The sequence below is a fragment of the Candidatus Omnitrophota bacterium genome (assembly GCA_030688425.1).
In the GTDB taxonomy this organism is placed as follows: Bacteria; Omnitrophota; Gorgyraeia; order Zapsychrales; family JANLHA01; genus JAUYIB01.
Genome location: JAUYIB010000021.1, coordinates 170538 through 227056 on the forward strand (window position 1 = coordinate 170538; position 56519 = coordinate 227056).

Annotated in this window: 59 protein-coding genes and 1 riboswitch (2 of these 60 cut by a window edge); of the genes, 5 read left to right on the top strand and 54 right to left on the bottom strand. The window is 54.7% G+C overall.

Annotation, left to right across the window (positions count from 1 at the left end; all coding sequences use genetic code 11):
- The 5 genes from acs to amrS form a co-directional block, all read right to left on the bottom strand.
- Positions 1 to 1001 carry the 5' portion of an acetate--CoA ligase gene (gene acs / locus Q8Q08_09455; protein MDP2654243.1) on the bottom strand. Its footprint begins 982 nt before the window's first position, so the window shows 1001 of its 1983 coding nt (coding positions 1-1001); its start codon is at positions 999 to 1001; its stop codon lies off the left edge, out of view.
- Positions 1002 to 1029: 28 nt separating this feature from the next.
- Positions 1030 to 1581, bottom strand: coding sequence for a hydrolase (locus Q8Q08_09460; GenBank protein MDP2654244.1), 552 nt, complete (start codon positions 1579 to 1581; stop codon positions 1030 to 1032).
- A 79-nt stretch (positions 1582 to 1660) separates the two neighbouring features.
- Entirely contained in the window at positions 1661 to 2194 is a 534-nt protein-coding gene (locus tag Q8Q08_09465; GenBank protein ID MDP2654245.1) for a superoxide dismutase family protein, read from the bottom strand.
- 225 nt (positions 2195 to 2419) lie between these two features.
- Positions 2420 to 2827 carry a CBS domain-containing protein gene (locus tag Q8Q08_09470; GenBank protein ID MDP2654246.1) on the bottom strand — a complete coding sequence of 136 codons (408 nt, stop codon included), beginning with the start codon at positions 2825 to 2827 and terminating at the stop codon, positions 2420 to 2422.
- Between the two features lie 17 nt (positions 2828 to 2844).
- Positions 2845 to 3963, bottom strand: coding sequence for an AmmeMemoRadiSam system radical SAM enzyme (amrS, locus tag Q8Q08_09475; GenBank protein ID MDP2654247.1), 1119 nt, complete (start codon positions 3961 to 3963; stop codon positions 2845 to 2847).
- Between the two features lie 201 nt (positions 3964 to 4164).
- Between amrS and Q8Q08_09480 the strand changes: the two genes are divergently transcribed.
- Positions 4165 to 5982 (top strand): nitrite/sulfite reductase, encoded by a 1818-nt coding sequence (locus tag Q8Q08_09480; protein MDP2654248.1) that lies wholly within the window; start codon positions 4165 to 4167, stop codon positions 5980 to 5982.
- Between the two features lie 76 nt (positions 5983 to 6058).
- On the opposite strand, the gene Q8Q08_09485 is transcribed toward Q8Q08_09480, so the two are convergent.
- The 10 genes from Q8Q08_09485 to Q8Q08_09530 all read right to left on the bottom strand — a co-directional run bounded on the left by Q8Q08_09485 (position 6059) and on the right by Q8Q08_09530 (position 13519).
- Entirely contained in the window at positions 6059 to 6688 is a 630-nt protein-coding gene (locus Q8Q08_09485; GenBank protein MDP2654249.1) for a YqaA family protein, read from the bottom strand.
- Between the two features lie 12 nt (positions 6689 to 6700).
- Complete coding sequence (locus tag Q8Q08_09490; GenBank protein ID MDP2654250.1) at positions 6701 to 8038, bottom strand: sodium:alanine symporter family protein; 1338 nt, start codon at positions 8036 to 8038, stop codon at positions 6701 to 6703.
- On the bottom strand, positions 8031 to 9377 hold the full coding sequence (locus tag Q8Q08_09495) for a hemolysin family protein (protein ID MDP2654251.1): 1347 nt from the start codon (positions 9375 to 9377) through the stop codon (positions 8031 to 8033). The genes Q8Q08_09490 and Q8Q08_09495 overlap by 8 nt, the downstream gene beginning before the upstream one ends.
- Before the next feature lie 21 nt (positions 9378 to 9398).
- On the bottom strand, positions 9399 to 10775 hold the full coding sequence (locus Q8Q08_09500; GenBank protein MDP2654252.1) for an NADP oxidoreductase: 1377 nt from the start codon (positions 10773 to 10775) through the stop codon (positions 9399 to 9401).
- Between the two features lie 70 nt (positions 10776 to 10845).
- Complete coding sequence (locus Q8Q08_09505; GenBank protein MDP2654253.1) at positions 10846 to 11229, bottom strand: Rid family detoxifying hydrolase; 384 nt, start codon at positions 11227 to 11229, stop codon at positions 10846 to 10848.
- Between the two features lie 30 nt (positions 11230 to 11259).
- Positions 11260 to 12414 carry a hypothetical protein gene (locus Q8Q08_09510; protein MDP2654254.1) on the bottom strand — a complete coding sequence of 385 codons (1155 nt, stop codon included), beginning with the start codon at positions 12412 to 12414 and terminating at the stop codon, positions 11260 to 11262.
- The gene (locus tag Q8Q08_09515) at positions 12401 to 12631 is read right to left on the bottom strand and encodes a DUF1653 domain-containing protein (protein MDP2654255.1); all 231 of its coding nucleotides are present in this window, start codon (positions 12629 to 12631) and stop codon (positions 12401 to 12403) included. Before Q8Q08_09515 ends, Q8Q08_09510 begins: the two co-directional genes overlap by 14 nt.
- Entirely contained in the window at positions 12628 to 13095 is a 468-nt protein-coding gene (locus Q8Q08_09520; GenBank protein ID MDP2654256.1) for a hypothetical protein, read from the bottom strand. The genes Q8Q08_09515 and Q8Q08_09520 overlap by 4 nt, the downstream gene beginning before the upstream one ends.
- The gene (locus Q8Q08_09525; GenBank protein ID MDP2654257.1) at positions 13058 to 13204 is read right to left on the bottom strand and encodes a hypothetical protein; all 147 of its coding nucleotides are present in this window, start codon (positions 13202 to 13204) and stop codon (positions 13058 to 13060) included. Before Q8Q08_09525 ends, Q8Q08_09520 begins: the two co-directional genes overlap by 38 nt.
- Positions 13205 to 13231: 27 nt before the next feature.
- Entirely contained in the window at positions 13232 to 13519 is a 288-nt protein-coding gene (locus Q8Q08_09530; protein ID MDP2654258.1) for a GYD domain-containing protein, read from the bottom strand.
- A gap of 238 nt (positions 13520 to 13757) precedes the next feature.
- Here Q8Q08_09530 and Q8Q08_09535 point away from each other — a divergent pair, with 238 nt between their 5' ends.
- Genes Q8Q08_09535 through Q8Q08_09545 form a run of 3 tightly spaced genes read left to right on the top strand, consistent with a single transcriptional unit; the run spans position 13758 to position 16607 of the window.
- Entirely contained in the window at positions 13758 to 14885 is a 1128-nt protein-coding gene (locus tag Q8Q08_09535) for a Re/Si-specific NAD(P)(+) transhydrogenase subunit alpha (protein MDP2654259.1), read from the top strand.
- 4 nt (positions 14886 to 14889) lie between these two features.
- Positions 14890 to 15231, top strand: a complete 342-nt coding sequence (locus Q8Q08_09540) for an NAD(P) transhydrogenase subunit alpha (GenBank protein ID MDP2654260.1) — start codon at positions 14890 to 14892, stop codon at positions 15229 to 15231.
- A 2-nt stretch (positions 15232 to 15233) separates the two neighbouring features.
- Entirely contained in the window at positions 15234 to 16607 is a 1374-nt protein-coding gene (locus Q8Q08_09545) for an NAD(P)(+) transhydrogenase (Re/Si-specific) subunit beta (protein MDP2654261.1), read from the top strand.
- Positions 16608 to 16673: 66 nt separating this feature from the next.
- On the opposite strand, the gene Q8Q08_09550 is transcribed toward Q8Q08_09545, so the two are convergent.
- The 29 genes from Q8Q08_09550 to glpE form a co-directional block, all read right to left on the bottom strand.
- Positions 16674 to 17063, bottom strand: a complete 390-nt coding sequence (locus Q8Q08_09550; GenBank protein MDP2654262.1) for a PilZ domain-containing protein — start codon at positions 17061 to 17063, stop codon at positions 16674 to 16676.
- Positions 17064 to 18179, bottom strand: coding sequence for an alanine dehydrogenase (gene ald / locus Q8Q08_09555; protein ID MDP2654263.1), 1116 nt, complete (start codon positions 18177 to 18179; stop codon positions 17064 to 17066).
- Positions 18180 to 18219: 40 nt separating this feature from the next.
- A complete protein-coding gene (gene fumC, locus Q8Q08_09560; protein MDP2654264.1) occupies positions 18220 to 19611 on the bottom strand; it encodes a class II fumarate hydratase in 1392 nt (463 codons plus the stop codon).
- A 26-nt stretch (positions 19612 to 19637) separates the two neighbouring features.
- Entirely contained in the window at positions 19638 to 20387 is a 750-nt protein-coding gene (locus Q8Q08_09565) for a slipin family protein (GenBank protein ID MDP2654265.1), read from the bottom strand.
- A 1-nt stretch (position 20388) separates the two neighbouring features.
- Complete coding sequence (locus tag Q8Q08_09570) at positions 20389 to 21876, bottom strand: nodulation protein NfeD (GenBank protein ID MDP2654266.1); 1488 nt, start codon at positions 21874 to 21876, stop codon at positions 20389 to 20391.
- Between the two features lie 11 nt (positions 21877 to 21887).
- A complete protein-coding gene (locus Q8Q08_09575; GenBank protein ID MDP2654267.1) occupies positions 21888 to 23339 on the bottom strand; it encodes a leucyl aminopeptidase in 1452 nt (483 codons plus the stop codon).
- An 82-nt stretch (positions 23340 to 23421) separates the two neighbouring features.
- Complete coding sequence (locus Q8Q08_09580; GenBank protein MDP2654268.1) at positions 23422 to 24714, bottom strand: citrate synthase; 1293 nt, start codon at positions 24712 to 24714, stop codon at positions 23422 to 23424.
- A 117-nt stretch (positions 24715 to 24831) separates the two neighbouring features.
- Positions 24832 to 25230 carry a response regulator gene (locus Q8Q08_09585; GenBank protein ID MDP2654269.1) on the bottom strand — a complete coding sequence of 133 codons (399 nt, stop codon included), beginning with the start codon at positions 25228 to 25230 and terminating at the stop codon, positions 24832 to 24834.
- Between the two features lie 25 nt (positions 25231 to 25255).
- On the bottom strand, positions 25256 to 25609 hold the full coding sequence (locus Q8Q08_09590; protein MDP2654270.1) for an Hpt domain-containing protein: 354 nt from the start codon (positions 25607 to 25609) through the stop codon (positions 25256 to 25258).
- A gap of 12 nt (positions 25610 to 25621) precedes the next feature.
- Positions 25622 to 25981 (bottom strand): Hpt domain-containing protein, encoded by a 360-nt coding sequence (locus Q8Q08_09595; protein MDP2654271.1) that lies wholly within the window; start codon positions 25979 to 25981, stop codon positions 25622 to 25624.
- A gap of 54 nt (positions 25982 to 26035) precedes the next feature.
- Positions 26036 to 26623 carry a chemotaxis protein CheX gene (locus tag Q8Q08_09600; GenBank protein MDP2654272.1) on the bottom strand — a complete coding sequence of 196 codons (588 nt, stop codon included), beginning with the start codon at positions 26621 to 26623 and terminating at the stop codon, positions 26036 to 26038.
- An 11-nt stretch (positions 26624 to 26634) separates the two neighbouring features.
- A complete protein-coding gene (locus Q8Q08_09605) occupies positions 26635 to 27042 on the bottom strand; it encodes a response regulator (GenBank protein ID MDP2654273.1) in 408 nt (135 codons plus the stop codon).
- 13 nt (positions 27043 to 27055) lie between these two features.
- Entirely contained in the window at positions 27056 to 29341 is a 2286-nt protein-coding gene (locus Q8Q08_09610) for a response regulator (GenBank protein MDP2654274.1), read from the bottom strand.
- Between the two features lie 125 nt (positions 29342 to 29466).
- Complete coding sequence (locus Q8Q08_09615) at positions 29467 to 30534, bottom strand: response regulator (protein MDP2654275.1); 1068 nt, start codon at positions 30532 to 30534, stop codon at positions 29467 to 29469.
- Between the two features lie 172 nt (positions 30535 to 30706).
- On the bottom strand, positions 30707 to 31744 hold the full coding sequence (locus tag Q8Q08_09620) for a M28 family peptidase (GenBank protein MDP2654276.1): 1038 nt from the start codon (positions 31742 to 31744) through the stop codon (positions 30707 to 30709).
- A 14-nt stretch (positions 31745 to 31758) separates the two neighbouring features.
- Positions 31759 to 32517, bottom strand: a complete 759-nt coding sequence (gene surE / locus Q8Q08_09625; protein MDP2654277.1) for a 5'/3'-nucleotidase SurE — start codon at positions 32515 to 32517, stop codon at positions 31759 to 31761.
- 125 nt (positions 32518 to 32642) lie between these two features.
- Complete coding sequence (locus Q8Q08_09630) at positions 32643 to 32891, bottom strand: hypothetical protein (GenBank protein MDP2654278.1); 249 nt, start codon at positions 32889 to 32891, stop codon at positions 32643 to 32645.
- Positions 32892 to 33035: 144 nt separating this feature from the next.
- Positions 33036 to 34841 (bottom strand): GTP-binding protein, encoded by a 1806-nt coding sequence (locus Q8Q08_09635; protein MDP2654279.1) that lies wholly within the window; start codon positions 34839 to 34841, stop codon positions 33036 to 33038.
- A gap of 1 nt (position 34842) precedes the next feature.
- Complete coding sequence (gene cysD, locus Q8Q08_09640; protein ID MDP2654280.1) at positions 34843 to 35724, bottom strand: sulfate adenylyltransferase subunit CysD; 882 nt, start codon at positions 35722 to 35724, stop codon at positions 34843 to 34845.
- A gap of 81 nt (positions 35725 to 35805) precedes the next feature.
- Positions 35806 to 36537: a phosphoadenylyl-sulfate reductase gene (locus Q8Q08_09645; protein ID MDP2654281.1), complete on the bottom strand. Its 732-nt coding sequence runs from the start codon at positions 36535 to 36537 to the stop codon at positions 35806 to 35808.
- Between the two features lie 14 nt (positions 36538 to 36551).
- Positions 36552 to 37493, bottom strand: coding sequence for a cysteine synthase A (cysK, locus tag Q8Q08_09650; protein MDP2654282.1), 942 nt, complete (start codon positions 37491 to 37493; stop codon positions 36552 to 36554).
- Between the two features lie 7 nt (positions 37494 to 37500).
- Positions 37501 to 38412, bottom strand: a complete 912-nt coding sequence (locus Q8Q08_09655) for an inorganic phosphate transporter (GenBank protein MDP2654283.1) — start codon at positions 38410 to 38412, stop codon at positions 37501 to 37503.
- 46 nt (positions 38413 to 38458) lie between these two features.
- Positions 38459 to 38887, bottom strand: coding sequence for an Rrf2 family transcriptional regulator (locus Q8Q08_09660; GenBank protein ID MDP2654284.1), 429 nt, complete (start codon positions 38885 to 38887; stop codon positions 38459 to 38461).
- Positions 38888 to 38963: 76 nt separating this feature from the next.
- The gene (mutY, locus tag Q8Q08_09665; protein MDP2654285.1) at positions 38964 to 40028 is read right to left on the bottom strand and encodes an A/G-specific adenine glycosylase; all 1065 of its coding nucleotides are present in this window, start codon (positions 40026 to 40028) and stop codon (positions 38964 to 38966) included.
- Positions 40025 to 40384 carry a CbiX/SirB N-terminal domain-containing protein gene (locus Q8Q08_09670; protein ID MDP2654286.1) on the bottom strand — a complete coding sequence of 120 codons (360 nt, stop codon included), beginning with the start codon at positions 40382 to 40384 and terminating at the stop codon, positions 40025 to 40027. Before Q8Q08_09670 ends, mutY begins: the two co-directional genes overlap by 4 nt.
- Positions 40381 to 41238 carry an NAD(+)/NADH kinase gene (locus Q8Q08_09675; GenBank protein ID MDP2654287.1) on the bottom strand — a complete coding sequence of 286 codons (858 nt, stop codon included), beginning with the start codon at positions 41236 to 41238 and terminating at the stop codon, positions 40381 to 40383. The genes Q8Q08_09670 and Q8Q08_09675 overlap by 4 nt, the downstream gene beginning before the upstream one ends.
- 11 nt (positions 41239 to 41249) lie before the next feature.
- Positions 41250 to 41945 (bottom strand): HAD family phosphatase, encoded by a 696-nt coding sequence (locus Q8Q08_09680; protein ID MDP2654288.1) that lies wholly within the window; start codon positions 41943 to 41945, stop codon positions 41250 to 41252.
- On the bottom strand, positions 41942 to 43189 hold the full coding sequence (locus Q8Q08_09685; GenBank protein MDP2654289.1) for a PQQ-dependent sugar dehydrogenase: 1248 nt from the start codon (positions 43187 to 43189) through the stop codon (positions 41942 to 41944). The genes Q8Q08_09680 and Q8Q08_09685 overlap by 4 nt, the downstream gene beginning before the upstream one ends.
- A 48-nt stretch (positions 43190 to 43237) precedes the next feature.
- A complete protein-coding gene (gene glpE, locus Q8Q08_09690; GenBank protein MDP2654290.1) occupies positions 43238 to 43573 on the bottom strand; it encodes a thiosulfate sulfurtransferase GlpE in 336 nt (111 codons plus the stop codon).
- Positions 43574 to 43763: 190 nt separating this feature from the next.
- Positions 43764 to 43851: riboswitch (cyclic di-GMP riboswitch) on the top strand.
- Positions 43852 to 43879: 28 nt separating this feature from the next.
- Here glpE and Q8Q08_09695 point away from each other — a divergent pair.
- Complete coding sequence (locus Q8Q08_09695; GenBank protein MDP2654291.1) at positions 43880 to 44122, top strand: hypothetical protein; 243 nt, start codon at positions 43880 to 43882, stop codon at positions 44120 to 44122.
- Positions 44123 to 44124: 2 nt separating this feature from the next.
- Here the strand turns inward: Q8Q08_09695 and Q8Q08_09700 are convergent, their stop codons facing one another.
- The 10 genes from Q8Q08_09700 to Q8Q08_09745 form a co-directional block, all read right to left on the bottom strand.
- Positions 44125 to 46968, bottom strand: a complete 2844-nt coding sequence (locus Q8Q08_09700; GenBank protein ID MDP2654292.1) for an SdrD B-like domain-containing protein — start codon at positions 46966 to 46968, stop codon at positions 44125 to 44127.
- Between the two features lie 12 nt (positions 46969 to 46980).
- Positions 46981 to 47787, bottom strand: a complete 807-nt coding sequence (locus tag Q8Q08_09705; protein MDP2654293.1) for a hypothetical protein — start codon at positions 47785 to 47787, stop codon at positions 46981 to 46983.
- Positions 47788 to 47882: 95 nt separating this feature from the next.
- The gene (locus tag Q8Q08_09710) at positions 47883 to 48530 is read right to left on the bottom strand and encodes a hypothetical protein (GenBank protein MDP2654294.1); all 648 of its coding nucleotides are present in this window, start codon (positions 48528 to 48530) and stop codon (positions 47883 to 47885) included.
- 40 nt (positions 48531 to 48570) lie between these two features.
- Positions 48571 to 49782, bottom strand: coding sequence for a hypothetical protein (locus Q8Q08_09715; protein ID MDP2654295.1), 1212 nt, complete (start codon positions 49780 to 49782; stop codon positions 48571 to 48573).
- Between the two features lie 249 nt (positions 49783 to 50031).
- On the bottom strand, positions 50032 to 51507 hold the full coding sequence (locus Q8Q08_09720; GenBank protein ID MDP2654296.1) for a serine protease: 1476 nt from the start codon (positions 51505 to 51507) through the stop codon (positions 50032 to 50034).
- A gap of 23 nt (positions 51508 to 51530) precedes the next feature.
- Positions 51531 to 52991 carry a hypothetical protein gene (locus Q8Q08_09725; protein ID MDP2654297.1) on the bottom strand — a complete coding sequence of 487 codons (1461 nt, stop codon included), beginning with the start codon at positions 52989 to 52991 and terminating at the stop codon, positions 51531 to 51533.
- A 202-nt stretch (positions 52992 to 53193) separates the two neighbouring features.
- Complete coding sequence (locus Q8Q08_09730) at positions 53194 to 54165, bottom strand: hypothetical protein (protein MDP2654298.1); 972 nt, start codon at positions 54163 to 54165, stop codon at positions 53194 to 53196.
- 106 nt (positions 54166 to 54271) lie between these two features.
- Positions 54272 to 54649: a response regulator gene (locus tag Q8Q08_09735; protein MDP2654299.1), complete on the bottom strand. Its 378-nt coding sequence runs from the start codon at positions 54647 to 54649 to the stop codon at positions 54272 to 54274.
- A gap of 84 nt (positions 54650 to 54733) precedes the next feature.
- Positions 54734 to 55909 (bottom strand): response regulator, encoded by a 1176-nt coding sequence (locus tag Q8Q08_09740; protein ID MDP2654300.1) that lies wholly within the window; start codon positions 55907 to 55909, stop codon positions 54734 to 54736.
- A 125-nt stretch (positions 55910 to 56034) separates the two neighbouring features.
- Positions 56035 to 56519 carry the end of a tetratricopeptide repeat protein gene (locus Q8Q08_09745; protein ID MDP2654301.1) on the bottom strand. The gene runs 649 nt beyond the window's last position, so only the last 485 of its 1134 coding nucleotides appear in the window; its start codon lies off the right edge, out of view; its stop codon occupies positions 56035 to 56037.

Consider the following 56519-nt stretch of genomic DNA (forward strand, 5'->3'; position numbering starts at 1 on the left):
GGGCCGTAGGTGACATAGCTGTGCCCCGTGACCCAGCCGACGTCCGCCGTGCACCAGAACACGTCTTCGGGTTTGAGGTCGAAAACGCATTTGGTGGTGTAAGTGACCCCGGTCATGTACCCTCCGGTGGAATGGACAATGCCTTTGGGCCGTCCGGTCGTGCCGGAGGTGTAAAGGATATAGAGCAGGTCCTCCGAATCCATGGGTTCTGGCTTGCAAAAGGCCTGGGCGGTTTTGACAACATTGTGATACCAGACGTCCCGGCCTTCCTGCATGGTCACGGCCGTGTTGGTGCGGTTGACCACGATGACTTTTTCAATGCTCGGACAGCTTTTGATGGCTTCATCCACGGCGCTTTTGAGCGCGATCACGTTGCCCCTCCGGTAGCCGCCGTCGGCGGTGATAAGGAGTTTGGCCGACGCGTCGTTGATCCGGTCGCGCAGGGCCTCGGCGCTGAAGCCGCCGAAGACAACCGTGTGGACCGCGCCGATGCGCGCGCAGGCCAGCATGCTGATCACGGCCTCCGGGATCATGGGCAGGTAGATGGCGACCCGGTCGCCTTTTTTCAGCCCAAGCGCTTTGAGGGCGTTGGCCAGTTTGTTCACTTCCCGGTAAAGGTCGTAATAGGTCAGGGTGCGCTGGTCGCCCGGCTCCCCTTCCCAGATGAGCGCGGCTTTATTGCGGGTGGAGCCCTGGATGTGGCGGTCCACGCAGTTGTAGCAGGCGTTGAGCTTGCCGTTGATGAACCATTGGGCGAACGGCGCTTTGGTCCAGTTCAGGACCTTGGTCCACTTTTTGAACCAGACCAGGGTTTTGGCCTGTTCGGCCCAGAAGGCCTGAGGATTTTGGGCGGCCTTTTGGTAAATAGCTGCGGATTTGATGTTGGAATTGCGGCGGAATTCCGGACCGGCCTTGAAATGGCGGTTTTCTTTTAAAAGATCATCCAGCGTGGCGGCTGTCACATCCAGAGGCCGGGTTGACGGCTTTTTGTTTTTTTTCATAACAGCGGCATTCGGCATGAACACCCTCCTATTTTTTGCAGGATTTGACCAGCGCGATGATGTCTTTGAAGTCCTCGTGATCCGCCCCCCGGATGAGTTCGCAGATGATCATCTCGGTGGTTGTGACAACGGCCCCCAGCGATTTGACGAGGTCCAGGGCGACGGCCTTGTTGTCCGGGGAGCGCGAGGAAACCGCGTCCGCGACAATCTGGACCTCGAATTTCCGGGACAGGAGATCCGCGACCGTTTGATAAACACAGACATGCGTTTCGATCCCGGCCACGATGACCTGGCTGCGGTCCAAGGCCGCCCATTTCTGCGCGAACTCTTTGCTGCCAAAACAGCTGAAGCTGGATTTCCGGACGGGATCCTGGCCCTTCAAAAGACCATCTATGGCTGGAATGGTCCTGCCGATCTTTTCCGGGACTTGCTCGGTGTGGATGATGGGGACTTTCAGGATCTGCGCTGCGCGGACCAGGGCCTGGATATTGCCGGTCAGTCGTCCGCTTTCGGCCATGACAGCCGCTAACTTCCCTTGAACGTCAATAACGAGAAGAGCGCATTTAGTGATTTCGTACATAGGCCGTTAAAAAGACAACGGCACAGGGCCTTGCCGGCCTGTGCCGTTCTCTATTCTCAGATTGAGTGGCTGTTCAATGTTATCCCGCTTGTTCCGCTTTAATGATCCCGCAGCCGATGCGTCCGCCGGCGTTGCCGGTCGGCTGGCCGAAATCGTCGGTTTTCTCATGAAGGATGACCGCGAGGCCGTTGACGTTATTGTGTTCGCCCGAGAGGCTGACTTCGGGAAGGACCAGTTCCAGAGTCCCGCTGCCGTCGGCTTTGATCTCGATGTTGCCCATGTCGCCGGCGTGGGCCGCGCCGTGCCCATCCTCGGGCAAAAACCCGTGCTGAACGCCATGTGGATTATAATGTCCTCCTGCGGCGTTGCCCAGATCTTCGCAACTGCCCTTTTCGTGGATGTGGAATCCGTGCGGGCCGGGGTTCGGCACGCCGATGACCTCCACAGATACTTTAAGGCCTTGCTCGGTTTCCTCGAAGGCGGCTCTCCCGGTTATGGGAGATCCCTCTTCGGCCCCTTTGATGACAGCAACAGCTTTTTGAGACGCCACGGCGTAACAGGCGGCAGCGCCTATGCTGACTAATCCTACTGCCATAATCAGGATTTTTTTCATAAGGTTCTCCTCTCGTGATTAAAAACTCTCTGGAATCTATCACCGGGAGACCGCTTTGTCAAGCTGCAGGTGGGTTATGTTAGGTAGTTGTACTTAACCCGGTGCCGTTCTCTAAGGTTGGGGGTGGCTCATTAATCCTTGCTGCTTCGCGTTACGAAGCAAGGCGGCAAGGACTAATTCGCACAGCAACTTACGTTCACTAACGTTCCGTAAGTTGCGTGCTCATTAGCTGAATCTATACGACTCCATCGTGCTTTTGGCTTCGAGGATCACGGCGATGATGTCCCGGCGGCTGACGATGCCAACCAGGATCCCGTCACGGACGATGGGAACGCGGCGGATGGGATTGCGTTCAAAGAATTGGGAAACCGTGAGGACCGGATCGTTTTCGTTAAAAACAGTGACATTCCGGCTCATGTAAAGGCTCACGGTGTCTTCATAGGTGATTTTCTCTTTGGTCAAAATCCGCAGGACGTCTTTTTCGGTCAAAATCCCCACGACCCGGTTGTCGTCCGTGACCACCGGCATCCCGCTGATCTGGTTACCCGTCAACAGTTTGATGGCCTCGAGGATGGGTGTTTGGGGCTTCACGGTGATGACATCGGTTTTCATGATGGATTTGATAAGCAGCATGCGAGTTCTCCTTGTTTTCAGTTTAAGCCGGAGAGGCCTTCAAAGTCATTGATCCGGACCGGCTGCCGTCTGGGCCCCCATGTCCCCGGGCGGTCGTCGAAATGCCCGGGGCAAACAGCGCCGCAGAATGGACAGGTGTTCCTTTTTACCAAATGATATTCCCCAAGCTGATACCAGTCGCGTTCAATCAGCAGCTTTTTGCATTGATGACAATAGGTGCTTCCTCCGCTGGCATCATGGACGTTGCCGGTGTAAACATAACGGATGCCCTTGCTGATCGCGATCGCGCGGGCCCGGGTCAGGGTCGCGGCGGTTGTGGCGGGTTTGTCCATCATGCGGTAATCCGGGTGGAAGGCCGTGAAATGCAGAGGAACGTCCAGGCCCAGATTCCCGGTGATCCATTCGGTCATCGCATGCAATTCCTTGTCGGAATCGTTCTCTCCCGGGATCAGCAGATTGGTGATCTCAAACCAGACCGTTGTTTCCTTTTTGAGATAGAGCAGCGTTTCCAAAACCGGCTGCAGCGCGCTTAAGGTCAATTTTTTGTAAAATTCCTCCGTGAAGGCCTTGAGATCAACGTTGGCCGCGTCCATGTGCCTGTAGAATTCCGGACGGGCTTCGTCCGTGATATATCCGGCGGTTTTGGCAACCGGATGGACCCCGATTTCCCGGCAGGCGTCGGCTACGTCCATGGCGTACTCGGCGAAAATGACAGGGTCGTTGTACGTGAACGCCACGCTTTTGCACCCGGTCTTTTGGGCGGCCAGGGCGATGGCTTTGGGCGAGGCATGATCGGTGAGCCGGTCGAATTCGCGGGATTTGCTGATGTCCCAGTTCTGGCAGAATTTGCAGCCCAGGTTGCACCCGGCGGTGCCGAAGGACAGGATCGCGGACCCGGGGTAAAAATGGTTGAGCGGTTTTTTCTCAATGGGATCAATGCAGAAGCCGCTGCTGCGGCCGTATGTGGTGAGGACCATCTGCCCGTCTATGTTCTGGCGGACAAAACAAAACCCCCGTTGTCCTTCGGATAAGGTGCAGTTGCGGGGGCAAAGGTTGCAAAGGATTCGTTTGTTGTCAAGGACTTGCCAAAAACGGCCGATATGGTGACGTGTCGCTTCGGAAAACGGCAATCGAATCCCCCCTTCCTTTGTAAGTCTAATACGGGTTCCCGGTCTTGACAAGAAGGTTTTCGCATCTTTGCGCTTTGCCGGACGGATTGGTGCGCGACGCGGTCATGATTTGAAATTGCGCTTGCAATCGCCGGAGAATTTCATTGACTTTGCAAGACCCTGCGGTAAACTAACTACAAATCCTTCAATAATGATCAAGATAATTCTATGAAAAAGCCATTCACCCCCAATTTGAAAACGCCGTTGGATCTGCTCTGCAAAGAAGAGCTGAACAAGCAGGCCCAGGGTCTGCACGGCGCCGTGTCTCAGGAATTTCGGGATATCAGCAAGGCCGACATCTCTTGGGAAACCGAACAGATCGCCAAATCGCACGGGGTTTATCTCGAATTTAACCGCGCCAAAACCGGGGAAGAAAAACACTGGATGTACCTGATCCGCATCAGCAACCCCGGCGGCGGACCGATCACGCGCGAACAATGGCGGCTTTTTGACGAACTCTCCGACAAACACACCAAAGACACCCAGGGAATCCCCTCTCTCCGTCTCACGAACCGTCAGAACATCCAGTTCCACTGGGTCAGCAAGCAGGGTGTTCTGGAGATCGTAAAAAAGCTGGCCGAGGCCGGCAAGCGCAGCATCAATGGCTGCGGGGACAACACCCGCAATGTTATGGGCTGCCCCCTCTCCCGCTCTTCAGACATCTTCGACGCTAACGCCTGGGCTCAGAAGGCCGGGGCCTATTTTCAGCTCCCTCTCGATCCCTATATCGAGGTGTGGGCCCTTGATCCGAAATACATCCGTAAACCCGAAGAGTCTTTTTCCTACGGGCCGCGGTTGTTGAACCGCAAATTCAAACTTGCCTTCTCAACGGTCCATAAGGATCCGCATACCGGCAAGATCGTTCCGGACAATTGCGTCGAAGCCCTGACCAATGACATGGCGGTCGTGCCGATCGTTGACAACGGCAAGGTTTCGCGCTTCCAGATTTACATCGGTGGAGGACAGGGTGAGCGCAATGGCAAGCCCTCCATGGCCTCCCTTGCCCAACCGCTCGCGATCGTGTCCGAAAAACAGCTGTTTCAGGTCCTGGACGCGGTGGTCCATGTGCATGAAGAATGGGGCGACCGGCAGAACCGGTTCTGGGCCCGGATCAAATATGTTGTCAAAAAGATGGGAACGGATTGGTACCGCCAGCAGGTCGAAGCCCGTCTTGGCGTTAAATTGGATTCACCGGACCTGAAACTGGATTACGGCGCCCGGCATCTCCATTTCGGCTGGACGCTCCAGCCTAAGAACGGGTTGTACGCTTACGGCGCGTTTATCGAAAACGGCCGCGTGACCGACGCCAGCCCCAACGGAAAATTGAAGACCATGATCCGTGAGATTATGGAGAAATATCCTGTCGAATTGTCCGTGACGCCCAATCAGGACGCGTTATTTACAAATGTCCCCCAAGACGCCCGCGCCGATTTTGAAGCGGATTTGAAGAAGCACGGGTTCGGCCTGCGCAACGGAAAAACGTATTCCCATCTCCGCCTCCACTCCGGCGCCTGCGTGGGGCGCGACACCTGCCGCCTGACATATACGGATTCCGAAAAGTTCGAACCGTTTCTGGTTGATGAACTGGAAAAAATGGGGTGGGCCGATATGGCGGAATCCATCGGAATCACCGGATGCGAGCGCCAGTGCTTCCGTCCCGCGACCAAGACCATCGGCCTGGTCGGTTCCGGCATGGACCGGTATCAGTTAAAGCTCATGGGCAGCGAATCCGCCCGTCATCAGGGCGTTCCCCTCCTTTCTGCGGGCGGCCAGGGCATTTATCTGCGTTCAATCCCGCGGGAAAAAGTCGCCGCTGTCATCGACGCCCTCTTCCGTTTTTATAAGGCGAACGCCAAACCGGGCGAGGACATGGGCGCGTATCATCACCGGATCGGGATGGACGCGATCATCCAGCACCTCAAGGAAAATCCCGCCACCGCCCCGTTGATGCTAAAACCGTTTCCCGCCGATTGCGTCATCGAATAATTTTTGATTTTTGCAAACAAAAAGGGCGCGCCGTTTATCCGGCACGCCCTTTTTCTGCTCTGACGTTTTTGAGTCGCTACATCACTTTCTTGATCAAAACAAACCCTCCAGCCAGCAGAATTCCAAAGGCCAGTGTCAGCCACTCAAAATGTTTTTCGATGAAACGCTTGGCCTTTTCCCCAAGAAAATAAAGAATTGTCGCGACAATGAAGAACCGGGCTGACCTCCCGATCGCCGAGGCCAGGATAAATCCCCCCAGGTTGATGTGGCAGACACCGCCGGCGATCGTGAATATCTTGTAAGGGATCGGCGTGAATGCGGCGATAAAAACAACCCAGAACGAGTATAATTCATATTTTTTCTGGACCAGGTCGAACAATTCCTGGCTGAAGACGTTGGGGATAAAGAACGACCGGGCCGCTTCCCAGAGAAAATATCCGATCACGTAACCGAGCAGACCTCCGATGACCGATCCCAGGGAGCAAATGAAGGCGTAAAAGAATGCCTGCGCCGGCCGGCCCAGGGCCATGGCCATCAGCAGAACATCCGGCGGTATCGGGAAAATGCTGGATTCCACAAAGGCCACGATGAACAGGGCCGGGACAGCGTAAGGCGTGGACGCCCAATGTATGACCCAATTGTAAAGCCGCCGCGCCCAAAGCGACGGCTGCCGATACCAGGGCTTTCCGACCGTTGTTTGTGACATGAGTTGTCCTTTCTAACCTTCGGTGGAATTCTGGTCCCAAAGCGCCTTGCGGGTTTCCGAGACCAGCACGCCGTTTAAAACAATGAGAGAGATCAGATTCGGGACGGCCATCAGGCCGTTGGCGATGTCGGCGAACGACCAGACGACTTTCAGCGTTGAGACTGACCCCACCATGACCGCGCCGACCCACAGCCAGCGGTAAACCGGGATGACTTTGCTCCCCCAGAGATATTCCGCAGCCCGCTCACCATAGTATGACCATCCGAGGATTGTCGAAAAAACGAAAGTTAAGAGGCCGAAGACAAGGATCGCCGGGCCGATGACCGGAAAATCGGAGAAGGCCTGGTTGCTCAAGGCCACACCGTTCAACCCGTTCTTCCATTCTCCGGAATTCACAAGGACAATCCCTGTCATGGCGCACACGACCACCGTGTCCCAAAATGTGCCGGTCGCTGACACCAGGGCCTGGCGGATCGGATCTTTGGTTTGCGCGGCCGCGGCCACAATGGGCGCGCTTCCCATACCGGACTCGTTTGAAAAAAGCCCGCGCGCGATCCCGTAACGCATGGCCTCGCGCATCCCCGCTCCGGCAAAGCCACCGATGGCCGCCTGCCCGGTGAACGCGGACTGGAAAATCAATCGTATGGTTTCAGGGACCGATTCCCACTTCATGATCAGCAGGACTAAGCATCCGAAGAAATAGCCGATGGCCATGACCGGGACCAGCTTTTCGCTGGCCCTGGCAATGCTTTTAATGCCACCGAGGATGACAACGGCCGTCAGAACGGTGATGATACTGCCGGTGATCCAGGGAGAAATGCCAAAACGCGCGGTGATGAGGGATGAAATGGCGTTGGCCTGCGTCATGTTGCCGATCCCGAAGGCGGCAAAGGCCGTCAGCCCGGCAAAAATCACGCCCAGCCAGCGGCAGTTCATTCCCCGCTCCAAAACATACATCGGTCCGCCGGCCATCAGCCCGCTGGGCATGGTGATTCGGTATTTGACGGACAGCAAGGCCTCCGAATATTTGGTGGCGATCCCGAAAACACCGGTCAGCCACATCCACAAAACCGCTCCGGGTCCGCCGGCGGCGATGGCGGTCGCGACGCCGACGATATTGCCCGTGCCGATGGTCGCGGCCAGGGCCGTTGTCATGGCGCCGAACTGGCTGATATCGCCCTCCCCTTCCTTTTGCTTTTGCAGGGAGAGACGGATAGCTTTGCCGATGTAGCGCTGGATGAACCGCAAACGGAACGTCAAAAACAGATGGGTTCCAAAAAGGAGGATGAGCATCGGCGGTCCCCAGACTAAATCGCTGATGTTCCCAAGCCATTTTTCGAGATCAGCCATTCTCCCCCTCCTCCTGGGCGGGTGGACGGACCGGGTTGATGACGGCTTCGCTCAATTTTTTTCTGCGGAATTTTCTGACCGTAAACTGGAACCCGTTGATTTCCACTGTTTCTCCGCCGGCGACGCGTTTTTTGGTCTGACGCTCGAACCAGTCGGCAAACCGCATCAGGGCCTCCCCGTCCTGGGCGGATGTCCATTTCATGCCGATGGTGATGGCCAGGGTGGTCATGGGGACCCCTCCGCCGACGATCCATCCGCCGCTCAAGGGATGGATATACGCCGGCAGGCGATCATACTCGTCCTCGATTTCGCCCACAAGTTCCTCGATGATATCTTCCAGGGTGATCATTCCGAGGATCCTCCCGGAGTGCGATCCGACCATCGTGATGTGGAGTTTTTCCTGCATCATTTTTTCCAACACGCTGGAAATGGGAGTGTCCGCCAGGACAGTTTTGATCGGCCGGATGATCCCCCGGATACTGGGGTCATTGGGATTGATTTTCAGGGCCGCGATAATGTCCTTGAAATTGATATATCCCTGGATCGTCTGCGGGTCCTTTTCCTGGCCGCTGACCGGGAAACGCGTGTGCATGTCCATATGGGCCCTGACCAGCGCCTCGGAGAGCGTGCAGGCGAGAGGGATGACGGACACATCGGCGATCGGCAGCATGATTTCCCGGACCGGGCGGACCGAAAGCTGGGCCGCGGACAATACGATCTTTTCCTCGCGCGCGCCGATCAGGCGTGAGGTCCTGGCCAGGGATACCGCGGCGGTCAATTCATGGAGGCCCAACTGATCATCGGCGCGGATCTGAGGGGAGGCTTTTTTTGCGGCCAGGGTCATGACGCTTTTGACAATGCGTTCCAGCACGGTGATGGCCGGATACATGACGTGATATAAAATTCTCATGCCTGGCGACAGCTTAAGACAGACCCAGACATTGTGGTTCAGGGCGTAGGTTTTTGGGATCAGTTCGGCGAAGGTGATGGTCAGGGCGCTCAGGGGAAGGATGATGAAGATCAAGGATAGGATGTCGGCCAGTGTTTCCGGAATCCCGAGACGGGATTCCAGCACCGGTGCGAGGATTTCGGTCGCCCCGGAGCCGCCCACGGCCGCGGCGATCGCGCCGACCAGGGTGATGCCGACCTGGATGACGGCAAGACTGGCCTCCATCCGGTCTTTCATGTAAATCGCGTCCTCGGCCCCCTTGCGCTTTTGGGTCACGAGGATGGTCAGGCGGGCGCGGGAGATCGACGCCAGGGCCATCTCATACGCGGCAAAAACGGCGTTGAAGGCCAGCATCAATGCGATAACGATAAGTTCAAAAATTATGGACATAACCGTTGGGGGTGTTTGACATTAATGGATGACGTGGAGCATGTCCTCCACAGTGACAAATTTTTCCCGGGGTTTGCCGGCGGTTTTACCAAACTCAATTTCCGCGGCGTCGATTTTTTTCCAATCAGGGAAACTGACGACCCTGATTTCGCGTTCCTTTAACAGCTTTTTGACGGCTCCGGAGTCCGGGGTTTCGCAAGGCTTCAGTTGAGGAAGATCCGCAAGGATTTTCTGAACGGTCATGACGCTGTCCGGTTTGTTGGTCCCGATAACGCCGGTCGGTCCGCGTTTGATCCACCCGGCGCAATATAGCCCGGGAATGGCATGGCCCCCTTCCATGACCCGTCCCTCGATGTTGCTGAAGGTCCCTTTCTTCGTATCGAAAGGAATGCCGGGGATGGGAACGCCCCGATATCCGATGCTGTAAAGGACCAGCCCACAGGCCATCTCCTCGAAAACGCCGGTCCCCTCGGCCTGCTGTTTCCCCGGAGGGCCGACAAGCCGGTTTTTTTCCAGCACCAGTTTGTTCAGGCGGCCGGATCCGAGCAATTTTTGGGGGCTTTTGTGGAAATGAATAATGAATCGCTTCTGTTTTTGAGAAGGCGGCCGGGCGCTGAAAGATTTGAGGACTTCGAAATTTTTCTTGGCCTGCAGATTGGTGGGGTCTTCGAGTTCTATTTCGCTTTCCGGCCTGATTTTCAGGTAGGCCGGGTCCAAGACCGGATCGCAATCCGCCAGATCGCCGAACTCGCGGATCTCCACGGGCGTGAACGCGGCCTGGATCGGGCCACGGCGGCCGATGACATGAACCTCTTTGATTTTGCTTTCGGCCAGGGCCTCCAGGGCATGTTTCGCGATGTCCGTGCCCTTGAGCTCCTCCACCGTTTTGCAAAGGATCCGGCTGACGTCCATGGCGACGTTCCCCTGCCCGATCACGGCCGCTGTTTCGTGGGAGAGGTCGAATGTCTTCTGCCGGTAGTCCGGATGGCCGTTGTACCAGGCCACAAATTCCGTGGCCGAGTGGCAGCCATCCAGGGTTTCTCCAGGGATGCCAAGCTGGCGGTCGGATTGGGCGCCGCAGGTGAAAATCACGGCATCATAAAAACGCCGGATTTCTTCAATCAGGATATCCTTCCCGACATGGACGTTGCCAAGGAACGAAACAGCGGGATTGTCCGCGGTCTTTTCGTAAATTTTGACCACGTTTTTAATCTTGGGATGGTCTGGAGCGACTCCGTAACGGACCAATCCATAGGGGGCGGGAAGACGGTCGAAGATGTCGACGGAGACTTTTAAATCCAGCGAGGTCAGGAGCGTTTCCGTCGCGTAAAAGCCGCTGGGGCCGCTGCCGATGACAGCGACGCGCAAGGGCCTGTCCGCGGTACCGAGTTGAGACATGAATGATCCCTTTCGTCAGACTATCATTTTTTCATTTTTGCTAAAAAAATCCAGAGTTTTTTCTGCGGTTTTACAGGAGCGCCACGGCTTCGATTTCCACCAGCGCGTCCTTGGGCAACCGTGCCACTTCGACCGTGGAGCGGGCCGGGGCCGTTTCGGTCTTGAAGAATTCGGCATAGACCGCGTTCATCGCCGGGAAATCGGTCATATTCTTGAGAAATACCGTTGTCTTGATGACTTTTTCCAGTGATGAACCTGCGCCTTCCAGCACCGCCTTCAGGTGCGTCAGCACCAGCCGTGTCTGTTCAGGAACTCCGGCCTGGATGAGCGCGCCTGTTTTTAGGTCCAGGGGGATCTGACCTGCGGTATAAACAAGCTGGCCGGCGATGACGGCCTGGTTGTAGGGACCGACGGGTTGCGGGGCGCCGGCTGGTTTGACAATTTTTTTGCTCATGGTTCCCTTCCTTTGCTGTTGAAGGGGGCCTTACTGCCCCCAATATTCCTGGGTTTTGGGCGTGACCCGGGCGACTTCGGCGCGGACACAGGTCCCGTCCGTGAACTGAATGGAAAGTTGCGAGCCGGCGAAGGTCGCGGTTTCTTTCTGGGCGTACAGCCGGAACCGGTGGGTCCCCGCCGGATAACTACCAAGGGATTGGTCATATGTCACATTGAGCTGTTGCTTTTCATAAAAAATTACCAGTGGATAAAGTTGTTTGCCAAGGGCTTCTTGCCCGGAACTGGTTGACCAGCCCTCCCCAGAGATGTGATGGAGCATGGTCATGGATTTGATGGCCTTTTCTTGTTCCAGGGTCAATTCGGCGTCCCAGCCGAAATCCTCGGGATTGGTATTGGCGTTGCCCGGGCCCGGGCCAAAATTGTTCCAGAGTCCGGCATAGTCCCCGCCGACTTCCTGGAAAGTGAGCTCCAAAGCGGCGTCACTGGCCCGGGTGCACGAGCCCAGAAAAGAAGATTGTGATTGTACTCGCGCGGGTGGAGTGTAAGGCGTGTAGGTCGGCTGTGACGACGGCGAAACCCGCGGCCGCCGGTATTGAATCTCCTGGCGGTCTTCACCGGCGCGCAGGACAAAAAGCGAGAAAAATAAAATCAAAAAAGGCGATAACAGCAGCAAGATGAACCGGAAATTTACGGAGGATTGCGGAAAAAGACGGCTGACAGGAATGTTCATGCGCGGCAGGGGCAATACCCCCGGCCTGTTGCGGACAAATGTGTCGTGCCCCAAAAAAAGGGCGGCCGAGACAAGAACCGTCTGGAGCAGGAATGTCATGAATACGCCCCATTCCTGCCAGATCGCAGTGACAAAAAGTCCATACCCGGCCGGACACACATCCTCTAAGCTTTCATAAACAGGGGCGAACAAAACGGCAGCAGCAGCCCATCGGTAAAGTCTCTGCATTTCAGGGGGATCAACGCGGCGTGTCAGATACCATATCCCGCATCCAGCGGCCGCGGTAAAAAGGTAATAGACCGCCAGGGTCCCGGTCAGCGAGCCGTCGTCCCGGTTCCCAATCGTATAGCACAACGCCGCGTAACCGAGGACCACATAGATCACCGCGCAGAGAGCGGCCACGGCTGAAAGCCACGGATTCTTCAATACGGGCGGGAGATTATTTTGTTCCATGGTATTGAAATCGTTTCACAGCGCGGCCATTGACGGTCACGCGGCTGTTGAACATGGTCTTGGGCCGGATCCAAAGGGACGCGGCGCCATACCGTGTCCTGTAGAGGGCTTTGTAGACAACGTGCTCTTCCAGGGTCTCACTGTGCCGGGCCGTCCCCAGAACTTCATAAAGCTTCCCTTTATAATGCCGGTAGATGCCCTTACGGAGATATTTCATGCGTTTGCGGGAAGCGGGGATTTCAGCGGCCAATACCGGCAGGCCACCTTGGCGTTTTCGGTGATTTTGATTTCCGTTTCCGGCGTTATCGTCACGACCCCGTGCCATATATTTTTGTTCAGGATGATCGGCTGGTCCAGCAAAAAACACCGGACCGGACCCTCTTTGTGTTTCGTCACGAATAACAAACTCCGGCCCCGGACAGGTTCGAAGCTTTCGTATGTGCCCGGATGAGCTTCCAGCCGGCGGATCCGTTTGTCCCGGACGACCAGATAGGCGATCCGCCATCCGGTCTGCGCATGTTCCGTGAGGATGATGCGCCATAAATTCCGCCGGGTTCCCTTTTGTCCCTTGCCCGGGTAGCCGATCACTTTTCCATAGGGCCGGAAACTGGCAGGGGTGATGCGGCGGGGATGGTCCATGGCGTCAGTGCCCGCAGCAGGAGCCTTTGCCGTCATGATCATGGCCGGCCTGGCCCGGCGCCTGGCCGCCTCCGCAACAGCCGCCTTTTTTGGCTTTCAGAAGGAATAAAACGACAACGACAATCACTATGACCGGAATGATCCAGTTCATCAGGGACTCCTCTGGGAAAGTGCGTTTTTATTTATATTTATTGATCAACTGGTCGAATTCATCAACCGGTATGGCGGTGCAGGTCTTGAATGAAATGCCGGTCAGTTTGGAGAGCGCGATGGACGCCAGCGTGGCCTGTCCCGGCCCTGGGAGGCTGACGATAAAAACAAGGTCATTGTCACCCAGCAGGGCGTAAACGGATTTGACGCGTCCCCCCAGTTTTTGAACGGAATTGATGGCTTTCCGGGTCCGTTCAGGGCTGATTTTTTTCAGCGCATCGGGCGAGTATTTGCCAAAAAGGAAAAATGTGGTCATGACAGGCCTCCTCGGTGGTGGGTTCCCTGGGAAATGGCAAAATCTGTGTAGTTATTCTATCGGAGATCATATTTAAAAACAAGCCTGGAATATTTTTTTTGCTTTAAGAAAGGACCGTTTTGTCTTGCAGATAAGTCGGAATTTGCCTTGACTTAGGAAGCCGATTTGCTATTCTAAAATTACTTTAGCTTTAAAAGGATGAAGGCCGCTAATCAGAAACCGTCGATTGGAGAGTCCCATGCAGATCGGAATTCCCAGAGAAGCACATCCCGGGGAAAAACGCGTCCCTTTGGTCCCTTCGTCCGTGGACCGGCTGGTCAAAAAAGGGTTTCAAGTGGTGTTCGAGTCCGGCCTGGGGGAGTCCGTCGGCCTGACCGACAATGAGTATCAAAAGGCCGGGGCGGTCGTGGACACGGACCGCCGCAGGATTCTTTCCTCATCCGATCTTCTCCTGCGTCTCCGCAAGCCTCCGATGGAAGAAGTCAACTTTCTCAAAAAAGGCTCGATCCATATCAGCTTCCTTGACCCGTTTAATGAGCCGGCTCTTGTGACGGAGTTGGCAAGCGCCGGCATCAGCGCGATCAGCATGGAAATGATTCCCCGGACCACCAAGGCGCAAAAGATGGATGCTTTAAGTTCCCAGGCCAACCTGGCCGGGTATGTGTCTGTTGTCCTGGCCGCGGACCGTTTGGACAAAATATTCCCGATGCTCATGACCCCGGCCGGGACCATTACTCCGGCCCGCGTCTTCATCATCGGCGCCGGTGTGGCAGGGCTCCAGGCCATTGCCACGGCCCGCCGCCTCGGAGCGCGCGTGGAGGCCTTTGACACCCGCCCGGTGGTGGAAGAGCAGGTCAAATCCCTTGGGGCCAAGTTCGTCAAAATTGACCTGGGCGAAACCGGCCAGACCAAAGACGGTTATGCCAAGGCCCTCACGCCCGAACAGATCAAGAAACAACAGGATGGCATGGCCAAGGTCTGCTCGCAGTCCGATGTGGTCATTACCACCGCGCAGCTGTTCGGCCGCAAGGCCCCGGTCCTTTTGACAAAAGACATGGTGGCCCAGATGAAACCGGGCAGCATTATCGTGGATATGGCGGTGGAAACCGGCGGGAACGTTGAAGGCTCCAAGGTGAACGAAGAGGTTCTGGTCAACGGGGTCCGGATCATCGGGCTTGGGAACCTCCCAGGCCGGGTGGCGTCCCATGCCAGCCAGATGTATTCCGCCAATCTGCAGAATTTGATCGAAGAATACACCGACAAAGACAGCAAGTCGTTCAAGTTAAACCTTGACGACGAGATCATCAAGGGATGCCTGGTCACTCATCAGGGCCAAATCGTCAACCCGATGCTCAAAAAAGGATAACCTCATGGAAACACAGATGCACCTGGACATCACCGCTCTCCTGGAACTGATTTTTCTCTTCGTGATATCGATTTTTCTGGGCGTTGAACTGATCTCGAAAGTCCCTTCGATCCTTCACACCCCGCTCATGTCCGGATCCAACGCCATTTCCGGAATTACCGTTGTGGGCGCTTTGATCGCCACCGGATTGACCCCGGGAAGCAATTTTTGCACGGCCCTGGGGGTCATGGCCATTGCGTTTGCCACCGTTAACGTTGTCGGCGGGTATGTCGTCACCAACCGAATGCTGGGGATGTTCAAGAAAAAGACCGTTCAGCCGGCCGGACAGACAGGAGCGCAAAAGTGACCCTGAATATCGTTATCAATATCAGCTATATCGTGGCTTCGGTTCTTTTTGTCCTCGGCCTTAAACGGTTGAGTTCCCCGGAAACCGCCAGGAACGCCAATCTTTTGTCCGCGCTTGGGATGCTGATCGCCATTGTCGCGACGCTGCTGACGAAGGGGCTGGAATTTCAATGGATCATACTGGGGCTGGCCATCGGATCGGCCATCGGGATTTTCATCGCTCTCAAGGTCGCGATGACGGCCATGCCGCAGATGGTCGCCCTCCTCAATGGGTCCGGCGGCCTGGCCAGCTTGCTGGTGGGCTGGTCGACGTATCACTATACTCCGCAGGCCTCGCTTTTAACATCAATCACAACGTATCTCGCTGTGCTGATCGGCGGGGTGACTTTTACCGGAAGCGTCATGGCCTGGGCCAAACTGGAGGAGCGCATCACCGGGAAACCCATCCTCTTTGCCGGCCAGCACATCGTCAATTCGATTCTTTTGGGGGTCCTGTTGATCGGCGGGGTGGTTTTTTGCATGAATCCGGCCGGGAATTACCCCCTGTTTATCACCATCGTTGCCCTTTCCCTGATTTTGGGGGTCATGGTCGTTATTCCTATCGGTGGGGCTGACATGCCGGTGGTCATTTCCCTTTTGAACAGCTATTCCGGGATGGCCGCCTGCGCGACAGGTTTTGTTATTATGAACAGTTTGCTGATCGTTGCCGGGTCTCTGGTGGGGGCGAGCGGGATCATCCTGACCAAGATCATGTGCAAAGCCATGAACCGTTCCCTGGCCAATGTGCTTTTCAGCGGGTTCGGCGCCGTGACCAAAAAGGCGAAAGGGTCAGACATTAAGGGCGAGGTGAAGCCGATTTCCGCCCAGGACGCTTATCTGATCCTGGAATCGGCCCGTTCGGTTGTTTTTGTCCCTGGCTATGGGCTTGCCGTTGCCCAGGCCCAGCATGTTGTGAGGGAATTAGGTGAGCTTTTGGAGAAAAACGGCGCAGAAGTCCGGTTTGCGATCCACCCGGTTGCGGGGCGCATGCCCGGGCACATGAACATCCTTTTGGCCGAAGCCAACGTCCCTTATGAACAGCTTGTGGAGATGGACAGCATCAATCCGGTCCTGGAGACGGTTGACGTGTGTGTTGTGATCGGCGCCAACGACGTTGTCAATCCGGCCGCCCGGCATGACAAGTCCAGCCCCATTTACGGGATGCCGATCATCAATGTGGACAAGGCCAAGACCGTTTTTGTGCTTAAGCGTTCTATGGCCACCGGATTTGCCGGCATCGAAAATGAGCTCTTTTACTATGAAAATACCCGGATGCTGTTCGGCGATGCCAAAGCCAGCATCCAGACCCTTGTCTCGGAATTCAAAACAAGCCACTGATTCATGGCCAATAAAAAACCCCCGGGCTCGAGAACCCGGGGGTTTTTCTTTTTATAATCCGTAAATTTATTTGTCAGAGGACTTTTTGAGCCTGTGAATCCGTACGCCCGGGGCCGCGCCGGCCTTCCTGTGGGTCACCCGCTTGTTTTCAATGAATCTGACGGCTATCAGGTAAAAAGCGGCAGATTCCTTTTTCTCGACCCGTACCACTTTCCCATAGCCCTTGAAAATATCTAAGACCCCGGACATGACCACATGAAGCTCCAGGGTATCGTCCATATGGTACGGGACTTCGCTTAAGAACGACAGGCCCGAAACGCTCATATCGTTGGTCATGGACAGGTGCCAGGATTTATCACTGTCCCTGAGGCTGGATTTGACCATGCGGAACTGGATACTGAGGATCCTTCGTGCGCGTATTGACTCGCGTCTTTCATCGATCAGCGGCTTGACCATCTATGCGGCTCCTTTGAGGAAATCCGAGCAGGGCAGATTGAACGTTTCAGCGACTTCTTTGATCACCAAATCCCCCTGAACCATGTTCAGGGCGCGTTTCATTGCGTAGGAATTGTCCAAACACTTCGGAAAGCCCCTGTCGGCTAACATAAGAATATATGGTAATGTCGCGTTCGTCAAGGCATATGTGCTGGTTCTTGCCACGGCCCCCGGCATGTTGGTGACGCAGTAATGGACCACATTGTCGACGATGTAAGTGGGGTTGTCGTGCGTGGTCGGGCGGCTGGTTTCCAGAGATCCTCCCTGGTCGATGGCCACATCTATAATTACTGCACCGGGTTTCATTTGTGCGATAAGTTTTCTGTCGATGATTTGCGGGGCCTTGGCGCCCCGGATCAGGACACTGCTGATGACAAGATCGGCCTTGAGCACCGAATCCCGGACGGTATGCGTGTTGCTCATCAAGGTCCGCACGTTGGCCGGCATAATATCGGACAGATAGCGGAGCCGATTGAGGTTAATGTCCAAAATGGTCACCCGGGCGCCGAGGCCGGCCGCCATTTTACAGGCGTTGGCCCCCACAACCCCGGCCCCCAAAATCACGACCTCAGCCGGGCTTACCCCCGGAACCCCTCCCAGGAGAATCCCGCGTCCTTTCATGGGCTCTTCCAGGTATTTGGCTCCCTCATGCACGGCCATCCGTCCCGCAACCTCGCTCATCGGGGTCAGGCAGGGCAGTTCGCCGTTCGGTTCCTGCAGGGTCTCATAGGCAAAGGCGATGATCTTGCGCTTGAGCATCTCTTCTGTCAGCTCCCGGCTGGCGGAAAAGTGAAAATACGTAAAAATAATTTGTCCCGGCTTGAGATACGCATACTCCTGCGGGAGGGGCTCTTTGATCTTGACCACCATATCCGCTCTGGCAAAGACTCCGGCCGCTGACGGAGCGATGGACGCCCCTGCTGCCGTGAAGAGGTCATCGGACAAACCGCTGCCAATCCCTGCGTCGGTTTCGATAAGCACCGTATGCCCACGCTTGGTCAATGATTCAACGCCGGCCGGAACAATGGCCACACGGTATTCATTGTTTTTTGTTTCTTTGGGGACTCCGATGATCATAGGGCCTCGGTTGGTGTGGACCTTGGTTGAGGATTTGGTGTCAGCGCTGGGGGGCGGTCATTTTGTCCGGTTGGACAACCTGGTCGAACTTCTCCCCTGTCATAAAGCCGAGTTCGACAACCGCCTGGCGGAGGGTTTTGTTTTCCTGGAACGCCTTTTTGGCCACTTGCGCGGCCTTGTCATAACCGATGTGGGGGTTCAAGGCAGTTACGAGCATCAGGGAGTTTTCCAGGTTTGTCTTGATGTTCAGGCGATTCGCTTCAATTCCGGCCACGCAGTTTTCGCGGAAGCTGTTCATGGCATCGGACAAAAGGCGGATGGATTGTAGGACATTATAGATGATGACCGGCTTATAGACATTGAGTTCAAAATTTCCCTGGGACCCGGCAATGGCCACGGTGGTGTCATTGCCCATGACTTGGGCGCAGACCATGGTCATGGCCTCGCATTGGGTCGGGTTGACTTTTCCCGGCATGATAGAACTTCCCGGCTCGTTTTCCGGCAGATGGATCTCCCCCAAACCGCTGCGCGGGCCTGACCCCAGCCAGCGGATGTCGTTGGCGATTTTCATCAGGGACACCGCGATGGTCCGCAGCATGCCGCTCAGTTCTACCAGGGAGTCATGGGTGGCAAGGGCTTCGAATTTATTGCGGGCCGATGTGTACGGGTTGCCGGTGACCTTTTTGATCTCCGAGGCAACTCGCTCGGCAAATTCCGGATGGGTGTTCAGGCCGGTTCCCACCGCTGTCCCCCCGATGGCCAGCTCGCAGACCCGGGGCAAGACGGCCTGGATGCGCTCGATTCCGCTGGTGAGTTGCTGGACATAGCCGGAAAACTCCTGCCCAAGGGTGAGCGGGGTGGCATCCATCAAATGCGTTCTTCCGATTTTGATGATATCCTTGAATTCTTTGCTTTTGGCCGACAAGGAGTCCCGGAGTTGGCTTAAGGACGGGATCAACCTGGAATGCAACTGTTCCACGGCCGCGATGTGCATGGCCGCGGGGAAAGTGTCGTTGGAAGACTGCCCCATATTGACGTCGTCGTTGGGATGAATGGGATCTTTGCTCCCCCTCTTCCCGCCGGCCATCTCAATGGCGCGGTTGGCGATGACCTCATTGACGTTCATGTTGGTCTGGGTGCCGCTTCCAGTCTGCCAAACAACCAGGGGAAACTCCGCGGTCAGCTTGCCGGCAATCACGTCCTCGGCAGCCTTAACGATCAGCTCCGCTTTTTTCGCGGGCAGGAGGTTGAGGTCTTTGTTCACGGTGGCCGCGGCCTTTTTCAGGACGCCGAAGGCGCGGATCAGCTCCGCAGGCATGGTTTCGTTCCCGATCTTGAAGTTGGCCAGCGACCGGGCGGTTTGGGCCCCATAATAACGTTCGGCCGGGATCCTCACCTCGCCCATGGTGTCCTTTTCAATCCGATCATCCATTGTGTCTATCTCCGTTGTTCACGGAATTACGCCTTTTTTTCTTCCATCCAGGCCCTGAGAAGATCGACGGGAAGCGGGAAAATGGTGGTTGTGTTGTTTTCTTTGCCGATCTCGACAAGCGTCTGGAGATAGCGCAGTTGGATCGCCATGGGCGATTTTTGCATTTTTTCGGCGGCCTCGCAGATTTTTGCCGCAGCCTGGAATTCCCCTTCCGCCGCGATGACCTTGCCCCGGCGTTCCCGTTCCGCTTCGGCCTGTCTGGCCATGGCGCGGCGCAATTCATCCGTCAGGTCCACGTGCTTGATTTCGACGTTGGCGACCTTGATCCCCCAGGGATCGGTCTGCCGGTCCAGGATGCTTTGCAGCTGGGAATTGATTTTTTCGCGCTGGCTCAGCAGATCGTCAAGCTCCATTTCCCCGATGACGCTCCGCAGGGTGGTCTGCGCCATCTGGGACGTTGCATATTCATAATTCTGGACTTCAATGACCGCCTTTGTCGGGTCCATGACGCGGTAATAAACAACCGCGTTGACCTTGGCAGAAACGTTGTCTTTGGTGATGATGTCCTGTGGCGGAACGTCCAGGGTGATCGTCCTCTGGCTGATGACAACGGCCTGGTCGATCGGCCAGGCGATAAAGGTGTAGCCGGGTCCCTTGGGCGCTTCCAGAACGCGGCCCAGCCGGAACACGACCGCGCGTTCATATTCGCGCAGGAAGCGGACGCTGTTGAAAAACCAGATCAGGAACAGGATGATCGCGATGCTCATGAAGGGCATATCAGTTTCCTTTCTTAAGTTTTTTGACCTTAACGGTTAGTCCTTCAACGGCGGTAACTGTGACCTTCTCGCCCGCCGGGATCGATTCGTCCGAAACCGCGTTCCAGAGCTCTCCATGCACAAAGACGCGGCCTTCCTGCTCAGTGCCGATGAGTGTCCTGGCTTCTCCCTTCTCTCCGATAAGGCCTTCCCGCCCGCCTTTGATCTTCCTCGAATGGGCGCGGATCGTGGCCTGGACAAGAAAAGTCGTGATCAGGGCTGTTGTCAATGTCAGAGAGAAAATCAGCCCCTTGGAAACTTTCATCATCGGAAGGCTGGAATCAAAAAGAAGCATGGATCCCAGGATCATGCACCCCACCCCCGCCAGCGTCAGAAGGCCAAACCCGGGGACAAACGCCTCGGCGACGAGCAGGACAAGCCCAAGAATGATCAGGGCCACGGCCGCGTAATTGGTCGGGAGCGCTTGCATACTGTAAAACGCAAGCACCAGGAAAATGAATCCCAGGATGCCCGGCGCGCCGAAACCGGGATGGGTCACTTCGTACAGCAGGCCGTAGAATCCCAGGATCATGAAAATATACGCGATATTGGGATTGGCCAGGACATTGAAGAATTTCTGGCGGAATGTCATGGGAATCCGTTTGACCGGCGCATCCTTGGTCCTGAGGACAAGGTCCTTGTCGGCGACTTTGACGCTGCGGCCGTCCAGCTGGTTGAGCAGATCCGTTTCATCCCTGGCGATGATCTCAACGACTTTCAGTTCCAGGGCTTCGGAGGCTGTGATCGACGAGCTTTTGGTGACGCTTTTGATGGCCCACTCGACATTGCGGTCACGCTCCTCGGCCAGGGATTTGACGAACGCCACGGTGTCCTGGAGGATCTTGCTGCTCATCGGGTCCGGGTCTGCCTCAATTTCAGGTTCCTCCTTCTGCTGCTCTTTGGCGCTGTCTTCCTTTTTGGCCTGCTTCCCTTCCGCTTTGTCCCCAGCAGTTTTTTCGCGTTCTTCATTCTTCTCATTCATCGTTTTCAGCAGTTCTTTCAGGCCGTCCCAGTAATTGTCATCCTTCTGCTCTTTTTTTTGTTCGCCGATCTGGACGGGATGGGCGGCGCCGATGTTGGTGGACGGCGACATGGCCGCGATATGGCTGGCATACGTGATAAAGACCCCGGCGGACCCTGCCCGGGAACCGTCCGGAGCGATGTAGACCACGACCGGTATTCTGGCGGACAGGATCTTCTTAACGATCGTCCGTGTCGAGTTCAGGAGCCCTCCCGGCGTGTCCAGTTTGATAACCAGGCACTGCGCCCCCTCTTCCTCGGCCTGGTCAATCGAGCGCGAGATATACTCCGCCGTGACCGGATTGATGGTGTCGTCGTTCAGCTCAATGACATGCACCACCGGGGAAGACGGAAGCGCGGCGAGGTGACTCCCGGCGCACAACAACACAAGGGAAATCGCACAGATGGGCAAGGACAAAAATTTTCTCATAGGACCACCTCTCAGCTGGTTCGCAGATATTCCGTGAGCACCCGAACCCCGGCCCCGGTGGCTCCGTGACTGAAATGGAGCGGGCCTTTGCCTCCGGCAAACGCCGTGCCGGCGATATCCAGGTGCGCCCAGGGAAGGTTTTCGGTGAATTGGCGGAGGAATTCCGCCGCGGTGATGGCGCCGGCGGCGCCTTGGGCCAACCCGGTGTTTTTCAAATCCGCAATGGGAGATTTGACGTAGTCCTTCAACTCCGGATAGGACGGCAAGCGCCAAACCCGGTCATCGGTCTCGTTCGAGGCCCGGATGATCTGGCGGGCAAAGTCGTCGTCGCTGCAGACAAGGCCGCTGTAATCATATCCCAGCGCGATCACGCAGGCGCCGGTCAGCGTGGCGATATCGATGATCCGGGCCGGCTTGTAGTTTTTGATCACATAGGACATGGCGTCCGCGAGGACCAGGCGGCCTTCGGCGTCCGTATTGCCGATTTCCACGGATTTTCCCGCGTAACCGGTGAAGACATCTCCCGGCTTGTAGGCGTCGGGCCCGATGGCGTTCTCCGCCAAGGCTACGGCAAAAAGGACATTTTTTTTAAGCCCAAGCGCAAGGGTCGCTTTCAGGGTGCCGATCACGGCGGCCGCGCCGCTCATGTCGCATCGCATGGTTTCCATGTGCCCGGTCGGTTTCAGATTCAGGCCGCCGGTATCATACGTCATTCCCTTGCCTACCAGCGCGGTATACGGCTGCTTGTCCCCTGCGCCTTTATACCGGACGATGATCAGCTTAGGCTCTTTGGGGCTGCCTTGATTCACGGCGAGATGAAGTTTCAGGCCTTTGGCCTTCATGTCCCGTCTGTTCAAAACTTGGATGGAAACCTTTTTCCTGCCGCGGACGATCTGCCGGATGGTCTTTTCGAGATAAACCGAATCTGTGACATCGGCATTTTCGTTGATCAGGTCTCTGGTCAGATTGGTGCTTTCGCAAATCGCGATGGTCTCGCGATAAATCCTTTTTTCAGGGACAGCCAAATAAATTTTTTTGGCGGCGCTGTCCGGATTGGCTTTGTCCGGGGCCAGGTATTTCTTCCAGGCGTATGTCCCGAGGAGAAATCCTTCCAGGATGGTCCGGACCACGTCATCGCCAAGGTCGTGGGGAAGAATTTCTATATCCGCAGTCTTTTTTAAAAATGGGGAGGTGATCGCGTTTCTCACGGCCTTGCGGAACGGCGCAAGACGGAATTCTTCCTTCTTCCCCGTGCCGGCCAAAAGAACGATCCGGCGGGACAAGAGCAACGGGAATAGTTCGCCGTTATCGCCCTGAAACCCGCTGTCCTTGGCCGCGTTTTGGATCTGGTCGCGGGTGGATTTTGAAGCGATGCGGCTGAGGCTTTCCGACAACGGGCCGCGGGAGACAAAAATCAAGGTGGCCCCTTTGTCAAGTTTGGGGGTGGGACGGAATTGAATCACGAAAAACTCCCTTCAGCGGTAGTTGGATCAAAAAAAACGTGGGAACGGGTTCCCTTTTTACTCCCGGCCGGGATAGGCATTTTCAGGCCCGTTTGTCCATGGGGACAAAATCGCGTCTGGCCTGGCCGGTATAAATCTGTCTCGGGCGGCCGATGCGGGATTCGGAGCCTTCCTTCATTTCTTTCCAATTGGCGATCCATCCCGGCATGCGGCCGATCGCGAACATGACCGGGAACATCGTGGTCGGGATCCCGACCGCCTTCAGGATGATGCCGCTGTAAAAATCGACGTTCGGGTAGAGTTTGCGCTGGACGAAGTACTCGTCCTTTAACGCGACTTCCTCAAGTTTTTTGGCGATGTCCAGCAGCGGGTCCTGAATGTCGAGCTTGGACAACAGTTCATCCGCTTCCTTCTTGATAATTTTGGCGCGCGGGTCATAATTTTTGTAAACCCGGTGACCGAACCCCATCAGCCGGTAACTGCCGTTGGGATCTTTGGCCTTGGCCACGTACTTCGCGACATTCCCCCCATCATTATGGATTTGCTCCAGCATTTCAACGACCTGCTGGTTTGCGCCGCCGTGCAGCGGCCCCCAGAGGGCGCACACGCCGGCCGAAACCGAGGCGAAAAGATTGGCCCAGGAACTGCCGACCAGGCGCACGGTCGATGTGCTGCAATTCTGTTCGTGGTCCGCGTGCAGGATGAGCAGGGTCCGCAGGGCGCTCACAACCGTGTCATCGATTTTGTATTCTTTCCGCGGCTTGGAAAACATCATGTTGAGGAAGTTGGGGATATATTTCAAATCGTCGCGAGGAGCGATGTAGGGCTCACCGACGGATTTTTTGTAGGCATACGCCGCGATCGTGCGGACTTTGGACAACAACAGGACCGCGATCTCATCGATGTCCTCCATGGTGGGTTCCGGCCGGCTCAACTCGGGGTGATATCCCGACAGCGAGCAAACCATGGCCGAGAGGATCCCCATGGGATGCGTGGTTTCAGGGTATCCGTCGAAAAATTTGATCATGTCCTTGTGAAGTGGCGCGTGGCGGGTGAACGACTGCGACATGTGCTCGAGCTGTGCCGCGTTGGGCAGTTCGCCGTATATCACAAGGTGCGAAGTTTCCACGAATGTGCAGCGTTCGGCGATCTCCTCGACCGGATAACCGCGGTAGCGAAGGATGCCCTTCTCTCCATCCAGAAATGTGATCGCGCTGGTGCAGCATCCGGTGTTCCCGTAACCGGGATCATAGGTGATGTATCCGCTTTGCGCCCTCAGCTTGGAAATATCGACGGCTTTCTCGCCTTCCGTCCCGATGACGATCGGCAGGTCGTAGGTCTTTCCTTCGATGGTCAATTTGGCTGGTTCGGTCATACACATCTCCGGTAGGGGGGTTAAGGGCCGTCCTTAAAACGCTTCCAGATTATATTATAACGGCGGGGGATTTGCAATCCTCCCTCGCATCCGGGCGCGGATTTTAAAGCGGACCGTCTAATCGTCCATTTGTTCGAGTTTGGAAGCGATCTTGGTGAGCAGAACAGAAGTATCGATCGGTTTCAGGATGTAATCGTCGCATCCCCGGTTGAAGGCCTCCAGAAAACGTTTTTCATAAGCGGTCACGATGATGATCTTGATCCCGTCCCCCAACGCAATGCCGGAACTGCGCTCGCTCTCCCGGATCTTCTCGAGGATTTCCAGGCCGTTGACTTCCGGCAATTCAATATCCAAAAGGATCAGGCTGTAGGGCTCCCCCTTTTGCAGGGACAGGTTGTACGCCTCGATGGCCTCCTTACCGCTGGCCGCGAAATCACAGACGGCCACTTCCCGGAGGATCTCCGCAAGAAGCTGGCGGTTCTCAAAATTGTCGTCAACAATCAATATTCTGTGCATAGCCGGTCTCCATTTTCGCCGTCCCTCAAGAGGGCGTTAACTTCTGTTTGACCCATTCCTGGAGAAGAAGCGCCTGCTGGTTTAAGACATCAAACATCCCGGTCAGTTTTGCGGTGTCCTCGCCTGCGTGGACGGCCTCGTGCATGACCGCCTCGGCCGCCGAAATTTGCGCCAGCCGCAGATTCCCGGCCGTCCCCTTGATCTCGTGCAGGATCACGCGCATCGTTTGCGCGTCGTTCGCCGCGACGGCCTCCTTCAACGACTGCATGCGGACCATCAGGGTTTGCGAAAAGCTGGAAAGGATCCGGCAGTACACTTCCGGACGGATGCGCAATTCCTGGCTCACTTTTTCCACATCATGTTCAAAGGCTTCACCCATGGCGGTTTCCTGTTATGCGGGGTTGACCTGCCCCTTCAGTTCGTTGAAAAGGGTCTGCAGGTCGGTCAGGCAGCCCTGCAGAGCGGTTTTGTCCTTGCTCGTTTTGGCGATCTCGTTCATCTGCCGGGCTACGGATGACAAGGCCGTGATGCGCATATTGTCGTAATCGCCCTTGAGCCGGTGGCCGATCGCCCGGATCTTTTCATAATCATCGGCGGCAATGGCCGTGGCCAAATCCGACAGATCGCGCGTCGTCTGCTCGACCGCCTTGCCGAGGATCCGGAGATAAATTTCCTCGCTGATCTGAAGGGCCGCGCTGCTCTGGCGGATATCCAGGTTCAAGCGGGACTGGGACGGCTGGGTATCGGACATAAGCATATCTTTCAATAAGTGATCTGCGCCGGCCGCGCATGGTCCTTTTCAAAATTATTTTCGCGGAACGACCCCGATGCTCAACTCAACAACAAGACGTTTCTGGCCCTCGATTTCGAACACGATCTCGTATTTGTCGTATTCGTTGTAGCAAAAATCCACGCCGCTGACGGCGCTGTTCCGGTACGTCACAAAGTGCGACATCTCCAGTTCAATATACCCCGCGTTGGATATCTCCGACTTGAAACGGCCGGCGATGATGTTGCACAGCGTCCCGCAGGAGTCCTGCATGGCCTCATCGCTTTCGTCGTCAACGGGCGGATACTGGAGGATGCGCACCAGTTTCGAGATGTAATTCTGCTGGACATACAGGACGACGGTGCCGAGGGCCTTTTTCTTTTCCATGTCCTTGGTGTTGGCGTAATAATTGATCGCGGACACGTAGGTCGGCTCGTTGTCGAACTTTTCCATCCCGTCGGCGCGCAATTTGCCGTTGTATTCGATGATCGGCATCTTCGCCTTGACCGGGGGCTTGGAAAATTTCAGCTCCGGGGCCCTTTCTCCGAAGAGACCGACGATGCTTGTCTGAAATATTTCCGCAAATTTTTCCAGGTCAGGATTTTGTTTGCGTCCAAAGATCATGGCGGCCCTTTCTATGGTTTTAGCTTAACGAACGGCCGGATAACGGCCAGCAACGATTCCGGGGTATAGGGTTTCACAATGTACCCGATGAGGTTGGGATTGACTTCTTTGGCCTTTTTTTTGTTTTCATCTGTCCCGGAAGCGGACACCATAATAATGGCGGTTTTGGAAACGACCGGAACTTTGACCACGGCCTCCATGAATTCCATCCCGGACATCTCTGGCATCTGCCAGTCCAGAAGGATAAGGGCGATTTCCTTGAATCGGGTCCCCAGGACCTCGATGGCCTCTTCCCCGTTGCGCGCGCTCAAGAATTCGTTGGTGACGCCGGCGCCCTTGAGCACTTCAATCAACAATTCCCGTTCCAGGTCGGAGTCATCCACCACAAGAATTTTATTTTTCGATTTATCGTCCGCCATAGGTCCCGCCGCCTTACATCTTCACGCTGCAAATGATCTTTTCCTTCAACTGACCAAGATCGAACGGTTTGGGCAGATAATCGTTCATCCCGACGTTCAGGCATTTTTCTTTTTCTTCCTCTGCCTCGGCCGCGGTCAAGGCGATGATCGGCATCTTGTTTTTGAGCTCGCTGCGGATGATCCGCGTGGCCTCAACCCCTCCCATGATCGGCATCTGCAGGTCCATAAAACAGATGTCGTAAGACGCCGTCTTGATTTTTTCGATGGCCTCCTGGCCATTGGAGGCGTAATCGCAGACGCATCCTAATGTCTCAAAATGGACTTTCAGGAGTTCCTGGTTGGGTAAACTGTCCTCGACCACCAGGACGCGGATCCCCTCGCAGGAAATTTTTTGAATGGCGTCTTTGCTCAAAACGCGTTGCTCTTTGGCTTCCGCGCCCAGGACCCTTAAAAGAACGGTCGTCAGTTCCTTCCGAATGAACGGCCGGGGTAAAAAATCATCGAATCCGGCTTGCCGGAAATCTTCCGACCCGTCAACGCGGACGTCCGATGAGACGGCGATGAGCTTGATGCTTCGGTAACGGTCCTGCTGCTTGATCTTGTAAGCCAGCATGAACCCGTCCTTTTCGGCCGGGAACACGTCAATGAACATGATGTGAGGCAATGTTTTTTTCTCGTCTTTGTACTGGAGGAGCAATTCCGTGGCCTGCTTGGCGTTTTGGGCCGTTGGCAGCGTGGTCAACCCCAGGCCCTGGCAGAGAGATGTCAGGATCGCCGCCGAACGCTCATGCCCGTCAACGATCAGGGTTTCCTTTTTCTGCAGGGCGGCAACGGCCGGGGCGTGTTCGTCCTTTTTGTGCAAGGTCGGCCCCAAGTGGAACGGGATGGTGAAAATGAACTCGCTCCCTTTTCCCAGGTCGGACTCAACCTGAATTTTCCCGCCCATCTTTTCAACAAAATTTTTACACAACGTCAACCCGAGCCCGGTCCCTCCGTAGAGCCGTGTCGTTGAAGCGTCCGCCTGGGTAAAGGATTCGAAGATCGCCTGCTTGCGGTCGGACGGGATCCCTATCCCGGTGTCCTTGACCGCGAATGTGATCGCCGCCTGTGCGTCGGCGCGCTTGGCGGCCGCCGGCCGCACGCTCAGCCCGATTTCCCCTTTCTCGGTGAATTTGATCGCATTTTCAAGAAGATTGATGAAGACTTGTTTTAACCGGGTCGGGTCCCCCATCAGCTGACGGGGGAGATTTTCGTCAACGGAAAAATACAGGTTGATGGGCTTCCCGGACAACCGTGTCCGGATGATCGTAAAGACGTCCTCCACAATATGGTCGAGATTGAATTCAATATTTTCAAGTTGAAGTTTGCCCGCCTCGACCTTGGAGTAGTCCAGGATGTCGTTGACGATTTCCAGGAGCATCCGTCCGCTCAGGATAATGGTGTTCAAGTGCTCCTTCTGTTTGCTGTTCAGCGCACTTTCCCGTAGAAGCTCAGTAAATCCGAGGATGGCGTTGATCAAGGTCCGGATCTCGTGCGACATGTTGGCGAGATACTCGCTCTTGGCCCTGGCCTCGGACTGGGCCTGCTGGGTCAGCTTGATCGCCAACTCCCGCTCCTTGATCAATTCCCGCTGGCGCTCGTGAAGCTTGCTCTGGACTTCCCTGAGCTCCTTGGATGTAATCTGGAATTCGCGGATCAACTCTTTAAGCAGTTTTTTATCAACGACTACGTCCTGGGCCGCTGCCTTGAGTTTTTCTTCAAGGGTCAGGCACACGGACAGATCCGGCTCAAAACTGATCGTCGGCAGGACCTTCGTGACAGCGGACGGGTTGCTGGGAGGAACCGTTTTTTTGCTGGTGATTTCCTGGATCGCGGTAACCAGGTCCGAGGTGTCGTGGTAGGGGCTCTTCAGCACGCCGTTATTGGTGAGCTGTTCATCCAGCAATTCGAGCAATTTTTGCAGGCTTTCGATCGCCTGGACGACCAGCCGTCCGGGGAGACCTTCAAATGTCAGGCTGTTCTTGCGCATCATGTCCATCATCAGTTCGGCTGCCATGGTGAGGGCGTGGATGTCCTGGAGCCGCAAGAAGTCTGAAAGCCCCTTGATGGTGTGAAATGTCTTGAAAATATTCTCGATCGCTTCCCGGTCCGAGGGGACGCTTTCAAGAATCAGGAGGGAATTGCGGGCGGAAATGAGATGCCGCTGGGCTTCGCGGGAAAAATCCGAAACCATTTCCGTGCCTTCGGAAAAATCCAGCACAGGAATCCTGGCGTTAGGGTTGGGTTTTTTGGGTTCCATCGGCTTTAAGGATGTTCCTAACTCATTGGCGAATATACTATAACATCACTTCCTCGCATTTTAAAGCCAGAAACAATATATTTAGGCCTGCTTTTTTATTTCTTTTCCTGGGGTTTGAAGCCAAATCACGACGCTTCATCTTTGTATTTGCCCCGGATTTTTTCGATTTCAGGAAGGATTTCCAGAAAGCGGTCCACCATCACAGGGTTAAAATGCTTGTCTTTCTGGGTGACCAGCTCTGCAACGGCTTCTTCCGATGACCAGGCCCTTTTGTAGGGTCGTGCCGCGGTCAAAGCGTCGTAAACGTCGCACACGCTGCAAAGCTGTCCGAGCAGGGGGATATCCTCCCCTTTAAGCTTTTGCGGATACCCGGTCCCGTCCCATTTTTCATGATGCGTTAGCGCGATGGTCTGGGCCATTTTCATCAGGGGCGAATCGCTGCCGGACAGGAGCCTGGCGCCCATAGTGGTATGCGTTTTCATCACCTCATACTCTTCCGGCGTCAATTTTCCCGGCTTCAGCAGGATGCTGTCAGGGATGCCGATTTTCCCGATATCGTGGAGAGGGCTGGCGTTCAGCAACAGCTCGCATTGGGTGTCGTCCAGGCCGATCGCCTCCCCCAACTTGGCGCAGAACTGGCTCATCCGGATGATATGCACGCCCGTGTCGTTGTCGCGGAATTCCGCGGCCTGGGCCAGCCGGCGGATAATGTCCAGTTGGGTTACCCTCAGCTCTTTGGTCCTCTCCTGGACTTTGGATTCCAGAATTTTATTCTGGTCTTGGACCTGCATGTGCAAAATCCGCATTTCGATCATGTTCCGGATCCGGATCACGATCTCAACCACCTCAAAGGGCTGGACAACAATGTCCGTCGCGCCGGATTGGAGTGCTTTTAAACGGCCCTCCGCGCTGGTTTCCGGCGAAACCGCCAAAATGGGAAGATAATTATTCCTGCGGAATTCGTTCAGATGCTCAATGATTTGAAATCCGTCCAATTGGGGCATGTCCAGGTCGAGAATGATCAGGTCCGGTTGAAGTTCATGGATCACCGGCAGGGCCTTGAGGGGGTCGTTTTCTGTGCGGACGCTCCGATATCCGGCATCTTCCAAGACTTTTTGAAGATAGCGGGCATGAAGCTTCTGATCATCGATGATCAGAATACGGGCATTGAGGATTTGTTCTTGCGAGATCATGGAATTTCTCGATTGTCTCAATAAGTATAATAAAAATAATAGAATTAAGCCAGCCGAAACGGCGTTATTTTAATGAGCTTATCATTTGAGGAGTCCCCGCAGGGACGACGCAAATGCGCTGAGCGAATTAACCGTGGCCGCCCTGCCCCGTGGCACGGTTGGGGCAGCCCTTCTAATCGCTCTCTGTAGAAATACTGTTGGGCGTATTTATCTTAGCAGAGTTAAAGTCTAATATGGCCTTGTGGAGTCCGTGAATCACTCGGGCCATACGTTCGTAGTCCAGCGTTTCCGGCAAATCGGAAAGTTTATGGTAATGTGGATTTCGCATGAACGCCGTGTCCGTGACCATGACCGCCGGTATCCCCTCCCGCCAGAACGACCAGTGGTCAGAGTAGGTCACTCCTGGGAGAAATTCGGGAGCAATGATTGAAGCGACCGTGATCTGGCGATGGGCCTGGAAGGATTTTTTAACGCGTCCCAGAAGATCCCGGGACGCATAATTCCCGATCACCGTGATAAAATCGGCGCGGTTGGGATAAAAGGGCCCCAGAAGCGGATAATATTCCTGAGAAAACGGCCTGTCAGAGAAATATCCGATCATCTCCAGCGTGATGACCCCGGACAGCCCTTTGACCCGCTCTTTGTGATCCTTCAAAAACACCCGGCTGCCCATGTGTTCTGTCCTGAAAAAAGGCGGTTCTTCATTAACAAATGCCGCGAATTGAACGTTGGCAGGCAGGTCCTGGTCCTTGACCAGACGCGCCAGTTCCAGCATCCCGGCCACCCCGCTGGCATTGTCGTCCGCGCCGGGGTTGAAACAGGTGTCATAATGCGCGGAGACCAGGATGCGGGGAAGTTCCGGACTTCTGAGTGGATCTGTTGCAAGAATATTTTTAAACGTCATCCCGAGTGTCTGGTAAGGGAATATCTCGACCTGGTACCCCAAGGCGCGCAGCGCCTTCGCGATATCCTCCGCGGTTCGGTCCAGACTTGCTATTGACCGGTAATTACGGTTGCCAATGGCCACAGAAAAATGGCGGACGCTTTTTTGCAAACGGGCCATGGAATCTATCTGGCTGTGCGTCAAAGGCGGGGGATTTTTAAGGGAGGGCTGCCACCCGCGGGTTGTGGCCAGGACAAGGAGTCCCACCACCAGAATGGCGGAGGCGCGGGACAATAATTTTTTGCCGAGATCCTGAGGAAACCGCATGGGCCTCCTGCGGGTTATTTGCGAAGATGCCACCCCGCGCATTCCTTCAGCGCGGCAGCATCGGTCATGTCGCAATGGATGGGAGAAACCGTCACATAATTCCGGTTGAGAGCGTAGGTGTCATAGGCCATGTCGTTTTTATGCTTCGGCGCTTTCCCGGTCATCCAGTAATAGGCGCGCAGATTGGGGTCCACCCTCTTGGAAAAATCACCATGGATCGGAACCAGCCCTTGGCGGGTGATCCGGACCCCCCGGATTTTCGACAGGGGGATCGAAGGCACATTCACGTTCAGGAATGTCCCGGTACGCAAGGGATGTTGTCCGATGCGTTTGGCAATTTTAGCGCCGATTCGAGCGGCGTAGCGGAAATCCGGTTCCTTAAACGTTGCGAGGGATACGGCCATCGATGGGATTCCCAGGAGCGCTCCCTCCCTGGCGCCGGCAACCGTTCCGGAATAGAACACACTGTAGCCGTCATTGGCCCCGAGGTTGATCCCGGACACAAGAATGTCCGGTTTGCGCTTCAGCACGACCCGGACACCGAATTTGACGCAGTCCGCCGGGGTCCCGCTGATGCCGTATCCGAAAAACCGGCCCTTCCGGTTCACTTTTCGAAACAGGATAGGATTCGAAAGTGTGATGCCGTGGCCCACTGAGCTGCGCTCAGAATCCGGCGCCACCACGGTCACCCGCCCGATTTTTTTGAGCTCCCGGCAAAGCGCGTAGATCCCGTCTGCGTAAATGCCGTCGTCATTTGTTACTAAGATATGCATAGAGTTCCTGCTCGATTTATTATAAGACAAATTCGCGTGGAAACAACCGAAGAAGGATGTATGCTTTCCGGATCCGTTTGGGGCCATGGGCTTCTTTGCCGTCGGCCCAAAGGAGACCATCCGGATTAGCCGTTATTGCTTTTGGTGCTTTGGGAAGCTTTGGGGGAGCCGGCAGCTTGGGAAGACAAATTATGCAACGCGCAAAAATTGCCCGCTTCCAGAAATGCTGCCAAATCAGCCAATGAAAAGGCGTGAATTTCCTTGCACCGGGGGCATTTGATTTCCAGGGTTTTGTTCAATTTCTTAAAAAGCAGGCGACTGCATTGGCAGCGCAGTTCAAGTTCGTTTCGGAGAGGGGCCATGACGGTCTTCAACTGTTGAGTGGATGGTTTTTAATCATAGAAATACGTCGCCAAATAACTTATTTGATGGGCATGGTAACATTGCCCCATGAGACCTGTCAAGGCCTATTTTCCTGACAGAATCGCTTCAGAAGGATTTGAAGAAAACGGACCGCTTCAGATGAAATATTCCGGATCGAGGACAACCGAACGGATGAGCAAATCAACGATTTTTTGGACGGCGGGACCGGTCTCTTCGTTCGGCATCAGGGTGAGGTCAGCCTTGCTCTGCAGAGCATCCCCCTCCCCAACGGCCACAACCAGGGTTTTATTCGGTTGATTGAGCGATCTCAGCAATTCAATTTCATACTCATCAATATCCGTAATGCTGGTGATCAGAATCAGCCCCGCATCCGTCATCAAGTGGGCCAGCTCGCCCAGTTGCTGCAGGTGTTCGAATTTAGCGATCGTCGCGTCCTGACGGTCAGCGGTTGTCAGGGACAGGCGGTTGGAAAGGCCAAGGAAGTACGTGAACTTGCCCAGGTTGAAAAGGGATTCCTCCAGGGCCTTGGCGATCTTTTGCTTTCCGGTGTCGATCTGGCCGGTCAGAATGATGAAGGCGGATTTGTGGTCGTATTTTTGGGACCGTTTGTCCGGCGTGATGGCGCTTCGCTCCCATTCAAATTCGCGTTTGCGGATGTGCTGTTTGAGGGCGGTCTGTTCGTCGAACACCGGGGAAACGATGATTCCTCCACCGGAGATTTCATAGTTGTCGACAATGACAAAACGTCCGATTTCCGGCATTTCGCTGACAACGTCAAACGCCACGGGTTTCAGGGTTTCCAGGACGCATTCCGCCACTTCATGACGGTTGACGTGGTCCTTCAGCGATGAGGACAGCTCGGATGCATTCATGACCCCCAGGATTTCGGCCACCACCACAGGGACTTGCTGGGTCGTGATTTTCAATTTATAGGTTCTTCCCCTCACCAGCGGCTGTTTTCCCAGCCAAAAAATACTGGCCTTGAATTTGGTGCTGACCTGCGGCAATTTTTCCGAGGCCTTGCACAGGATCTCGCCTGGCCGGATATAAATCTGCGTTTCCAGGCAAACGCCCGTGCTCATCCCGGCAAACGCCTCGGTCTTGGGAGGGGTGTTGAAACTTTCCACGCTGGATACGCGGCTTTTCTTTTGTGAGGGCAGGAAAATAACCTCGTCCCCGACCTTGATGGTCCCGCTTTCGACCCGGCCGGCCGCGATACGGCGGTCATCTCCCTGCGCGGTGAATTTGTAAATGTCCTGGACAGGCATGCGTAACGGCTGTTCATCCTTGGCCGCGGCTTTGACAAAACGATCGAGCGCGTCCAGGACAAACGGTCCGCGGTGCCAGGGCATCCGGGAGGATAACCCGGCAATATTGTCGCCCTCCCGCGCCGCGATGGGAATAAAATGCTGCGCCGGGAGATTGATTTCGGAGAGAAACCGGGAATATTCCGTTTTAATGGCCTCAAAAATTTTTTGGTCATATCCGACCAGATCCATCTTGTTGACGCAGATGGCCACATTCTTGATGCCGAGAAACGACAGCATGTATCCGTGACGTTTTGAATTTTCCCGGATGCCTTCGTGCGCGTCAATAACCAGCAGGGCGGCTTCGGCGCGGGCCGCGCCGGTGATCATGTTTTTAAGGAATTCAATATGCCCCGGGGCATCAATGATGATGTAGTCCCTTTTCCCCGACTTGAAAAAGGACCTCGCCGTGTCGATCGTGATCCCCTGGGACTGTTCATCCTTGAGGGCGTCCAACAGGAAGGCATATTCAAACGGCCTGGCGCTGCGAAGGCAACGGGCCCTGATTTCCTCCAGCTTGCCCTCCGGCAACGACCCCGTGTCCGCGAGGAGTCGGCCGATGACCGTGCTTTTGCCGTGGTCCACATGACCCACGATGACCACATTCATCTGATCTCTGACAACTTCGGCCATTTTACATGTACCCTTCTTTACGCAGGGTTTCCAGCCCTCCGCCGTCTTCCTTGTCCTGGGCGCGGCCGGAACGTTCGGCGACATTCTTGAATTTCCCTGTCCGAAGCTCTTTCACGATTTCGCGCACATTTTTTGCGGTGGATTGGACCGGAAATGTGCAGGGATAGCACCCCAGGGAACGATAACGCTTCCCTTCGCCTTTGTCGAAGTACAAATCGACAATCGGGATATTCTCCTTCTCGATGTATTCCCAAATATTGAGCTCGGTCCAGTCCAGCAACGGATGGATGCGGAGATGCGTCCCCGGGGCGAAGTCGGTCTTGAACTGGTTCCAGAGTTCCGGCGGCTGGTCGCCGACGTCCCAATCGCTGTTGCGGTCACGGGGCGAAAAGTATCTTTCCTTCGACCGGCTGCCTTCTTCATCCGCGCGAGCGCCGACGATCACGCCGGTATACGGCTCCGTGTTGGTATCCAGGTCATATTTGCCCGTGGCGTGATTCATCCGGTAGCGCGGCCAGTTTCCGGACAGGGTATTTTTTAAAGCGTCCGTCTTAAGGGCCTTGCAACAGGCGATCCTGTCCAATTTTCCGTCAGGGAACGTTTGCTTGGCCTCCAGCGCGGCCTTGTTCTGTCCCACCACCATGTTGAGTTTCCACTTCAGGGCCAGCTCATCCCGGTATTGGATCATTTGCGGGATTTTATAGCTGGTATCGATATGGACGAGCGGAAACGGCACATGGCCAAAAAATGCCTTGCGCGTCAGCCAAAGCAGAACGGTGCTGTCCTTGCCGATAGACCAAAGCATGGCAAGGCTTTTGAATTCCCGGTAGGCCTCGCGCAGGATATAGACGCTCTGGGACTCGAGAGCTTCAAGTTTATCCACAACATGAGCCGGTTGCTTTTTTGTTCCCTTATTCATAGTCTTTCCTCTCGCCCTTCTTTTCGAAAGAGGTCCACAAGGGCGCTATGTCTTCTTCAAAGGAGGACGGTTGGGGTTGTTGTGCAGGCCGCATTCCTTCTGCTGAGGCTGCTCCCACCACCAGCGTCCGGCGCGTATATCCTCGCCCGGCTTGACGGCGCGGGTACAGCATGAGCATCCGATGCTGAGAAATCCCAGGGCATGCAGCGGACTGACATCCACCTGATGCGCGTTAATGTACGCGCGGACATCGTCCAGGGTCCAATGGGCCAGCGGATTGACCTTGATTTTCATATTTTGTTCGTCCCACTCAAAAACATCCACCTGGCTGCGCGTGACGGACTGCCCCCGCCGTAAACCGCAGATCCACGCGTCCACGCCAGCCAATGCCCGCCGGAGCGGTTCCACTTTCCGTATTCCGCAGCACAATTTCCGGTTTTCCACGCTTTCATAAAAAAGATTGATGCCTTTGGATTTCACCATCTCCTGCACGGCAGTGGTCTCAGGATAATAAATTTTGAACGGCATCGGATAGCGCTTCTGGGTTTTGGCGATCAGGTCGTACGTTTCCGGAAAAAGCCGGCCGGTATCCAGGGTGAAAATTTCCATCTGGGGCGCGATCCCGGCGATTATGTCCGTGATCACCTGGTCTTCTTCCCCGAGGCTTGACGCAAAGCTGACCCTGCGACCGAACTCCTGGTCGGCCAGCCGGATGATCTCCGGGGCCTTTAGGCCTTCGGTTTTCTGGCAAAATTCTTTGATCAGTTTTTCATGCATTCCGGACACCTTGGTCACGCCAAAAAATACTGTTCAATCGAAAAATACCTTTCCCCTGTATCCGGCAGAATCACGATGACTCGCGCACCTTTCGGCAAGCCGCGGGCCACCTGAACAGCGGCCACCATCGCCGCTCCCCCGGAGATGCCGACGCTCAAGCCCTCCTCTTTTCCCAGCCGCCGCGTCATTTGGAACGCCTCTTTATCATCCACCGGAATGACACGGTCGATGATGGACCGGTTCAAAATGACGGGAATAAATCCTGCTCCGATTCCCTGAATATTATGCCTCCCGGCCTTTTGTCCGGACAAAACCGCGCTGGTCTTGGGTTCAACGGCGATAATTTTAATCTTCGCGTCCCTTTTTTTAAACACCTCTCCCAGTCCGGTGATGGTCCCGCCCGTTCCTACGCCAGAGACCACGGCATCTATCCGCCCTCCACAGGCGTCCCAGATTTCCACAGCCGTGGTCATGCGGTGAGCGGCGGGATTCGCGTCGTTCTCAAATTGCCGTGGCACGAAACTGTTTGGGATTTTCTTGTGCAATTCCTCGCTTTTTCGGATGGCGCCCTGAATGCCGTCCCGGGCCGGGGTTAAAATCACTTCCGCCCCGTATAACCGCAGCAGGTAAATCCGTTCCAGACTCATGGCCTCCGGCATCGTCAGGATGCAACGATATCCTTTCACGGCGCAAATCATGGCCAGGCCGATCCCCGTGTTGCCGCTGGTGGGTTCGATGATGGTGGCTCCCTTTTTCAATGTTCCTTTGGCCTCCGCGTCCTCCAGCATGGAAAGGCAAGCCCTGTCCTTAACGCTGCCGCCGGGATTGCAGGCCTCAACTTTGGCGATGATTTCAACGCCGGGGCATTCCCGTGAAATCCGGTTAAGCCTGACCAGGGGCGTCTCCCCTATCAATTCCAGGACCGAATCCAAAATTTTACGCGCCGTTGTCGCCATCAAGTCCTCACTTTAAAATGACGGTAGCCAGAAAATAACTCATCCCTAAGGTGACCAACGGATTGACTCCCCAGGTCAAAAGGGTCTTGCGGGTCATGGGATTATCAAACGTGGTTTCCGGGCCGTCCTTGATGACGCCGATGGTTAAAACGGCCGTCGTATAAATTATGATGGCGGGCAGTGGTATTCCCAAGAGCGACGCTGTAATCGTGACGGTCCCGGCGACAAGGTTAATCATCGTCGCCGAAAGCATCCCCAAAGGGACAATTCTTTCACTCATCGTTTTCAGCGGCCCGTTAAGGACCAATGAACCAAAGCCAAAGATGATTCCCATGAATAAAAGTCCGCCTGTGGTGCTGACGTATCCCGCCGCGGACAGCGGGCCGACAACATTGGCGACATTGTTGGTCCCCTGTGCAAAAGCCTTATAAAAGCTCGAGAGCACGACAAATTGCTTCAAGCGGTTCTGATGCTGCACGATTTTTTCGTAGATCCAAAAATTACGGTTTCGCGGAGGATACATCAACCGCATGGCCAAAAACATCAAAAGAAAACTTATGGCGGTTGTTGCGACCCAGGAGCCGGCCAAAAAATATATTTTTTCATAATTGAGTTGCGAATAATACAACCCTATCCCGCAAATCGCCGAAACCGTTGATAACGATGTCGACTGGGGGACCTGCATAAGATTCGCTGAAAATATACTGGCCGAAGCCGCGATAAGAATGACCAAGACGACCTTTGGGCTGACAAGATCGACAGGAATCAGTCCCTTCCCAAGGGTCTTTGAGACCGCTGTGCCGCAAAGGACAGCTCCGGCGACAACCAACAAGATATACCAGATCCTTGCAGATCGTCGATTTAAAGCTCCGCTGCCGCACGCGGCCGACATGGAAGCAGCAAAACTTGATGCCCCCATGTTCAGGGCAAAAAAAACGGCCAATGGGAAAATAATCCAGCCCATGTCAAATATCGAACATCGGGACTTTGTTGAGACTGCGGTCGCGCTTGACGATGTCGCCGAAATTGACGTTGTCCATGATCTTCCATGTCGCCTCGTCGATCTCTTTCCAAATGGCATTGAAGACATCGGTCTGGGGCTGTTTCTGGCCCCTGGCCTGATTCCGGACCCCGCTTTGGGTAAAGCTTTTGACAACTTCGCTCAAGCGGATATCCTGCGGAGGTTTTGATAACATATACCCCCCCTTTTTTCCCCGGACGCTTTCCACCAGACCGAGTTGTTTGAGACCGATTAAAATCTGAGTCAAAAATTTGATAGGAATTTTTTGTTTTTCCGCGATGGCGTTGATTTGTAATGGCGTCGGGCTGGGCCAATGCAATGACAGTTCGAGCAAGGCCCGGCACGCATAATCTGTTCTCGCTGAAATTTTCATGTTGTTTCATCCTTTGTGTGCGTTTATAGTTACTAAGTAAATCAACATGGTAAGAATACCACAAATCGAAAATATGTCAAGCCATTTTCAGCAGGCGATCGACAATCTTTGCGCTGCCCGATGGCATGGGATAATGGGTAAGGCGATTCCGGGAAACCCATCGATGGGTCTCATCGTGCACAGGATCCTGCTTCACCCGGCAGGACATGACATGCAAAGTCACCTTGAATTGGGTGTAAAAATGCGCTGTTGTAAACAATGGCCTGACTCCGCATACATTTATTCCCAGCTCCTCCCTCACCTCACGGGACAGGGCCGCCTGCGGCGTTTCCCCTTTTTCAATTTTTCCACCAGGGAACTCCCAAAGATCCGCAAAAAGCCCGTGGGAATCCCTTTTTTGGATATAAAATCGGTGGTTTTTCTCAATCACGGCGATGACCGCGTCAATTTTCTTCAAAACGGTTTTTTTCGGAGTCGGGATCATTTCCTGAATTCCATCCTGATACGCCCGGCAATCGATCCGCACCGGACAGGCCAGGCACATCGGCTGCCGGCTCCGGCACACCAGGGCCCCCAGTTCCATCATGGCCTGGTTGAAAATACGGTTCCCGCGCGCCGGCATGACCCGGTCAAGATAGGAAACGATTTCCGCATCATGCCGGGTGCCGGCTTGCCCCTGCAAGGCCAAAAGCCGCATGACCACGCGCCGGACATTGGCGTCAATGATCGGCTGGCGCTGGTCAAACGCGATGCTCAAGACCGCCCCCGTAGTGTATGGTCCGAAGCCCGGAAGCGATCGGAGATCATCCCGCCTGGCGGGCAGTTGGCCCTGGAAACGCTCGCAAAGGATTTGCGCGCATTTGCGGATATTTTTTGCCCGCTGATAATACCCGAGTCCCTGCCATGTCCGCAAAATTTTCTGCAAAGGCGCGCGGGCCACGCTTTGGACATCGGGAAATTTTTTGACCCAACGCTCATAATAGGGAATGACCGTGGTTACGGTTGTCTGCTGCAGCATGACTTCGGAAATCCAGATCCGGTAAGGGTCGCGGGTTTTTCTCCAGGGCAGATCGCGGGCGGCGGCACTGAACCACCGCATCAGACGCCTGGAAAAACTTTTCTGTGTTAATGGATATTTCATGATGGCCGGATCATCGTTGCGAGAAATTTCACGAATTGCGGATGATGCGCCAAAGGCTTGGTCATGCGAATTTTTATCCCGGGGTGGCGGAGGGTCGCGTTCCGGATGATCTTCGGGATATCCTGATCCGCGTGCTTGCCTGAATTCAAGAAATTCAAAAGGACGATGATTTCCGTGGCGCCATCCTGGACGCAGAGATCGATCCCGTGCGGAATATTGGGGGATTCTATTTCAAGAAAAGCATACCGGACGATCCCGCGCCCGCTCCTGCGCTTCAGGCGACGGGCCAGGGTGATGATTTCCTGCTTGGTTTTTGGAGAGTAGCTCCCGTGAGAAGCAAGGAGAACGGCTTTCATGCCAGGACCATTTTTAAAGGCTCGGAAGATTTGCGGATGGTCACCTCATCGCCCAGCCGCAGGGAATGCTTGAGATGGCTGCCGTCCACGTAAGCCACGCCGTCTTTCATGGCCGAGACCAGCGTCAATCTGTCCTGTGCTGTGAGGGTGCCTCCCCGAAGCTTGTGGGTTTGCCCAGTTTTATAATAGAGTTCCCTGGGCATGTACTGCCACCAGTCGCTCAACAGCGGCAGAATTTTTCCGCCGGCGGAGCGGATAGCCCCGGTCGAACCGGCGGCGGGAGAAATCCAGATGCCGGAACTCCTGTGCTCATCGCCGATCCCGCGGATTTTGAGAATGTACCGGCTCATCGTCGCCGGATTCTCATGACACACCAGGACGTCATTCAGGATGTTGAATGTGGCCCCTGTGTCCCGGATTTTCATTTTCAGCCGGTTCAAGATTTGCGTCCTGAATTTCCCGGAGAGAATGGAATCCAGGACTTTCCGGAATGTATGGCTGTTGGCGGCGCAAAACCGCCCCACGCTCCAGACCGGGTCTGAATTGATCCCCAGGATCAACTGGCGGGTGACCTGCTGGGCGGCCTCCAAAAAGGTCCCGTCCCCTCCGACCGTGAGGACAAAATCAAAACCGGAATAATCGATCATCCGTCCCCGCATTTCAGCGACATAGGAGATTTTCTTAACTCGAAGATATTGTTCTATCTCGGTCATGGTTCTGTAATGCTGGATATGAGTTCTCTGAAAGCGGGCCATGTTGTCGAAACGCGGCGATATCCAGCTGTACTTGACCCGTTTATCGGTAAAATAATGGGCGTATGTGCTTTTTTTGTAAAGCAGCAAAACATTTTTCATGGGATGGCGGCTCACGCGTGACCTGCCCTTCTGCCGGGAAAGCGGATTCTGGCCTGGAGGTCCCGGATCGACTCAAAAACGAGATCGGCATCCTGCAGATAGGCCCGCGGAAGCGAAGTTTCCAAAGCCAGACATTTGAGTCCGGCCGCTTTTGCGGCCGCGATCCCAAACGGAGCGTTTTCGATCACAATGGCCTGTCGCGGATCGATGGCGAGTTCCCGGAGGGCCTTTATAAACGGTTCCGGGTGTGGTTTGCCGTTGCCCACTTCGTCCCCGGTGACGGTGACGTCAAACAATTTATAGAGGGCATCCGGCAGGATTCGATGAAGTTCGTGCCTCGAGGTGCCGGTCACGAGCCCCAACCGATACCCCCTGCGGTGTAGAGAGCGGATGAAATTCCTGGCGCCGGGAATAAACCGTTGCCTGGAAATGGACTTGAAGAGTTCTTCCTTTTCTCTCAGAAGCCGCTGGGCTGTCCGGCGGCTATAAACGACGCCCTTCTCGCTGAAAATTTCCTGCAGACTCGTGATTCCGCGCTGCCCCTCGCGGCTGTAAATATCGTGGTGAGAAACGTGGACCCCCTCAGCGGCCAGGATTTCCCGCCAGGCCCTGAAATGGTCCGGCATGGTATGCGTGATCACGCCGTCCATGTCGAAAACGACCGCCTGGATATCCAGCCGGCCCTGATTTTTCTTCAAATCGATCATTTCTCTGATTCTTTCATGGCCTGTTGAGGAGAAGCGGCAAGACGATAAATATTCCCGTTGAAGGAACAAAAATAAAGTTCCTGATCTTGATCAACTCCAAAAGAAGAAATATACAAACCCGGGTCTGCGTGGATCAGCTTGTTGACCGTTGTTTTCTTCCCATCGGACGCCAAAGCCCAGATATTGCCGGACATAAAATCGGCGTAAATGTATTTGCCATATAAGCCGGGGATTTTTTTCCCCCGGTAGACATACCCGCCGGTGATGGACCGGCCTTTGTCGCTGGTATACTGCCAAACCGGCAGTTCAAGTCCGAGAGTGGAGCACCCCTGCGGAGGGTTAAAGCACTCCCGGCCTTCTAGAATATTCCAACCGTAATTCTTTCCCTTCCGGATGATATTCACTTCTTCCAGCGGTTTGTCCTGGCCCACGTCCCCGGCCCAAAGCTGTTTTGTGAGCGGATCAAAACTGAAACGCCAGGGATTGCGCAGGCCATAGGCGTAAATCTCTTCCCTGCCCCCCACAGCATGGCCGACAAACGGGTTGTCCGGCGGGATGCCATAGGCCCGGCCGGAAACAGGCCGGTCAACATCGATGCGTAAAATTTTCCCAAGCAGAGTTTTTAAATTTTGCCCGTTTCCATGGGGGTCGCCGCTCCCGCCACCGTCCCCCAACGCCACATAAAGGTATCCGTCCGGCCCGAAAGCAATCTGTCCGCCATTGTGATTGCCATACGGCTGCGGGACCTCCAGGATGATGCTTTGACTCTGAATATCCGCTTGCACCGGATTAGAAGCCGAGCGTTGGAATCTTGCCAAAACGCTCCTGCGCGGATCTTTTGCGGAATAATAAACATAAAAAAGACCATTTGTCCGGTATTGCGGATGAAACGCAAGCCCCAGCAGGCCTTCTTCCATGTGTCCGGCAAAGACCCTGTCGCGGATGTCCAAAAAAGCAGCCGTTGATTTTGTGGCCGGGATATTTTGAAAAACCCGGATCATGCCCTTTTGTTCAACGACAAACAACCGGTCGCTGCCATCAGGCGAATGCTGCAGGTCCACGGGTTGCTCAAAGGTCAGGTGCGGGAAGGCCTCCAGCGGAATGATCCCGGATACTCTCTCTGCGCGCCATAACCGCCCCAGCCGGTACCCGAGATTGCTCCAGGGACCCGCCAGAGACATCACCACGGCCGCCAGAAATAAAAGGCCGAGGGCTGTCACTACGCATAATCTTTTACGAGTCATAGGCGCAACCCTGTTTCCCTCCGGATCAGAGACAGACAATCCCTTGGGCTACTGACCGCCGTCACCTAAGTCCTCTAAAATCACTTGATGCTCGGCGACCCAGGCCTCGTACCCGCCTGTCAGACTGTAAACTGTTTTGAACCCGTTTTGAAAAAAATATTCTGCCGCGGACTGGCTGCTGATTCCGTGATAACAATAACAGATCAGCGGCTTATTCCGGTCCGCCTGAGTCATGAATTCTTTGACTGATTGCGGACCCACGGACAGGGCCCCTGGCAGGTGTCCTTCGCTGTAAGTCCTGGGATCGCGGATATCCACAACCAACACCTGACCATTTTTGATCATGTTTTTTGCGCTTTGAACATCGATGGACTGGGCCGGCATAGAGTTCTTCTTTCAAATCATGTAAATTGTTGTAAATTCAAGGCTTATCATACTAAAAAACGGGAACTTCAGCAAGACAATCATCACAGTTTCCAATGGCAGGAATTGGCATTCCCAGGTGGGCGTGTGCTATACTTAAACCGGCATTAAAAGGTAAACCATCCGAAAGGATGGGGCCCCTGTGGTGGTCTCCACCACAGGGCGGTTCTGCGGACGCAGAGCCGACAAAGCCTTGAGCCTAAGTCCGGGTCACCGGATATGGCAGTCAGGCCGCCGTAACCCGCAAAGGACGGGTTCCGTAAAGCCATGAAAAATATCTTCTGTTTTACAATCTTCCTCTTTTTCTTCTTGTCTGCCTGCCTTCCCGTCCAAGCTGCGAGCAAATCTGTTGCCCTCAAGATCCATGTGAGGATTCCGCCTTCCGTCGCCTCTCAGCCGGCCGGCGCGGTCATGGCAACGGCCAGCTCCGACACCAAGCAGGAAATGACAGTGGAGAAAACGCTCCGGAATGACCACCCGGTCATCCTGCAGTCCGTTGCGATGAAGTAGTTTTACTTCTTCTCGCGCAACGGGACATGCAAGGGATAGACCGTTCCCTCCTTCACTTCGATGCGATTCGACAATTTGATTTTTGGCATGTATTGGATGGGGATCGTGTTCAGGTCGATATCGACCGTGTATCGGCCCGGTGGGATATTCTCGAAAAGATAGGTCCCGCTGAAATCGGTGTAAACGCTGTCCCGTTTGTTGAGCGTGATCTTGACGCGCGGGATAAAAATATCTTTCGGATCCAGCCGGCCGTTGCCATTTTGATCGACGTAGACAACCCCGTATAGACCGGATCTTGTGTTCAGGGCGAAATTCACAGTTTGGATTTTTTGGTGTTTAATCTCCACACGCTGAGTCAATGCGTCCTTCACCAGGGCCCCGGGGGGGACGCTCTCCATGTCGACGGACACAACCACCTCCTGCGCCTTGACCGAGACAAAATATTCCCCATGTTCGTCCGTGACTGTTTCAATATCGCCGATTCTCAAGCGGATGCCGGGGATCCCGTCCTCCCCTTTCTCCATTCGCCCGTTATTGTTGATATCCTTGAAGACGACCCCGTAAATCATGCCTGACCGGTCCCAGCGGATGGGAAGGTCCCAGGTGCTCCGCAGCCCGAGCCGGATGTCTCCCTCGGTAAAATCACTCCCCCCGGCGTTTTCCGCGATGACATCCCGGATGCGGCCATCGGCAAAGACCTGAACATCCGGCTTCGGGCTGAAGGTCAGTCCGACATTGCCGGTCCAGCTGTCTTCACCAGCGAGAAAACTGAAATTTCCGCCGGCCTCTTCCTCATTCCGGTACGAGATTCCCCAGTGGCCGGAAACGTATTTTGTGATCCGGTGGGAGTAATTCAGACCGGTGGTGATGACATTGGGGTTGGTGACCTCTCCTGTGGCGATTTCTTCGACCCAGTCATAATCATAGCCGATAAAATAGTGCAAATTCTTGATGATCCCCAGCCTTAAGCCGGACGTCACCCCCCGTCGGTCATAATCCGATGAGGAGGCGATTTGAAACCGGTTGCGTTGATACGTGCCCCCTAAATAAGCGGACAGTGTGCGCCCTCCTAAAACCTCGAAGCTCCTCGAGTAAGTCAACGAATCCCTGAAACTACGGCGGGGCGAAATAAGGCCCGGCGTGTCCGTGAAAAAGGCCGAATTTCTGATGCTGGATGTCCCGCCCAGAGGAAGGAGTATCGATGTGTTCATGTCATAATTCAAAGCATCCGGGTTGGCCGGGTTGGGAAGAAAGCGGTCCTGGAAGATATCGATGTAATTTTCAAAATCCACCTTCCCTGGCGACCAGTTAAGCGCGAGGTTCCCCCCGATTTCCCCTCTCCCCGCGGGGGCCCCGGTGATCGTCACGAAATCCCGGTCGATGTCCCGGAATTGGCTTCGAAAAACCAGGTCCCCGGAGACGTACTCCGCACCGGCCACCCGGCCGTAATCCTCTTCGTCATAAGCCTGCTCGCCGGTGATGATCCAGTTGTTGAATTTATGCCGGGTCTCTGCTGAAAAGACCCTGTCCTTGAGAAAACTTTCCCTGGCCTCGCCATAACCGGAAGCATAATTCAAGGCGTATTGGTGATCGCCCTTTGGAAAAAAGGTTATCTGGCCGCCTTCAATGTAGGAATTTTTCTCTTCGACTAAATCCGGGCTGACGAACGTGAAGATAGACCTGTCACGGCCTTTGAGATAGGTGTAATTGATTGTTTCGTCAAATGCATACGCGTCCCACAAAACCCCCCGGAAATATTTACCCGGCAGTGTTAACGTCGAAAACCGTTTAGACGTATCCCACCCCCAGAGAGTGAATTTTTCGAACGGTCCCACCCGGCCGTCCGTGAGCCCTGCCCCATACCCCGTGACTTCCGTGGATTCCTGGAATTTGGTGAATTGGCTGAACGCGTCGACATCGCCATAAGGCGTGTAGCCGTACAGACCCAGCCACTGGGTATAACTTAAATTTTGGCGTTCCATCTCTTTCGCGTTGGGGCCTGTGTAAAAGGAACTCCAGTTGGAGGCATAAGCCAATTTAAAAGGGCGTCCTCGCGTCACAGAGGTCGGCTCGGTCCCTGGCGGCACAGGCAGCTTGATTTGCGGAAAGAGCCCCTCAATATGAAAGGTCCAGCGGCCGCGGTCGTCCCAGACATGGAGAAACGTCGTTCCCCGGTTGACGGCCGCCACCTTGATGTGGTGCCGGTCCAGCCGTTCGACGGCGATGGTATTCGGATTCAACACCAAAAAACGATCAATCGTGCTTCCCTCCAGGACAATGTAATGATCCTTTTCCAATTGGATCTGAGTCTTAGGCTGGCTTGCCCACAAAAGGTCGTCCATGAGGATTGTCCGTTCAGATCTTGACGGGGCGATTTTTGTTGCGGCCGCGGGCTGAGCAGGGACAACGGGGGTTGAAGATTTTGATTCCGGGAGGCGGCGTTCGCGGTTTTTTTGCGCCAAGCTTTCCTGGCGCAGGCGTTTTTCGATGAGCTCATCCCGCGACGTTGTCTTGACGGGCCCGGGGGACAGGGGGTTCCCCTTGCCAATGGATGGAAGGGTCAAAGTCCCATCCTCGCCCAAAACAACCACGGCGGATTGACGCTTTTGAACACGGCCAATGAGACCGAGGTAATATGAGGATTCTGGACGGGAAGGGTCTTTTTCTTTGGCGCGAAGGAAATACCCGGACGCATCGTCATACTCGCCGGACGAGAGAGCGCGGCGCCCAAGATCGATCAGCAGGTCATAGCTGGAATCTTGCGACGGGTCAGCGGTTTCGACGGCTGAGGCAACGCAGCAAACGGCGAGCCAACAGGCGCACACCAAAATCAGAGGAGATCGCATCAAGGCATTCCATCAGTCTCTCTCTTGCAAAATGGTCATGGAATCATCGGAATTCTTGCGAACATCCAACTCCTTCACCACGCTGTCCCCTTCGCCTAAATCAAAGGTGATCACAAGAGAATATTGTCCCTGGGTTAATTCTTTGGCCAGCGGAATTGAGAACGCCGCGCTTTCCAACGGCGGCAGGTAGAATTTCGAAATTTCGCCCCGGTCCACGGGGACCCCTTCCCCGTCCAGGACAAAATAGGTGCCCTGCGGGATCATGATGATGTCGCCGCCGTTCTTGAAAATCCCGGCAACGGCATTCCCTTTGGCCGTTAAATTTCCGACATGAGATTTTTTCTTTTTGTCTTGGGATTCAAAAAACAATAATGTCCCGACGCGCGTGATAATGTTGACGCCGGTGACGTCTTTAAGATTTTGCTCCGTTTTTTCAAAAAACAGGACCCCGTAATACCCGCCCTTCGCGTCCGGCGGGAGTTTCGCGGTAAAGTGGATCTCTTTTTTTCCGTAAGGGGGTAAATCAAATTCCGTGGGCAGAAAGCGGAACCATTTTGCGATGGAACGAGGGGCTGCCCCGGCTGGAGAAAAAAGTTTCTTCCCGTCAAAGGGAGGCTGATATTGAAAGTCTTCCAAATAAGCTTTGACGCGGATCGGCTGGTCAGCCGTATTGTGGACCGCAATGACGCCGGCATGGGTCCCCCCCGGCGCAACGGTTTCAGAAATTTTGCCTTGTTCCACCAAAATTTGGGCTAACGCAGGCTGTGTGCAGACCACCATCCCGATCATGCCGAGCAGGCATACCACTTGGATTTTCATATTGCATTCCTCTCAAACGTGGACATCCTGGGCGATGAAATGAAAGACACCGGGAGAGAACCGTTTTTCCGCCCCTCCCGGTGTCTTTCTGTCCCTTAATCGATCGTCGCAGAAACCAGCAATGTCCCGAAGTAATCTCCTGGCTGATCGGTGTTGGTGAAAACTTCTGCGTCCGACGGATCGACAAAGGTCGCCTGGGAATTCAGGTCCGCAAGTCCGAGGTATATCCGCAGGATTCCTCCCGCAAGCTCGGTTTCATTGATCGTTTCATTGACATTGGACAAGGTCTTTTTAGGACCGTGCGACTGCAGGCCCGTCACCACCGTGTCTGCGGGCAGCGCGCCGAATGTCACCTTGGTAAAGGTCGCGGTCCCCTTTTTCCCCAAACCGTTTTTTCCCAGAACTGAGTTGGGATTTCCGGCCACAGTTTCGGTATACGTCGCCGTGACATCCGGATTACCCGCCCCGCCTGTGCCCGTGACGTCAACGTAAAAGAACACGCTCGGCCGGTATATCCCGTTTTGGGCGTCATACTGCAGGGTCCCAAAATCCAGCGTCGTTCCGGCCACCGGGGTCGCATTATTCGGGTTGGCCGTATTGACGACAAACGGGGTGATGGCCACTCCGGTCGCGGCAGGGACGTTCGCGCTGACGGTGAACGACACCTGATCGGCCTGGCTGACCGATGAGATCGGCAGCGCTGAAAAGGCCAGCAGCAATCCAAGGATTAATAATTTTTTCATAACTTCAATCCTCCTTTACCTGTCTTTGTTTTTGTTGTGCTTACATTTCCCCCAATGAATATTTTATCAATGTCGCGTAATCTCCCCCTTCCATGCTCGCAGACGGAATCAGTTGGTAAATCACAAAAAACTCGGCCGAACCACCCTGCCGGTCGGAATAAAAAATGGGGACTTCTCCGATTGGGACAGAAAAGAACTCCGGATGTTGCACAGTCCCGGGGCTGCCTTCGACCGGCTGGAGCATAAATCGGAAATTTTTCTCCTCGATTTTTTTCCCCTCTTTGTTAGTCAATTTATCGCCGACGATCTGGCTGACCATGTAAGGCCGGCCCAAATTGGATTTTACGGTAATCTTGGCCTGGCTGGTCTGCGGCCCCTCATGCGGCAGGAGGCTCTCGAAACGGATTCCTCCTTCGGGAAACTCGACGTCCATTTTAAAAACCGGCGGGACCACGACGTCCAGATCGACCGGCATCAATTCAACCCGGTCTTCGGTTTCAACCGACAGGTTGATTTTACCCCTGTAATTTCCGGAAATCTCTTTGGCAACCGCGTCGGAATCCAGACGGAAAGCAATCTTTATCTCGTCCCGGTCGGCGTCCGATGTGTAAATGAGCGTTTTGCCCCGCTTGAACGCCGCGGGCTCCTGGACATGGGACTGTCCCGTGGAACTGCCTTCGACCCAAAATTGCATCGCACTCGGAGAAATTTCCCTGTTCAAATCATTAACCGGAAGCTCGCCGATTTCCTGGTAAACGCGAAGATGGCGGTTCATGTTACCCTCGTAGCTGATTCGGATGTATTCGCCGGGCATCCCGGGGCCTTCGCTGGCCAGGCGCAACGCGCCAGCTCCTGATGAGACCGTATGCTCGACCCGAAATTCCCCGGTTGCGGAGATATACAGGTTCAGGACCCCCTCTTCCTGCGAGCTGCCGCCGACAGGACGGAGAGTGTAAATGATCCGGCCGACATAATTGCCGGCAGATTTGATTTTCACAGGATCAACGGAATAAATGACCGTGAAGGCATCGCCATCGCCGGTCCCGTTGGAGGTATACAGGAGTTGTTCGGAAAACCCCAGGCTGACCATTTCCTGGTCATAGAGCGTTCCCTGGGCGCTGGACCCAATCAGAGTATAGGTCAGGACAGCGCCGGGGTCTGGAAAAACGCCCCGTTCGTTGACAAGCGAATCCGCGAGCCGTTGAAAGACCTGGTATTGTGCCCCTTCATCGGAGTTAACGCGGATCCGCACTTCCTTGCTGGACTGAGGAGAAATTTCCGTCTGGCCAAATCTGAGGCTGTTTCCTCCGGAGAGCGGATTGACGCTGATGCTGACAGCTGCACAAGCTGGTGAGACCCCAAGATAAAGAAATAATATGAGTAATAGTATATCTTTCACAGAATGATTCTACCAAAACAGCAGAGAAGTGGCAAGAAATTATGACTGATGGCCCTAATTCCCTGAAAATAAAGTCTTTTCGTGCCTGTGGAGTAAATGGGTCTATTGCGCGAGCCAGGCCGCAACGCCGGTCGAATACTGGGAGGGAATATGGTTGCGAAGCAAAATTTTGCGGGTCGCATCCCCCACGCCTTCATTGCGAAGGATGATCCGCGCGTTCTGGTCAGTTTCAAATATGGTGTACGGCTGGGAATTGTTGTTCAAAAGCTTTACAAATTCTTCAAAAGATTTGAAATTTTCTCCGTTGACGCGGGCGAGCACTTCATTGCTGTACGTGTGATACCCGACATTGATGTCGTCAGGAAGGACTTCCAGCAGGACAACGATTTCTTTTCTTTCTCCCGGGTTCAGCCGCCCCTTTCCCATCAAATAATTTAAAAAGTCGATCGGCGCCTTTTCCCACCACGGAGCGCCCCAGGATTCCAGCAGATCGTTGCTCAAAACCGTGAAAACAAGTCCGCCATAAATGAAATACGGCGGCTCCTTGAAAGAGTTCGGGGGAGCGACGAGGCCGGCATAAGACTTGAGGAGAATGGATTTCTTTTCCGGCTTGCCCTGCCGTATCAAAGAAATATCGATGGTGTGCCCGGCCGGATTCCGGTCTATCAAATAGGACAGTTCCAGCCGCTCTCCCTTGCGGAACTCAAAAGTCCCGTCCACGGCGATGGGAACGCCGTCGAGCGCCAGGATGACGTCCCCCTCCCGCAATTCATCGGCCGCCGGGGAATAAGGATAAACCCGCGTCACCAGCACTCCGCCGTTCTGCTGGTCCAGGCTATAATAGGCGCGCAGCGTCTTATTTTCGGTGTTATGGAAATCGATCCCCAGCGAAGGAAATCCACCGTACTGTCCATCCTCCCAGTCCTTCAGAAAATGGTCGATGATCGGGGTGGGAATCATGTACCCGATATTCTGGCTGTTCGTCATGACCTGCATGGCCACGCCGATGAGTTTCCCATCTTTGATCACCGGCCCGCCGCTGTTCCCGGGGTTGATGGCGGCATCGATCTGAACGGCCAGAAGCTTCTTGGAACTCTGCGTGTAGGGAATGATTTCAACGCGGGACACCACGCCTTCCGTGATGGACAGCTTGTCCCCTCCCGCCGGGTACCCGAGCGCGGTCACGGCATCCTGCAAGCTGGGCAAAGCTCCAAATTCCAGAGCCCTGATCCCCTTAAAGAATTCAGGGTCTTCAACGCTCAATATGGCCAGATCGCAATCATGACCGACAGCTTCGAGGCGGGCCGTGTATTTGCGGGGATCGGACTCCTTGCGGACCTGGATGAACGTACTGTCCGCAACCACGTGCGCGTTTGTCAGGATCCTGTTGCCGGCGATCACGCATCCCGATCCTGTGCCCGCCCGGATCCCCTTCGACTGCCAGGGCCGGTAAAAATCCATTTTATTGGCCGTTACAAAGATTTTGACAACCGCATCGCGGGCATCCTCCGCAGAGGCGCGGCCATCCGCCGCCATGGCGAACAATACACAGAATAAGATTCTCAATCCAGTTTTCATGGAGATGTCCTTTCAATAATTGACTACCGGGAGGGCCCGCGGCGTGAGGATTCCGGCATATCCGCGGTGAGGTCTTGAAGGCCCGACTTGATCTGTTGAAGAATTTCTTCGCGGGACAGGATTCCCCATTCCTGCGCGCGCCCATCCCCGGAGGTCCCGGCAGGAGACGGTGCGCGGCTGGATTGTGTCCGTTCGTGAAATTTATTCAAACGTTCCTGCAGATCCTCAAACTGGCGCTCCAGCAGGTCCAGCTGATAATCGCGATCCAGCAACTGCCCGTGTGTTTCGCTAAGCTTGTGCCTGTAAATTTCGACAACGCCGGTCAACTCGCCGATTTCCTCCCCCTGCGACTCAAAGGCGCCGATCAAGCTCAACATCTCCCGGCCTTTTTGTTTGAGGTCCCTCTGGAGAGCGGCGATGCGCAGCTCCTTGTCCGCGGACTCGGCCGCCAGTCGGCCGTATTGAGCGTCCAGGGACCGCAGGGAAAGTTCAAGCCCCTGGATTTTTTCGCGGCTCCGAAGTTCCTGTTCACGGAATTTTTCCTGCAGGGCCGCCATCTCCCGCTGTAAGGCTTTTACGTCGGAATCGTTCGCTGCCGTTCCCCGGTCGATGTCCGTCCGCACAGAAGTCACCTGATCTTCAAGCTCACCGATCCGCGAATCCTTGTCCTTGATAATCTTTTGCACCAGCATCAGCCGCTCTTCCGTGTCCGTCAATTTCTGCCGTATGGCCAAAATTTCTCCATTTTTATCCGCCAGCAACTTATCCTTCTCGAATGATTCAAGGGTCACGCCGGCCATTTTTTGCGTAAGATCCAGGACCCTCCGGTCGGTTGATTCAATGCGGGTTTTCAATTCGTCAAATGATCTGCGGACTTGCTCCAGTTCCGCATTGAGCGAAGTCAACCGGGATTTCTGTTCCTGCATCACCCTGTCCTTTTCCGCCATTTCCGCATAAACCTTTCCCATCGGGCCGTTCCTTTGCTCAGGGCCGATCAGCGGTAAAACTTGCCGCCGAAGGGCCTGCAATTGTTCCCGGCTGGTCTCGTGGGAGGCCAATTCTTTGAGGAGTGCCTGTTTCCGGGCTTCCAGCAAAGCATTGATTTTACTCAAATGGGCGACTTTCGGCGGGCATTGTTTGCGGATTTCGGCGACATCCGGAGCGGCCGACGGCACCGGCGTCCCCGTGATCAAGCCGATGTTTTCCCGGACCGCCGGGTTCTGCTGGGCCGCCACCCAAAGATCGCGGGACAGCCCTTGGCTTTCCCCCTTCACGTCAGCAAGGCGTTTTTCCAAAAAGGAAAGATATTCGGCCAACTCCAGAAAATGGGACAAGTCGTTGGCGGATTTTTTGGACAGGAACGAATCCATTTTAAGAATGACTTGCAGATTTTTCCGGGCGATGGGATTGGCCGGGTCCCAAAGCAGGGCATCCACAAATTGATTGGCAGCCGGCTCCCGGTCCCCTTTTTCAAACAGTTTCACACCATACTCAGCGTGAAAGGAGGAGATATACCGAAGCTCGGAGCGGGCTGAACTATCGACAGGCGGGGGCAAGAAGAAAATGACGGACGACAAAAAGGCGATGGCGGCCAGGCGCATGACAGGTCAACTCTGGGATTAATAAGTGTTTTTATTATATCATTCGTTCAGTGTGCGTTCAACAGACAGGAATAAAAAATCACGATTATTTCTGCATAACGTCGGCCCGGAGCGAGTCCTGGTCCTGGCAGTCCGGAGGGCATACCGGAATCGCCTTGACGCGAAACATCAATGTCTTGGAAACGATCCCCTCCTCTGCCCCATCCCTATCCCAGTACGCCAACAGAACCACGGTCAATTCCCCGGGAGGGTAATCCTTGGGGATCCGCAGACGGTAATTCAACGACGAATACATGTCTTCAAAAAGATAAAACGGCGCGATGACGAGGATTTTGGACGGACGCGGCAATTCTCGGGAAGTTTTCAGGCGCACCGCAACGGTTTCTCCCGGGAACACCTCCAGCGGCGGCTGCGGGGACAGGATGGTCAGGTCGGCTTCTGATGGAATCCGCTCCGGACGCTGACCTGCGGCATTTTCAGAACGGCCGGGAACCAAAGGAACGCTGAAGGTCACCCCTTCTGCGAGTCCGATTTGGGGAGCGGCCATGGTCAGCATGAGCTTTCGGCTCGTGCCGACAGGCGCCTCAAAAAAAACGGTCTCCGTGATCCCTTCCCCCGGATAGATGCTCGGGAAACGCGGTCCCGTTTTAAAAAAATTGGTATCCAAATCCTGAGGAGGACAAAACTGAAGATACTGGTTGCCGAACTCATCCGTCAGGGACGCATGGAACCGCCCGGAAAAATCGACTTTTCGATTTTTGTCGGTATTCAAAGCCTCGTAGGTTAACGCGATCATCGCAGCCTTATCGCCCGGAGGCAAACACGACGAACCCGCCGACTGGCCGGCCGTGTCCCAGAGCGTTTTATTCCATTCTCCAAACCTGACGGATTGCAAAACAAAACGCCAGCCGGGTGTGTTACGAATTTGTTTTTGAAATTTATTTTGAGGCAACTGGGGGTGGGATATTGAAGACCCCGGGGCGGTGGAAGCTGCGACCGGGAACATGACCATGGCCAGACAGAACACGCCGGTCAGATATCTTGCAATATTTTTCATAAGGGATGGCCGGGTTAAATTGAACCCATTATAGCACAGGCTATACGAGATTCAACATTGCCCTGGCAAATCCTTATGGGCGGCGCATAAACAACCGCACAAACATCTACCCTGTGGCAGGCAGATATTTTTCTATGCAGTCCACGAGTTCGCCTATGGTGCCCGGTTTGGCCAAAAACACGCGGCCTCCGATGACGCCGTTGTCCGCATGGGCTTCTTTCGGCGTGACAGTCGCCGTCAGAAAAACGACCGGGATGTTTCTGACCCGTTCGTCGTTGCGGAATTCATAAAGGACCTCCGGCCCCTCCATGTCGGGCATAATGACATCCAGCAGGACCAGATCCGGCTTGCATTCGACGGCCGTCATCAGCGCCTGGCTCCCCCGGTTCTCCATAAAAACCTCATACTGCCCAGTCGCTTCCAGATTCAGTTTGACGATGCTCGTGAAACTCGGCTCATCATCCACAATCAGTATACGTCTCATGGCAGTTATTCACCTCCTTTCGACTTCTCCCCATTCCTGAACGCGCCCCACGTCAATACGCAAAAATTTCATGGCGGGCCATGGCTATGCAACCGTCCTTAAAATCACGCGCGCGCGCGCGCCGCCCCCCTTCAAATTTTCCACCCTGATAAGACCATCATGACTTTGCACGATGGTTCGGGCGATGGACAAGCCCAGCCCTACGCCCCCTGCCGCACGGCGGGTCGTAAAAAATGGGTCAAAAATCCGCGTCAAATTCTCTTCGGCAATCCCGCTGCCGGTGTCATCAATATCCACGATGATCACGTATCCTTCTTTTACCGTTTCGTCGAAATCAGGGCCTCTTCGGCTCAACTTCTTGGAGACTGCGGAAATGGTCAGCCGTCCTCCGTCCGGCATGGCAAGCGCGGAATTCAAAATCAAATCCACCAGCACCTGCTCTATCCGGTTCTCATCAATGCTGACTGGCGGGAGGGAATCCTCATATCTTCGAACAACTTCAATGCGGCCTTTGTCCAACTGGTGTTTTACAAGATTCAGGGCCCTCTCAATCACCGGAGGCAGTTCCTGGGGCCGGCGCTGGAGTTTCGACAGGCTCGCAAAATCCAACAGATCCTTGATGATAATGTTGGCGCGCTGACACGCGTCTTTCAGGGATTTCAATGTGAACAAGACCTGCTCATCATCGGTGCACAATTTGGTGTTCAGAAACTCGACCCCATAGAGGATGGTGGCCAAAGGATTCTTGACCTCATGCGCCACCCCGCTGGCCAGCCCTCCCACGACATTCATTTTTTCAACCTGGATCAACTGAGACTGCGCGTCCTTGAGGCGATCATACGCCGCCTGCAACTCCTGTTCAAATTTTTTGCGCTCCACGGCATAGTAAAGGGTCTTGCTGAGCATGTAAGATTCGTATTTGGATTTGATCAGGTAATCCTGCGCCCCGCAGGTGACCGCCTTCAAACCCAGCGCGTCTTCATAGGCGCCGGTATTGACAACGATAGGCAAAGCGGGGAACTCGGCATTCAGTTTTTGCAGCGTTGCCATCCCCCGGCTGTCCGGGAGATTCAAATCCAAGAGGACGACATCATAGGGGCGGGTCCGCAAACAATCATAAGCCTCCGTCAGCGAACTCACGCATTCCAGATGAAAGACGCCATAGGAGGATTTTTCCAGCATCCCATGGATCATTTTGGAATCCACCGGGCTGTTTTCAACGACCAGCACGCTCAAGGGGTGTTTTTTATGATTCTCCATAACTCCCATCCGTCATTAGCGTTGTCGGCCCCGGACAAAAAAAGCCACAAAATGAAGAAGCCCAAGCTCCTCCCCCGTGGCTGGTTTTATTTTACCGCTAAAAAAGAAGACCATGGTCTTCTTTTTTAATTTTTATTCCCGGAAAATTCAGGAACGTTTTTCCGGATCCATTCCGCCTCTTCACCGTTGGAGTTCAACTGCAGGTATTTCTTGAAATGATCTGACGCCACCTCGGCCTTGCCCAAAGAGTCCGCGGACCGGCCGGCGAAATAATACGCCCCGGAATACTTCGGCTCGAGATCAATGACGTTCGCAAAATGCCGGTACGCGCCCTCAAAATCGCCGCGCTCATAATACAGATTTCCCAGCTTGAAATGCAGGGCGAAATCGTCCTGCCGGGACTGGAGGGCTTCCTCCAGAGACTGAATGGCTTTGGCCAAATCTCCATGTTGGGCCGCCAGGAATCCCCTGGCCTGCAAAAGCGCTTCCTGCCAGACACCGCTTTCTGTCAAGGACAACGCGGAGGCCAAACATGCCTCGGCTTTCTCGTACTCCTTCATCTTTAGGTAGGCCATCCCCAAAAAACCCTTGACCACAGGGGATCCGTTGC

What these genes read in the sequence shown, in the direction of transcription:
- Q8Q08_09645 (MDP2654281.1), bottom strand. Translation starts at nt 36,537, where the DNA reads ATGCATGAAAAACTGATCAAAGAATTTTGCCAGAAAACCGAAGGCCTA.
- Q8Q08_09510 (MDP2654254.1), bottom strand. Translation starts at nt 12,414, where the DNA reads ATGGAACAAAATAATCTCCCGCCCGTATTGAAGAATCCGTGGCTTTCA.
- Q8Q08_09675 (MDP2654287.1), bottom strand. Translation starts at nt 41,238, where the DNA reads ATGAAAAATGTTTTGCTGCTTTACAAAAAAAGCACATACGCCCATTAT.
- Q8Q08_09460 (MDP2654244.1), bottom strand. Translation starts at nt 1,581, where the DNA reads ATGTACGAAATCACTAAATGCGCTCTTCTCGTTATTGACGTTCAAGGG.
- Q8Q08_09585 (MDP2654269.1), bottom strand. Translation starts at nt 25,230, where the DNA reads ATGCACAGAATATTGATTGTTGACGACAATTTTGAGAACCGCCAGCTT.
- fumC (MDP2654264.1), bottom strand. Translation starts at nt 19,611, where the DNA reads ATGGATGATCGGATTGAAAAGGACACCATGGGCGAGGTGAGGATCCCG.
- Q8Q08_09595 (MDP2654271.1), bottom strand. Translation starts at nt 25,981, where the DNA reads ATGTCCGATACCCAGCCGTCCCAGTCCCGCTTGAACCTGGATATCCGC.
- Q8Q08_09525 (MDP2654257.1), bottom strand. Translation starts at nt 13,204, where the DNA reads ATGAACTGGATCATTCCGGTCATAGTGATTGTCGTTGTCGTTTTATTC.
- Q8Q08_09735 (MDP2654299.1), bottom strand. Translation starts at nt 54,649, where the DNA reads ATGAGACGTATACTGATTGTGGATGATGAGCCGAGTTTCACGAGCATC.
- Q8Q08_09485 (MDP2654249.1), bottom strand. Translation starts at nt 6,688, where the DNA reads ATGTCACAAACAACGGTCGGAAAGCCCTGGTATCGGCAGCCGTCGCTT.
- glpE (MDP2654290.1), bottom strand. Translation starts at nt 43,573, where the DNA reads ATGCCGGCCCAGTCCATCGATGTTCAAAGCGCAAAAAACATGATCAAA.
- Q8Q08_09580 (MDP2654268.1), bottom strand. Translation starts at nt 24,714, where the DNA reads ATGACCGAACCAGCCAAATTGACCATCGAAGGAAAGACCTACGACCTG.
- Q8Q08_09550 (MDP2654262.1), bottom strand. Translation starts at nt 17,063, where the DNA reads ATGGTCAAGCCGCTGATCGATGAAAGACGCGAGTCAATACGCGCACGA.
- Q8Q08_09490 (MDP2654250.1), bottom strand. Translation starts at nt 8,038, where the DNA reads ATGGCTGATCTCGAAAAATGGCTTGGGAACATCAGCGATTTAGTCTGG.
- Q8Q08_09700 (MDP2654292.1), bottom strand. Translation starts at nt 46,968, where the DNA reads ATGCGATCTCCTCTGATTTTGGTGTGCGCCTGTTGGCTCGCCGTTTGC.
- Q8Q08_09670 (MDP2654286.1), bottom strand. Translation starts at nt 40,384, where the DNA reads ATGAAAGCCGTTCTCCTTGCTTCTCACGGGAGCTACTCTCCAAAAACC.
- Q8Q08_09590 (MDP2654270.1), bottom strand. Translation starts at nt 25,609, where the DNA reads ATGGGTGAAGCCTTTGAACATGATGTGGAAAAAGTGAGCCAGGAATTG.
- Q8Q08_09535 (MDP2654259.1), top strand. Translation starts at nt 13,758, where the DNA reads ATGCAGATCGGAATTCCCAGAGAAGCACATCCCGGGGAAAAACGCGTC.
- cysK (MDP2654282.1), bottom strand. Translation starts at nt 37,493, where the DNA reads ATGGCGACAACGGCGCGTAAAATTTTGGATTCGGTCCTGGAATTGATA.
- mutY (MDP2654285.1), bottom strand. Translation starts at nt 40,028, where the DNA reads ATGAAATATCCATTAACACAGAAAAGTTTTTCCAGGCGTCTGATGCGG.
- Q8Q08_09505 (MDP2654253.1), bottom strand. Translation starts at nt 11,229, where the DNA reads ATGAGCAAAAAAATTGTCAAACCAGCCGGCGCCCCGCAACCCGTCGGT.
- Q8Q08_09720 (MDP2654296.1), bottom strand. Translation starts at nt 51,507, where the DNA reads ATGAAAACTGGATTGAGAATCTTATTCTGTGTATTGTTCGCCATGGCG.
- Q8Q08_09565 (MDP2654265.1), bottom strand. Translation starts at nt 20,387, where the DNA reads ATGCCCTTCATGAGCATCGCGATCATCCTGTTCCTGATCTGGTTTTTC.
- Q8Q08_09465 (MDP2654245.1), bottom strand. Translation starts at nt 2,194, where the DNA reads ATGAAAAAAATCCTGATTATGGCAGTAGGATTAGTCAGCATAGGCGCT.
- surE (MDP2654277.1), bottom strand. Translation starts at nt 32,517, where the DNA reads ATGCATATCTTAGTAACAAATGACGACGGCATTTACGCAGACGGGATC.
- Q8Q08_09520 (MDP2654256.1), bottom strand. Translation starts at nt 13,095, where the DNA reads ATGATCATGACGGCAAAGGCTCCTGCTGCGGGCACTGACGCCATGGAC.
- Q8Q08_09605 (MDP2654273.1), bottom strand. Translation starts at nt 27,042, where the DNA reads ATGGCGGACGATAAATCGAAAAATAAAATTCTTGTGGTGGATGACTCC.
- Q8Q08_09740 (MDP2654300.1), bottom strand. Translation starts at nt 55,909, where the DNA reads ATGGAGAATCATAAAAAACACCCCTTGAGCGTGCTGGTCGTTGAAAAC.
- Q8Q08_09530 (MDP2654258.1), bottom strand. Translation starts at nt 13,519, where the DNA reads ATGACCACATTTTTCCTTTTTGGCAAATACTCGCCCGATGCGCTGAAA.
- Q8Q08_09470 (MDP2654246.1), bottom strand. Translation starts at nt 2,827, where the DNA reads ATGCTGCTTATCAAATCCATCATGAAAACCGATGTCATCACCGTGAAG.
- Q8Q08_09540 (MDP2654260.1), top strand. Translation starts at nt 14,890, where the DNA reads ATGGAAACACAGATGCACCTGGACATCACCGCTCTCCTGGAACTGATT.
- Q8Q08_09685 (MDP2654289.1), bottom strand. Translation starts at nt 43,189, where the DNA reads ATGACTCGTAAAAGATTATGCGTAGTGACAGCCCTCGGCCTTTTATTT.
- Q8Q08_09600 (MDP2654272.1), bottom strand. Translation starts at nt 26,623, where the DNA reads ATGATCTTTGGACGCAAACAAAATCCTGACCTGGAAAAATTTGCGGAA.
- ald (MDP2654263.1), bottom strand. Translation starts at nt 18,179, where the DNA reads ATGATCATCGGAGTCCCCAAAGAAACAAAAAACAATGAATACCGTGTG.
- Q8Q08_09620 (MDP2654276.1), bottom strand. Translation starts at nt 31,744, where the DNA reads ATGCGGTTTCCTCAGGATCTCGGCAAAAAATTATTGTCCCGCGCCTCC.
- Q8Q08_09635 (MDP2654279.1), bottom strand. Translation starts at nt 34,841, where the DNA reads ATGGCCGAAGTTGTCAGAGATCAGATGAATGTGGTCATCGTGGGTCAT.
- Q8Q08_09570 (MDP2654266.1), bottom strand. Translation starts at nt 21,876, where the DNA reads ATGAGAAAATTTTTGTCCTTGCCCATCTGTGCGATTTCCCTTGTGTTG.
- Q8Q08_09615 (MDP2654275.1), bottom strand. Translation starts at nt 30,534, where the DNA reads ATGATCTCGCAAGAACAAATCCTCAATGCCCGTATTCTGATCATCGAT.
- Q8Q08_09660 (MDP2654284.1), bottom strand. Translation starts at nt 38,887, where the DNA reads ATGAAAATTTCAGCGAGAACAGATTATGCGTGCCGGGCCTTGCTCGAA.
- Q8Q08_09480 (MDP2654248.1), top strand. Translation starts at nt 4,165, where the DNA reads ATGAAAAAGCCATTCACCCCCAATTTGAAAACGCCGTTGGATCTGCTC.
- Q8Q08_09500 (MDP2654252.1), bottom strand. Translation starts at nt 10,775, where the DNA reads ATGTCTCAACTCGGTACCGCGGACAGGCCCTTGCGCGTCGCTGTCATC.
- Q8Q08_09515 (MDP2654255.1), bottom strand. Translation starts at nt 12,631, where the DNA reads ATGAAATATCTCCGTAAGGGCATCTACCGGCATTATAAAGGGAAGCTT.
- Q8Q08_09730 (MDP2654298.1), bottom strand. Translation starts at nt 54,165, where the DNA reads ATGAAAAATATTGCAAGATATCTGACCGGCGTGTTCTGTCTGGCCATG.
- Q8Q08_09695 (MDP2654291.1), top strand. Translation starts at nt 43,880, where the DNA reads ATGAAAAATATCTTCTGTTTTACAATCTTCCTCTTTTTCTTCTTGTCT.
- Q8Q08_09680 (MDP2654288.1), bottom strand. Translation starts at nt 41,945, where the DNA reads ATGATCGATTTGAAGAAAAATCAGGGCCGGCTGGATATCCAGGCGGTC.
- Q8Q08_09655 (MDP2654283.1), bottom strand. Translation starts at nt 38,412, where the DNA reads ATGGGGGCATCAAGTTTTGCTGCTTCCATGTCGGCCGCGTGCGGCAGC.
- Q8Q08_09610 (MDP2654274.1), bottom strand. Translation starts at nt 29,341, where the DNA reads ATGGAACCCAAAAAACCCAACCCTAACGCCAGGATTCCTGTGCTGGAT.
- Q8Q08_09705 (MDP2654293.1), bottom strand. Translation starts at nt 47,787, where the DNA reads ATGAAAATCCAAGTGGTATGCCTGCTCGGCATGATCGGGATGGTGGTC.
- Q8Q08_09710 (MDP2654294.1), bottom strand. Translation starts at nt 48,530, where the DNA reads ATGAAAAAATTATTAATCCTTGGATTGCTGCTGGCCTTTTCAGCGCTG.
- Q8Q08_09495 (MDP2654251.1), bottom strand. Translation starts at nt 9,377, where the DNA reads ATGTCCATAATTTTTGAACTTATCGTTATCGCATTGATGCTGGCCTTC.